The 57,671-nt window shown below is 44.4% G+C and carries 43 protein-coding genes (1 of these 43 running past the window's edge); 20 read left to right on the forward strand and 23 right to left on the reverse strand.

From position 1 onward, the window contains the following. Positions 1 to 174: 174 nt before the first annotated feature. The gene (locus tag NX845_RS14010) at positions 175 to 1,116 is read right to left on the reverse strand and encodes a bifunctional precorrin-2 dehydrogenase/sirohydrochlorin ferrochelatase (RefSeq protein ID WP_017082223.1); all 942 of its coding nucleotides are present in this window, start codon (positions 1,114 to 1,116) and stop codon (positions 175 to 177) included. A gap of 481 nt (positions 1,117 to 1,597) precedes the next feature. On the opposite strand from NX845_RS14010, the gene NX845_RS14015 reads away from it, so the two are divergent. From NX845_RS14015 to NX845_RS14040, 6 genes are all read left to right on the forward strand, one after another. Beyond that, positions 1,598 to 2,626, forward strand: a complete 1,029-nt coding sequence (locus NX845_RS14015) for an amino acid ABC transporter substrate-binding protein (RefSeq protein WP_004733634.1) — start codon at positions 1,598 to 1,600, stop codon at positions 2,624 to 2,626. Between the two features lie 71 nt (positions 2,627 to 2,697). Continuing rightward, the gene (locus NX845_RS14020; RefSeq protein WP_004733635.1) at positions 2,698 to 3,903 is read left to right on the forward strand and encodes an amino acid ABC transporter permease; all 1,206 of its coding nucleotides are present in this window, start codon (positions 2,698 to 2,700) and stop codon (positions 3,901 to 3,903) included. A gap of 1 nt (position 3,904) precedes the next feature. Next, on the forward strand, positions 3,905 to 5,002 hold the full coding sequence (locus NX845_RS14025; RefSeq protein ID WP_004733636.1) for an amino acid ABC transporter permease: 1,098 nt from the start codon (positions 3,905 to 3,907) through the stop codon (positions 5,000 to 5,002). Between the two features lie 22 nt (positions 5,003 to 5,024). Next, positions 5,025 to 5,789, forward strand: a complete 765-nt coding sequence (locus NX845_RS14030) for an amino acid ABC transporter ATP-binding protein (protein WP_065682171.1) — start codon at positions 5,025 to 5,027, stop codon at positions 5,787 to 5,789. Positions 5,790 to 6,084: 295 nt separating this feature from the next. After that, positions 6,085 to 6,750: a Bax inhibitor-1/YccA family protein gene (locus NX845_RS14035; RefSeq protein ID WP_017077199.1), complete on the forward strand. Its 666-nt coding sequence runs from the start codon at positions 6,085 to 6,087 to the stop codon at positions 6,748 to 6,750. 155 nt (positions 6,751 to 6,905) lie between these two features. Beyond that, positions 6,906 to 7,235, forward strand: coding sequence for a TusE/DsrC/DsvC family sulfur relay protein (locus NX845_RS14040; RefSeq protein WP_065682172.1), 330 nt, complete (start codon positions 6,906 to 6,908; stop codon positions 7,233 to 7,235). 50 nt (positions 7,236 to 7,285) lie between these two features. On the opposite strand, the gene yccX is transcribed toward NX845_RS14040, so the two are convergent. After that, positions 7,286 to 7,573: an acylphosphatase gene (yccX, locus tag NX845_RS14045; RefSeq protein ID WP_065682173.1), complete on the reverse strand. Its 288-nt coding sequence runs from the start codon at positions 7,571 to 7,573 to the stop codon at positions 7,286 to 7,288. An 88-nt stretch (positions 7,574 to 7,661) separates the two neighbouring features. Here yccX and NX845_RS14050 point away from each other — a divergent pair, with 88 nt between their 5' ends. Both NX845_RS14050 and NX845_RS14055 read left to right on the forward strand, forming a co-directional pair. Continuing rightward, complete coding sequence (locus tag NX845_RS14050) at positions 7,662 to 9,065, forward strand: methyl-accepting chemotaxis protein (RefSeq protein ID WP_065682174.1); 1,404 nt, start codon at positions 7,662 to 7,664, stop codon at positions 9,063 to 9,065. A 129-nt stretch (positions 9,066 to 9,194) separates the two neighbouring features. After that, complete coding sequence (locus NX845_RS14055; RefSeq protein ID WP_017077195.1) at positions 9,195 to 10,388, forward strand: class I SAM-dependent methyltransferase; 1,194 nt, start codon at positions 9,195 to 9,197, stop codon at positions 10,386 to 10,388. A 72-nt stretch (positions 10,389 to 10,460) separates the two neighbouring features. Here the strand turns inward: NX845_RS14055 and NX845_RS14060 are convergent, their stop codons facing one another. Then, entirely contained in the window at positions 10,461 to 18,866 is an 8,406-nt protein-coding gene (locus NX845_RS14060) for an Ig-like domain-containing protein (protein WP_065682175.1), read from the reverse strand. A 443-nt stretch (positions 18,867 to 19,309) separates the two neighbouring features. Here NX845_RS14060 and NX845_RS14065 point away from each other — a divergent pair, with 443 nt between their 5' ends. From NX845_RS14065 to NX845_RS14080, 4 genes are all read left to right on the forward strand, one after another. Next, the gene (locus tag NX845_RS14065; protein WP_065682176.1) at positions 19,310 to 20,575 is read left to right on the forward strand and encodes a TolC family outer membrane protein; all 1,266 of its coding nucleotides are present in this window, start codon (positions 19,310 to 19,312) and stop codon (positions 20,573 to 20,575) included. After that, positions 20,575 to 21,192 (forward strand): OmpA family protein, encoded by a 618-nt coding sequence (locus NX845_RS14070; protein ID WP_017086901.1) that lies wholly within the window; start codon positions 20,575 to 20,577, stop codon positions 21,190 to 21,192. Before NX845_RS14065 ends, NX845_RS14070 begins: the two co-directional genes overlap by 1 nt. Before the next feature lie 136 nt (positions 21,193 to 21,328). Next, entirely contained in the window at positions 21,329 to 21,679 is a 351-nt protein-coding gene (locus NX845_RS14075) for a DUF2750 domain-containing protein (protein WP_004733613.1), read from the forward strand. Positions 21,680 to 21,841: 162 nt separating this feature from the next. Next, entirely contained in the window at positions 21,842 to 23,827 is a 1,986-nt protein-coding gene (locus tag NX845_RS14080; protein WP_065682177.1) for a diguanylate cyclase, read from the forward strand. Positions 23,828 to 23,834: 7 nt separating this feature from the next. On the opposite strand, the gene queC is transcribed toward NX845_RS14080, so the two are convergent. Together queC and queE are read right to left on the reverse strand one after the other, a co-directional pair. Further along, positions 23,835 to 24,530, reverse strand: coding sequence for a 7-cyano-7-deazaguanine synthase QueC (queC, locus tag NX845_RS14085; protein ID WP_017082670.1), 696 nt, complete (start codon positions 24,528 to 24,530; stop codon positions 23,835 to 23,837). Between the two features lie 60 nt (positions 24,531 to 24,590). Then, positions 24,591 to 25,241 carry a 7-carboxy-7-deazaguanine synthase QueE gene (queE, locus tag NX845_RS14090; RefSeq protein ID WP_065682178.1) on the reverse strand — a complete coding sequence of 217 codons (651 nt, stop codon included), beginning with the start codon at positions 25,239 to 25,241 and terminating at the stop codon, positions 24,591 to 24,593. A gap of 203 nt (positions 25,242 to 25,444) precedes the next feature. Here queE and NX845_RS14095 point away from each other — a divergent pair, with 203 nt between their 5' ends. Further along, positions 25,445 to 26,254, forward strand: a complete 810-nt coding sequence (locus tag NX845_RS14095) for a Cof-type HAD-IIB family hydrolase (RefSeq protein WP_065682179.1) — start codon at positions 25,445 to 25,447, stop codon at positions 26,252 to 26,254. A gap of 100 nt (positions 26,255 to 26,354) precedes the next feature. Here NX845_RS14095 and NX845_RS14100 read toward each other — a convergent pair whose 3' ends face one another. From NX845_RS14100 to NX845_RS14150, 11 genes are all read right to left on the reverse strand, one after another. Next, positions 26,355 to 27,767: an NUDIX domain-containing protein gene (locus NX845_RS14100; protein WP_065682180.1), complete on the reverse strand. Its 1,413-nt coding sequence runs from the start codon at positions 27,765 to 27,767 to the stop codon at positions 26,355 to 26,357. 72 nt (positions 27,768 to 27,839) lie between these two features. Beyond that, a complete protein-coding gene (locus tag NX845_RS14105) occupies positions 27,840 to 28,319 on the reverse strand; it encodes a GNAT family N-acetyltransferase (protein ID WP_065682181.1) in 480 nt (159 codons plus the stop codon). 227 nt (positions 28,320 to 28,546) lie between these two features. Beyond that, positions 28,547 to 28,948: a glycine zipper domain-containing protein gene (locus tag NX845_RS14110; protein WP_017062298.1), complete on the reverse strand. Its 402-nt coding sequence runs from the start codon at positions 28,946 to 28,948 to the stop codon at positions 28,547 to 28,549. A 238-nt stretch (positions 28,949 to 29,186) separates the two neighbouring features. After that, entirely contained in the window at positions 29,187 to 29,633 is a 447-nt protein-coding gene (locus NX845_RS14115; RefSeq protein WP_009846621.1) for a hypothetical protein, read from the reverse strand. A 147-nt stretch (positions 29,634 to 29,780) separates the two neighbouring features. Continuing rightward, positions 29,781 to 31,685 (reverse strand): propionyl-CoA synthetase, encoded by a 1,905-nt coding sequence (locus NX845_RS14120; protein ID WP_065682182.1) that lies wholly within the window; start codon positions 31,683 to 31,685, stop codon positions 29,781 to 29,783. Positions 31,686 to 31,803: 118 nt separating this feature from the next. Beyond that, complete coding sequence (gene prpF, locus NX845_RS14125) at positions 31,804 to 32,976, reverse strand: 2-methylaconitate cis-trans isomerase PrpF (protein ID WP_065682183.1); 1,173 nt, start codon at positions 32,974 to 32,976, stop codon at positions 31,804 to 31,806. A gap of 9 nt (positions 32,977 to 32,985) precedes the next feature. Then, positions 32,986 to 35,622 (reverse strand): Fe/S-dependent 2-methylisocitrate dehydratase AcnD, encoded by a 2,637-nt coding sequence (gene acnD, locus NX845_RS14130; protein WP_065682184.1) that lies wholly within the window; start codon positions 35,620 to 35,622, stop codon positions 32,986 to 32,988. Between the two features lie 101 nt (positions 35,623 to 35,723). After that, the gene (gene prpC, locus NX845_RS14135; RefSeq protein WP_065682185.1) at positions 35,724 to 36,938 is read right to left on the reverse strand and encodes a 2-methylcitrate synthase; all 1,215 of its coding nucleotides are present in this window, start codon (positions 36,936 to 36,938) and stop codon (positions 35,724 to 35,726) included. 146 nt (positions 36,939 to 37,084) lie between these two features. After that, on the reverse strand, positions 37,085 to 37,981 hold the full coding sequence (gene prpB / locus NX845_RS14140; protein ID WP_065682186.1) for a methylisocitrate lyase: 897 nt from the start codon (positions 37,979 to 37,981) through the stop codon (positions 37,085 to 37,087). Between the two features lie 100 nt (positions 37,982 to 38,081). Beyond that, the gene (locus NX845_RS14145; protein ID WP_017071741.1) at positions 38,082 to 38,801 is read right to left on the reverse strand and encodes a GntR family transcriptional regulator; all 720 of its coding nucleotides are present in this window, start codon (positions 38,799 to 38,801) and stop codon (positions 38,082 to 38,084) included. 379 nt (positions 38,802 to 39,180) lie between these two features. Then, positions 39,181 to 40,302, reverse strand: a complete 1,122-nt coding sequence (locus tag NX845_RS14150) for a multidrug effflux MFS transporter (RefSeq protein ID WP_139101536.1) — start codon at positions 40,300 to 40,302, stop codon at positions 39,181 to 39,183. A gap of 98 nt (positions 40,303 to 40,400) precedes the next feature. Here NX845_RS14150 and NX845_RS14155 point away from each other — a divergent pair, with 98 nt between their 5' ends. Beyond that, entirely contained in the window at positions 40,401 to 41,165 is a 765-nt protein-coding gene (locus NX845_RS14155; RefSeq protein ID WP_065682188.1) for a helix-turn-helix domain-containing protein, read from the forward strand. 31 nt (positions 41,166 to 41,196) lie between these two features. On the opposite strand, the gene NX845_RS14160 is transcribed toward NX845_RS14155, so the two are convergent. Then, positions 41,197 to 44,367: an HD domain-containing phosphohydrolase gene (locus tag NX845_RS14160; protein ID WP_260256936.1), complete on the reverse strand. Its 3,171-nt coding sequence runs from the start codon at positions 44,365 to 44,367 to the stop codon at positions 41,197 to 41,199. 450 nt (positions 44,368 to 44,817) lie between these two features. On the opposite strand from NX845_RS14160, the gene NX845_RS14165 reads away from it, so the two are divergent. The 5 genes from NX845_RS14165 (at position 44,818) to NX845_RS14185 (ending at position 49,465) form a co-directional block, all read left to right on the forward strand. After that, positions 44,818 to 45,789: a tripartite tricarboxylate transporter substrate binding protein gene (locus NX845_RS14165; RefSeq protein ID WP_065682190.1), complete on the forward strand. Its 972-nt coding sequence runs from the start codon at positions 44,818 to 44,820 to the stop codon at positions 45,787 to 45,789. A gap of 245 nt (positions 45,790 to 46,034) precedes the next feature. Next, the gene (locus NX845_RS14170; protein ID WP_004733594.1) at positions 46,035 to 46,535 is read left to right on the forward strand and encodes a tripartite tricarboxylate transporter TctB family protein; all 501 of its coding nucleotides are present in this window, start codon (positions 46,035 to 46,037) and stop codon (positions 46,533 to 46,535) included. A gap of 10 nt (positions 46,536 to 46,545) precedes the next feature. After that, entirely contained in the window at positions 46,546 to 48,066 is a 1,521-nt protein-coding gene (locus tag NX845_RS14175; protein ID WP_065682191.1) for a tripartite tricarboxylate transporter permease, read from the forward strand. A gap of 191 nt (positions 48,067 to 48,257) precedes the next feature. Then, the gene (locus tag NX845_RS14180; RefSeq protein WP_065682192.1) at positions 48,258 to 49,016 is read left to right on the forward strand and encodes a sulfite exporter TauE/SafE family protein; all 759 of its coding nucleotides are present in this window, start codon (positions 48,258 to 48,260) and stop codon (positions 49,014 to 49,016) included. Between the two features lie 257 nt (positions 49,017 to 49,273). Further along, positions 49,274 to 49,465 (forward strand): hypothetical protein, encoded by a 192-nt coding sequence (locus tag NX845_RS14185; protein WP_004733590.1) that lies wholly within the window; start codon positions 49,274 to 49,276, stop codon positions 49,463 to 49,465. 122 nt (positions 49,466 to 49,587) lie between these two features. Here the strand turns inward: NX845_RS14185 and NX845_RS14190 are convergent, their stop codons facing one another. Further along, entirely contained in the window at positions 49,588 to 50,001 is a 414-nt protein-coding gene (locus NX845_RS14190) for a VF530 family DNA-binding protein (RefSeq protein ID WP_017093987.1), read from the reverse strand. Between the two features lie 425 nt (positions 50,002 to 50,426). On the opposite strand from NX845_RS14190, the gene NX845_RS14195 reads away from it, so the two are divergent. Then, positions 50,427 to 51,587, forward strand: coding sequence for an HD-GYP domain-containing protein (locus NX845_RS14195; RefSeq protein ID WP_065682193.1), 1,161 nt, complete (start codon positions 50,427 to 50,429; stop codon positions 51,585 to 51,587). Positions 51,588 to 51,721: 134 nt separating this feature from the next. Here the strand turns inward: NX845_RS14195 and gnd are convergent, their stop codons facing one another. From gnd to NX845_RS14220, 5 genes are all read right to left on the reverse strand, one after another. After that, on the reverse strand, positions 51,722 to 53,170 hold the full coding sequence (gnd, locus tag NX845_RS14200; protein WP_004733587.1) for a decarboxylating NADP(+)-dependent phosphogluconate dehydrogenase: 1,449 nt from the start codon (positions 53,168 to 53,170) through the stop codon (positions 51,722 to 51,724). A 28-nt stretch (positions 53,171 to 53,198) separates the two neighbouring features. Next, positions 53,199 to 53,933, reverse strand: a complete 735-nt coding sequence (gene pgl, locus NX845_RS14205; protein ID WP_017093220.1) for a 6-phosphogluconolactonase — start codon at positions 53,931 to 53,933, stop codon at positions 53,199 to 53,201. Continuing rightward, the gene (gene zwf, locus NX845_RS14210) at positions 53,930 to 55,432 is read right to left on the reverse strand and encodes a glucose-6-phosphate dehydrogenase (RefSeq protein WP_004733585.1); all 1,503 of its coding nucleotides are present in this window, start codon (positions 55,430 to 55,432) and stop codon (positions 53,930 to 53,932) included. Before zwf ends, pgl begins: the two co-directional genes overlap by 4 nt. 437 nt (positions 55,433 to 55,869) lie before the next feature. Beyond that, positions 55,870 to 56,565, reverse strand: coding sequence for a response regulator (locus NX845_RS14215; protein ID WP_004733584.1), 696 nt, complete (start codon positions 56,563 to 56,565; stop codon positions 55,870 to 55,872). 69 nt (positions 56,566 to 56,634) lie between these two features. After that, positions 56,635 to 57,671: the 3' portion of a sensor histidine kinase gene (locus tag NX845_RS14220; protein ID WP_260256960.1), read on the reverse strand. It continues 571 nt past the right edge of the window; the window shows 1,037 of its 1,608 coding nt (coding positions 572–1,608); its start codon lies off the right edge, out of view; it ends in the stop codon at positions 56,635 to 56,637.

Raw genomic sequence — 57,671 nt, forward strand, 5'->3', positions numbered from 1 at the left:
CCTGACTCCGATAGAATATCGAACTCAGGCCTTGAAAGCCGCTTAACAGAAATGTCCAACTTTACGGGGTCACTTCAAGGAGGTGGCTTTTTATTTATCAGCTCAGTCTTATTAAGCGTCTCTAGTCGATTTCAAACAACTAGAAAGCGCTCACTTCAACTAAAATCTATCAACTCAACTGAGCACTTTGGCAACAGACAGTTTAAGGTCTTTGCCGGCCAGTAAATTGAACTCAACACTCGCTGGTGGAATAAAGACACACACTCGCAATTTCTCGGCCCTCGCTTGCTCAAGCTTGGTCGACAGCTCTCCACTGTCAGCATAACCTTCTCTTTCTGCGTCTCGGCGGCACAGGTCAACAAATTCAAATGGACAATCGCTCGGTGAAAGCACTAACTCTGCTTCTTGCATCAAACGTAGGGCCTTCATAGGCAATAACTCAACGTCTTGCTCAAATTCGATCCAAGTTACCTGACCTTCACTATCAACTTGCTCAGTCAGCGACTGTTGATAATACGATTCAAGTTGCTCCCTATCCGTCACTTGATTGATAAAACTGGATGACAAAAAGCGTTCCCAGAATTTGCGGCGTTCATCAACAGTAGGAAAAGACTCCTTAATCGAATTGCGTTTTGATGCACCAAAGTCCGCAATCAAACCTATGTTTTGTGGCAATACCGTTTCGAGTTTTTCTCTAATATTTCTCACCAAAACAGGTGATGCGCCCCCACTTGAGATCGCAATTTGGATTCTTCCGCGATTTATCATTGAGGGAGTGATGAAGTCACAATAGGGTAAGTCATCGACCACATTGACAAGAATACCCATTTTTTTTGCATCATTATGTACTTGATGATTTAGATTTGGGTTGTCTGTTGTTGCCCACACTTGTAAGTAGTTTTTCGAGATAAGTTGTGAAGAGTAAAAATTTTGAATCCAATGTAATTTATTATCATCGACAAGCTGCTTTAAGTAAGGCTCTACCTTTGGGGACACTAACGTGACATCCGCCCCAGCTCTTAACAAGCTATCGACTTTTCGGCAAGCAACCTCACCCCCACCCACCACTAAGATCGGCTTATTTTCTACATCTAAAAACATTGGGAAATAACGCATGTTCTTCCTTGAGGTGACTTCAATAACTATTCAACCATGCTACCAAATTTGGAGCATATTAATAACTATCCAAGTGCAATAAAAATATTTATTCACCAAATTTCAATCTTTCTGAAGTTTAATATTTCATCATTGTGACATTGATTCAGAATATTAACCTAGTCAATTGTCAATATAAAAATCTAAATCTCGTTGCACCAACAGTGTGAAGCGCTGCACTATTTACATTAAGTTAACATTTGGTCATTCTAATTGTGTTCGGATTTGTGATTTCATTCAAAATTCTTTTTAAATTATACATTTGTGAAAGTACGGATCCTTTCCTAACCTTATAAATAGTTGTTTAAATCGCACACAGTTTCATTTGCAAAATGCAACCAGTTTGATTTGAGTAACAAGGTCATAGAAAACGCAACACATATAGAAAAACTCAAATGAGCACGAGTATCAGGTGTCACCTGGTTAACAAGGAAGGATACAAATGACAAATAAACTAACACTTCTTGCTTCAGTAGTAGCTGCATCAACTGCGATGATGGCAACATCAGCATCAGCGGCAGAAAGCACTCTGGACAAAGTCACATCTCAAGGTTTTCTAACTTGTGGTGTAAGTACCGGTCTTCCAGGGTTCTCTAACCCTAACTCAAAAGGTGAATGGGAAGGAATTGATGTTGAGTATTGTCAAGCTCTTGCAGCGGCTGTACTCGGTGACAAAACTAAAGTTAAGTATGTACCTCTTACTGCTAAAGAACGTTTTACCGCGCTTCAATCTGGCGAAATCGACGTACTATCTCGTAACACAACATGGACACTACATCGTGACACTGCTCTAGGTCTGAACTTCGTAGGCGTTAACTACTACGATGGTCAAGGCTTCATGGTTAAGAAAGAACTCGGTCTAACAAGTGCTCAAGAGCTTGATGGCGCTTCTGTATGTGTTCAATCAGGTACAACAACTGAACTTAACCTAGCCGATTACTTCCGTAACAGTGGCATGTCTTACAAGCCAGTGGTATTCGATACGGCAGCACAAACATCTAAAGGCTTCGACGCGGGTCGTTGTGATGTGCTAACGACTGACCAATCTGGTCTATACGCACTTCGCCTAAACTTAGCTGATCCTAAATCTGCACAAGTACTTCCTGAAATCATCTCTAAAGAGCCACTAGGCCCTGTTGTTCGTCAAGATGATGACAAGTGGTTCAACGTTGCTAAATGGACACTTTCAGCAATGATTAACGCGGAAGAGTACGGTATCTCTTCTAAGAATGCTGACGAAATGCTTAAGTCAAAAGATCCAAACATCAAACGTATTCTTGGTGTAGACGGTCCTAAAGGTAAAGGCCTTGGTATTCGTGACGATTGGGGTTACCAAGTCATTAAACAAGTTGGTAACTACGGTGAGAGCTTCGAACGTACTGTTGGTACAGGTTCACCACTACAGATCTCTCGTGGCGTAAACGCACTATGGAATGCGGGCGGCTTTATGTACGCTCCACCAATCCGTTAATAAATTTACAAGCATCAATTAGGGCGGACTTTTCCGCCCTATTTATTAAATGGATTTGAGGTTATAGCAGTATGAAACCTAATGAAACTATTTCTCCAGCTCAGGCAAAGCCACAGCCCAAAAGTGCCAACCTTTTTTACAACCCCACTTTTCGCTCAATTGTTTTCCAAATTCTCGCCGTCGGGGCGCTTTGTGCTTTCTTCTACACGATTGTAAACAATGCACTCACTAACTTAGATTCCCGTGGTATCGCCACTGGTTTTGATTTTTTATCTCAAGAAGCTGGTTTTGGTATCGGCTTAACACTGATTGAATACGACGAAACATTCTCATACGGTCGTACCTTCTTTATCGGTCTTCTCAATACCGCTTTGGTTTCTGTACTCGGCATCATGTTAGCCACGGTACTGGGCTTTAGTATGGGTATTGCAAGGCTCTCTTCAAATTGGTTAGTTAGCCGATTTGCAGCTATCTATATTGAGATATTCCGAAACATCCCTCTTCTGTTGCAAATCTTTTTCTGGTATTTCGCCGTTCTACAAGCCTTACCTTCTGCTCGTCAAAGTATGAGCCTTGGTGAAGCCATTTTCTTGAACGTACGTGGTTTGTACTTCCCTGCACCAGTGTTAGAGCAAGGCAGTAGCATTGTGATCGCATCATTGATTACTGGTGTCATCGCTACTTTTGTTATCAACATCTGGGCTAATAACAAGCAAAAGCTAACCGGCCAACAAACACCAATGTTGCGAATTGCTGCGGCACTGATTGTGGGCTTACCGTTGGTAACTTACTTTGTTATGGGCATGCCTATCTCTGCGGAGTACCCAGTTTTGAAAGGGTTTAACTTCAAAGGCGGTATAAGCATCATCCCTGAACTAGCAGCGTTGATGCTTGCTTTAAGTATCTACACAGCAGCATTCATCGCCGAGATTGTGCGTTCAGGTATTAACGCGGTAAACCATGGGCAAACAGAGGCTGCGATGTCTCTAGGTCTCCCTAGAACACGAACCCTCAAGTTGGTGATTATTCCACAAGCATTAAGAATTATCATTCCACCATTAACCAGTCAGTATTTGAATCTGACCAAAAACTCATCACTTGCGATGGCCATTGGTTATCCCGATCTTGTGTCTGTATTTGCAGGGACAACATTGAACCAAACTGGACAAGCTATCGAAGTAATCGCGATGACAATGGGCGTCTACCTGACTCTAAGCCTATTAACATCCGCTCTAATGAACATATACAACCGCAAAGTAGCGTTGGTGGAGAGATAAGATGAGTACACATCAATTTCAACCTGATCTTCCGCCTCCAGCGAATACTGTTGGACCTGTCGGTTGGTTAAGAAAAAATCTATTTAATGGACCAATTAACAGTGTCGTCACTGTGGTCCTTGGTTATTTTGCTTTCACTTTATTGTGGGCAATAGCAGATTGGGCATTCATTAATGCTGATTGGATTGGAACAACACGCGATGCCTGTACTAGCGACGGTGCTTGTTGGGTTTTCATTAGTGTTCGTTGGGACCAATTCATGTACGGCTTTTATCCAGAAGCTGAGCTGTGGCGCCCTCGCCTTTTCTACGCAACGTTAGCTATTTTTGTCGTTTTGTTAGCTTACGAAAAAACACCTAAGCGCACGTGGATTTGGTTGTTCTTCGTAAACATCTACCCGTTTATCATTGCTGGCTTACTATACGGTGGTGTATTTGGACTAGAGGTTGTTGATACCCATAAATGGGGCGGTCTACTAGTTACGCTGATCATCGCACTTGTTGGTATTGTAGTGTCACTTCCTATTGGCGTTGCATTGGCACTTGGGCGTCGTTCAGAGATGCCGATCATCCGCAGTATGTGTACTGTTTACATCGAAATTTGGCGTGGTGTACCGCTGATTACGGTTCTATTTATGGCATCGGTAATGCTTCCGCTCTTTTTATCAGAAGGGATGGAAACCGATAAACTGATCAGAGCGTTGGTTGGGGTAGTACTATTTAGTGCGGCTTATATGGCAGAGGTAATCCGCGGTGGTTTACAAGCAATACCGAAAGGTCAATACGAAGCCGCTGATGCTTTAGGGTTGAGCTACTGGAAAAAAACAGGGCTTATCATTCTACCTCAAGCTCTTAAAATCACGATTCCTTCAATTGTGAATACCTTTATTGGTTTGTTCAAAGATACCAGTCTGGTTTTAATTATCGGTATGTTTGATGTATTGGGAATTGGCCAAGCCGCGAATACCGATCCTGAATGGCTTGGGTTTTCAACAGAAAGTTATGTATTTGTCGCGTTAGTGTTCTGGGTGTTTTGTTTTGGCATGTCGAGATACTCGATTTGGCTAGAAAACAGACTTCACACCGGTCACAAACGATAATTAACGAGATCAAGGACGTATTATGACGCAGCAAACAGAAAACAACTCTCAAGGTCTTATGATCGAGTTAAAAGACATGAACAAGTGGTACGGTGAGTTCCACGTTCTTAAAAACATCAATTTAGAAGTTAGAAAAGGCGAAAAAATTGTAATTTGTGGCCCTTCTGGTTCAGGTAAATCCACGATGATTCGCTGTATCAACCGATTAGAAGAGCACCAAAAAGGTCATATCTTCGTTTCAGGTAATGAACTGACAGAAGATCTGAAGAACATTGAAGCCGTGCGCAGAGATGTAGGTATGTGTTTCCAACACTTCAACCTATTCCCTCACCTAACGGTTTTAGAAAACTGTACTCTGGCCCCTATTTGGGTGAAGAAAATGCCGAAAGAGGAAGCTGAAGCCATCGCTATGAAATTCCTCGAGCGTGTAAAAATCCCTGAGCAAGCGGATAAATTCCCAGGACAGCTTTCAGGTGGCCAACAACAACGTGTGGCAATCGCTCGTTCTTTATGTATGAACCCTCAAGTCATGTTGTTTGATGAACCAACATCGGCACTCGACCCAGAAATGGTTCGTGAAGTACTAGACGTTATGGTTGAGCTTGCAGAAGAAGGCATGACGATGTTGTGTGTAACGCACGAGATGGGTTTTGCTAAAGAAGTTGCCGACCGCGTTATCTTTATGGATGCAGGTGAAATCATAGAAGAGAACAACCCTATCGACTTCTTTGAAAACCCACAATCGGACAGAACGCAGAACTTCTTGAGCCAAATCTTGCACCATTAATGTGTTATGATGCATAAAATATAGAGGCGGCTTAGGTCGCCTCTTTATTTTTCAAGGTTATAGATAGTTTTTAAAATGTTATAAATCATTAGCCAGTAACTATAAAAGTTTGAACATCGAGTATTAGCGACACTTCATACGTCATTAGAAACACTTTGTTACACCTTAAGAAACACTTAACCGACTATTTTGATTATTATTTTAGGTATACAAAAGGAATGAAAGACTTGATTTTTCGAACTTTCAGCCCCATAAATGTACTAATAACTATTGAAGTCACCTTACGAGGAAGATTATGAACAGCCCTATGTTTTCACGCACAGCAACTCAAGAGAATGCTCTGCAAACCAATAAAGTATTGCGTAACACGTACGCACTACTGTCTATGACACTACTTTGGTCTGCTGTAGTAGCAGGCGTATCTATGGCGATGAACCTTCCTCGCCCTGGTCTTATCATTATGCTAGTTGGTTTCTACGGCCTACTGTTCCTAACAGAAAAGAACCGCGACAACAGCATGGGTCTAGTCTTCACATTCCTATTTACAGGTTTCTTAGGCTACACCATTGGTCCAATCTTAAACATGTACGTTGGCGCAGGCATGGGTGATGTCATCCTTACTGCACTTGGTGGTACAGCATTAGCATTTATGGGTGCATCAGCTTACGCACTGACGACTAAACGTGACCTTTCATTCCTTAACGGTATGCTAATGGCTGGTTTTGTTGTTCTGCTAGTAGGGATGGTTGCAAACATCTTCCTACAAATGCCTCTACTGTCTTTAGCAATGAGCGGTATGTTCATCCTATTCTCGACTGGTGTTATTTTGCTAACAACGCAAAGCATCATCCGCGGCGGTGAAACAAACTACATCTCAGCAACTATCAGCTTGTATGTTTCGATCTACAACATCTTCATCAGCCTACTAAGCATCTTAGGTATTATGAACAGCAACGACTAATCATAGTTCGTTCAAAATTGAGCCCAAGAGCCTGTCTCTTGGGCTTTTTTGTATCTATAGTTGCAATATTTCTAGAGATAACGATGATATTTCTTGAGAAAGGCAAACTTGGTCATGTACCCTATCTGCATAGTTAATTGGATTCTGGATTAAACATGTTTGAATATAATGGCAAGCAAATCGAAACCGACGCTCAAGGCTACCTATTGGATTACACACAATGGGAAGAAGGTATGATTGAGATTCTTGCTCAAGACGAGGCGATTGAATTGACTGAAGCACACTTAGAAGTGGTACATTTTGTAAGAAGCTTTTACGAAGAGTTCAAAACCTCTCCGGCTGTTCGTATGCTCGTTAAAGCGATGGAAAAAGCGCACGGCCCAGAGAAAGGTAACAGCAAGTACCTATTCAAATTGTTCAAGAAAGGCCCCGCTAAACAAGCAACCAAGCTCGCGGGTTTACCTAAACCAGCAAAATGCTTGTAAAGCTTAAACAGCTTTAGGTTGCTCTCAAGGTAAATACTGTAGTGCGCTAGCTACAGTATTTTAAATTCCCCTACACGCACATCCTGCCGCTCACTTTCTTTAACTTGATGCATCACTACATGGTCTACTGTCGCACTCGAAGGGCCAATATTGAGCCAAGCGTGGAACTTCTCTATTTCCTTACCCTTTCCGACAGCTAACACTTCAACTCGGCCATCATTTAGGTTCTTTGCATAGCCTGAAATGCCCAGAGCTTGTGCCTGCCTACTGGTGTGATAGCGAAAACCAACACACTGAACTACGCCTGATACGACAAAAATATATTGTGAACTTTCCATAACGTTGCCTCATAAATTGTATGAATGATATAGTTGCGACTCTATTCATTCACCGCTTATTGGTGGACTTACTTCGAGTATAACGATTATGAAAGAAATCCCATTTCGTTGGATTGACAAATATCTCATTCACCTAAAAATCCAAGAAAAGTTCTATCTACTCTTCTTATTACCTCTTCTCGCCCTGGTTATATTAACTCTTGTTTTAGATAGCGCCGCAGACTCTTTACTTGCTCATCTTTATCAAGAAGAAATGCTCTTGATGAAAGGACTTATCGAAGCGGGTCAACTCACGAAAGATCAAGTTGCTCAACTTGTCAGTAATTCTGAAACCATCTCTTTAGGCTATGGTGTTGGTTCCGTCTCAGTTATGAACGGTGCATTCAGCTTGGTTGCGAACCATGACCAAAACTTATGGTCAGCTCTATCTAAGACTCAGGTTTCAATTATCGCAGTAACCCTAACGCTTATCGCGCTAGGTGTTTACTACATCATGACTTTCATCGGTGGCGCAATGTTCTCTATGAACAAAGCGTTAAGCACGCTAGCGAGTGGTGATCTCACCTGCCGTATGAACTACTTCCTTGTTCGTGATGAGTTCAGTGAAATCGCAATTACTATTGATAAAGTAGCAGAACGTGAACAAAACATGGTTCTATCAATCCAAGAGTCTGTCGCACTCATGCAGCAGATCAGTTCTGACTTAAACCAGTCGACACAACAGAGCTCAGACATCTCGGGTAACCAACAAGAACATCTGAATAGTTTGGCAAGTGCAACCGAACAAATGGCAGCTACGATTCGTGAAGTCGCAACACTTGCTCATGAGTCTAGCTCTCAGACTATGGACGCTCGCGGTGTTGCACAGAGTGGCCAAGTAAAAGTTTCGAATACATTAGAATCTATCTCAAGCCTATCTCAAGAAATTCAATCAGCTTCGCAAGCGGTAGAAGAGCTTGATGCTAACGCAGCGCAAATTGATGAAGTGGTCGCAACCATCAATGGCATCTCTGAACAAACTAACCTATTAGCCCTGAATGCTGCCATTGAGGCTGCACGTGCTGGCGAGCAAGGTCGTGGATTTGCTGTTGTTGCCGATGAAGTCCGTGCCCTTGCAGGAAGAACACAGCAAGCAACGGTTGAAATCCAGAGCATGATCGAATCATTACAACGTAACAGCCAATCACTGACAAAGTTGATGGAAGTGACTGTTAGCAATGCTAACGAAGGTCAAACATTGATGTCGGAAGTAAACGTTGAGATTGGATCGTTAGCTGAAAAGAACCAATCTATTTCTGATAGCAGCACTCAAATTGCTACAGCTGCTGAAGAGCAAGGTGTTGTTGCTGACAACATTGCACAAAGTGTTGAAGAGATTCGTCATCAATCAGACAGCATCTGTGAAATGATCAGTAAGAGTAATGTAAATGTTGACCAACTTCGTAAGCAAAGCGATACGATGGAAGGTTTGCTGACAGGTCTCAAAGCTTAATACTGATATCTAACCACTATGTGTTAATTAATCATTACTAGGGCTGCTTCTGCAGCCCTTTCTTATTTGCTTTTCCCTTGTACTTCCCCGACAATACCCCTCCTTCAAATTCAACAAACAGAGTAAATTATGACTCCTTCAATTCATCTAGCTAAAGGCCGAGATAAATCACTACGCCGTAAACACCCTTGGGTATTTTCACGCGGTATCGATAAGGTCGAAGGCGAACCACAACAAGGTGAAACTGTAGACGTATATGCTCAAAATGGTCAGTGGCTCGCAAAAGCAGCTTACTCACCAGAATCTCAAATTCGCGCTCGTGTTTGGACATTTGAAAAGGAAGAAATCAATAAAGCGTTTTTCATCAAAAGATTTAAAGACGCACAATCACTACGTGAAGATATTATCGAACGTGACGGCCTAACAGGATACCGATTAACGGCGGCTGAATCTGACGGCCTGCCAGGTATTACTATCGACAAGTACCAAGACTTCTTAGTTTGCCAACTACTGAGTGCTGGCGCGGAATTCAACAAAAGCGTTATCGTTGAAGCTTTAGTTGAATGCTTCCCTGAATGTAATATTTACGAACGCTCTGACGTAGCGGTTCGTAAAAAAGAAGGTTTAGAGCAAACCGTCGGCGTACTGCATGGCGAAGAGCCACCTAAGTCAGTAGTCATTGAAGAAAACGGCGTGAAAATCAGCGTGAACATTATGGAAGGCCACAAAACGGGCTTCTACATGGATCAACGTGATAGCCGTAAAGAATCTATGAAATACGTTAAAGGCAAAGATGTCCTTAACTGTTTCTCATACACCGGTGGCTTTGGCCTTTACGCACTTAAAGGCGACGCGAAGCGTGTGATCAACGCAGATGTATCTCAACTTGCTCTTGATACGGCTAAGTTCAACGCTGAACTAAATGAGTTCGACATCTCGAAAAAGCGTGCTGTATTCCTAAACGCTGACGTATTCAAACTGCTTCGCGAATACCGTGACCAGGGCACTAAGTTTGACGTAGTGATCATGGATCCACCAAAGTTCGTTTCAAGCAAAAACAACCTAACTTCAGGCGCTAACGGCTACAAAGACGTTAACATGCTAGCGATGCAAATCCTGAAGCCAGGTGGAACACTACTCACCTACTCTTGCTCAGGTTTGATGGGTGCTGACCTATTCCAAAAAATCATCGCTGACGCCGCTCTAGATGCGGGCAGAACAGTGAAATTTGTTGAACGCTTCGAGCAAGCTGCCGATCACTTGATCGATACAGCTTACCCAGAAGGTTTCTACCTAAAAGGCTTCGCTTGTAAGGTGCTTTAATTCTAGTGCTTTAGAAGCTAGCTTCTAAAGCAAAACAGATGTATTAAAAAAGGGCCTTTCGGCCCTTTTTTGTTATTGGTCTGGTAAGTTCACAAAGAGTTGATTAACCAAGTTACTCAAATCACTGCTTATCACACTGCCATCACCTTGAGCGTTCACAGAGTCAAACTGATTCCCCGTATTGTCGAGTACAATCGTTTGTGTCTGACCGCTATTACTTGCGTCTTCCGAGATAGTGATAACCAAATCTTTATCACCACCGCCGTTATCAACTTTTTCAATCGCGATGTGTTCTAGAAGATCCGACATATTATTCTCAGTTGGTAACAATTGAGAGATATCTAAGTGATCTTCACCTAGAGCGAAGTCGCTAATAGTATCAACATCACCTTGGAATGGCTGGTCAACCCACTGGAACAGGTCATCGCCGTCACCTCCAACTAAGATATCGTCACCTAATCCACCGATAAGCGTATCTTCACCACCTTGACCATAGAGAATGTCATCACCTAATCCACCGGTAATGGTATCATCGCCACCACGCGTATCACTGTCTGCGTTAAACAACTCATGGTTATCTTTAACATATTCGTAGATTTCCATGTCTGTAGGTTCTGCACCATTCAACATCTGTAAGAACGTTGTTAGAGCTTCCATACCCGAACCATCAGCTAACGCATCTGGACGAACAAGGCCATTATCATCCCATGGCAAGTTATCAGTATTGATAACATCACCAAACAAAATATCGTTACCGGCACCGCCGCTTAGAGCATCACTACCTACAGGCAGTAGCGTGATTTCGTTGCTACCTTCCTCAAGTGCAGCATCTAACCCTTGACTTGACTGAACGATTTCAACGTCGCCTGTCGTACTTGTTACTGTCTTGATTGCAAAGTTGTCTAAGTATACGTCTGCAGTGTAACCGCTTTGATCTTCATAAACAGAGAGTACTAACTGGTACTTACCTTCATGAAGTAGATCTGTTTCAATCGAGCCAGTACTACTTCCAGATGAGACACTTACCCATGCTTGAGCTTGTTCATCAAATTTCTGAACACTCCACCCAAACGTATCGCCGCCACCGAAATAGCTACCCTGTGATGCGTCGAATGTCAGTACTGACGCTTCGCCGCTAGCAACAACAAACTCAGGGCTGGTCATCGAAGCTGAGCTATTAATGTCACCCGTATCGGTTAGCAAGATGCTTGAGCTAGTCAGTACTGCTGTGCCACCGGAAACCGCAAAGTTCTCAAGGCTCCAAGATTCACCTGTACTAGAGCTAAAGTTTGCAAGTTGCGTTGTAGTTGATGAATACGTGTACGAAGAACCATTATCACTAACGAAGTGTTCTAATATTTCAGAATCAATACCATCTCCGATACCTATCGTTCTAACTTTTGATACATCAGCTAGCTCATCGAAAGCAGTAACAGAGTCAGCAAACTCATCAAACTGGGTGGTAGAGCCGCTGTTGTTTGAACTGTTCGACACAGTTGGTTTCCCATCAGTTAAGAAGAACGTTAAGTTTTCATAACTCGACGGTTGATCATCATCAGCAAACCAATCTTTAGCTGAATCAAAAGCAGCCTCGTAGTTAGTTGCGCCATCCGCAGTCAAATCATTGATCGCTGAGTTAACTGTCTGCTCTAAGTCTGACTCGTCTAAGTTCTGCAAGTCTATTTCTATACTCGCGCTCGCCTCGAAACCAATTAACGCCAAATTAATAATACCTGGATGAGACGCAATATCTGCCAACATAGCAATGAGTGAAGCTTTAACCACGGCTAACTTAGATTGGCTACTGTTGTTATTGAGTGCGTCTCTCATACTGCCTGAAGTATCGACTACTAAAGCAATATTGTAGTTGGTTGGTGCAACAGAGTTATCAACTACACCACCAGTATCACCTAGCAATACATCATCACCATCAAAACCAATAATTGTATTATCGCCATTCGTGCTTTCACTTGCCGTAAAGATCGTTCCGGTTTGAGTATCTGCGTACATTTCTGAATCTAATGCATGACCTTGGTCATCAACTTCTTGAGCGCCGGCGGTAACCGTTAGTACTGGTGTAGTATTTACAGGCGCTTCAACAATCACAGTCAGCTTACCTTCGCCATCAAGTTCACTAGGCTCAATAACCCAAGTACCATCTGCTTGCTTGGTACCTATAGATAAAACTACATCACTTGGTACGTCGCTAATCACGAGTGAAGTTACTTGCTCGCTACCGTCGTTGTCATATAAGTCGATATCGATGCTTAACTCAAATACCTCAGAAACCTTAGTCAATTGACCGTCTGACACATCAAACTTACCATCCTGTAGATATAACGTTTCAAGGCCATAAAAATCATGATTCGCCAAGATATTGTTATCTGGATCACCATCTACGTCTTTAATTAAGCGGAAGTCCCAAGGTTGACCATTACCAGAAACATATTCAAGTTCAGAAGAAGAGGCCGGCAAATACGCTACGTCTGTTCCATCTAAACCACGATAGGCCGTTGTACGGTCAGAGTTCTGAGATACTAAAATATCGTCTCCACTGTCAGATATCGAGTCGCCTCGAAGCTCTATCGAACCACCGTCAAGGGCACTACCTACCAAAATATCGTCTCCAGCACCACCATCAATTATGTCGTTAACGGACGATCCACCCAGTAATATATCGTTACCTTCACCACCGTTTGCTAAATAATGGGTTCCAGATCCATATTCGATAAGATCGCCTGAGTTAGTACCAGCCACCTGTGTTCCATCAGTAACAATGTTGGCTCCATCGCCATACAAACTATTATTATAACTAGCCTGGCCTGTACTTTGCACTTGAGATACAAAGCTTAAGACATCATCTGAGACTCCAGAACTCAACGCAGCTAAGTCTGCAGAAACAACTAGCCCATTACTAATTGGAGTAACTGATGTAGTAACGACTGCCGTATCAGTAAGACCAGAGCTATCAACGATTGTATACGTGAATGACGCACTACCCGTTACATTACTGTTTGGCGTGAAGGTTATTTCACCGCTGTTCTGATCATATGACACAGTTCCGTCAGCCGAACTAAACCCATCGGCGACAATAGTAAAACTATCACCTGTATTTGGATCATAATCATTAGCAACAAGAAGTGACGAGTCTACAGTCAAAGATTCACCCTCTCGTACAGATAGAACATCGCCAATCAATGGGAAGTCGTTTAAATCGTGCTCACCATTGTTGTAATTACCATTACCATCTACAGTACCCAAATTAATGTCTAGATTAGCAGCACCACCTTGGTCCCAATAAACGACTTCAATTGAGTGGTAACCCGAACTATCGATAGTAAATGAATCATGAAGGGTCGTTGTAGAAGATTGATTTTGGTCGACCGTTGCCACCGCAACACCATCAATCAGAATGGTATAACCATCATCTGCTGTAACTTTAAATGCAAAGTCCCCTTGCTCTAGATAAATAGAGCCGCTCATCTTAATGACACCATCTGTGTGATCAGCAATTGAACCTTCTAACGATGAAGCATCACTGTTCAAGAAGTCTTCAAATTGAGCCTGTGAACTTAAGCCATTAGTATTTCCATTCAGGGTGTAATTAATGTCTCTAGCTTCAAACGTAAGATCTGCATCTTGGCTTGATATGACATTTAATGCGTCTTGAACAGAGTCTATATTACCGTTAATACTATCATTAGAGCCGTAATAGTAACCAGATAGGCCACCGAACACAGAGACTGTATCGTCTTGTGCAACGGGAGATTGTCCCGCCGAATTATCTGTAATTGTTAACTGAGCAGTTTCGTCACTCAGCAAGCCTCCTGAGTCTACCGATTTATAATCTATTTCTTCAGTAAGTTCCGCACTGACTACATCGACTCCTTTCAATGTAATATTTGAGTTCTTATCGGGGTCATCTGAACCATCTTGCGTAGTGAAAACTCGCAACTCAGTAAATCCATCAGGAACAGAGACATTAACAGTAGCATTACCATTATTGTCGATAGAAAGAGCATGATCACCAGTTTCGTCACTATCAAAATAGAAAGTACCAACTACATTACCGTCTGAATCAAGCGCGAGGACATTAATACGACCTCCAGCAGTATTTCCGGCATTGTAATTTCCAAATACACTACCAAAATCAATATTGGCTTCTGTAATGGTTGCACCAGATTGAGAATAATCAACAGAGATATATTCCTGGTTGCCACCGCTAACTACATCCAACTCTCCGCTAGTTGAATTCGCATTAGTTGAGACACCAAAGCCATCTTCTTGGTTTTGACTGTCGTAAACCAAATAAGAGTTTGTATCGACTACATTAGCGTCGACTGGGGAGCTACCATCGTAAATACCCGAGCTTATTAATACATTGCCCTGTAAGTAACTTACGCTGCTAGACCCATTGTTGACTTGGCCTGCAAAAGTACTTGCTACAAAATCAAGCTTATCTACAGCATTGGGATCTTGTTCATATTCGACTTGAGCATCACTACTGATTATATCTCCAGCTTCAATCAGTACTTTGCCGCCACCACTAACGTCGTAAAGGTTACCGAATAGAGGCTCTTCAAGAATCTTCACATCAACTGACGTTCCGGAAGCATCATCTTCTACATCGCCTACGTTATCTTGACTACCCGATTGACCACCATCAAATGTGAAGAACGCTTCGTCTTGGTTGTCTAGGGTTACCGAAAAATCAAGGGCCGTTGGCAAGTCGTTGGTGCCCGTCACTGTGATGGTGGCCGTCGAGGTGATTGGCGTGCCCGTTTCGTCACTCATGGTGTACGTCACGACCACTTCTTCTTCCACGCCATTGGCTAGGTGATCGAAGTCTGCCGCCGTGGCCGTAAAGACCAACTTGCCATCAACGATGCTCACCGTGCCTTTGTCTGACGCCACGGTATCAAGTGTCAGTGTCGCACCGTCATCTAAGTCGGTATCGTTCGCCAGCACATCCACTGTCACGCTGTTGTTTTCATTCACAACGTCCGTATCAACGTTTGCCGTTGGCAAGTCGTTGGTGCCCGTCACTGTGATGGTGGCCGTCGAGGTGATTGGCGTGCCCGTTTCGTCACTCATGGTGTACGTCACGACCACTTCTTCTTCCACGCCATTGGCTAGGTGATCGAAGTCTGCCGCCGTGGCCGTAAAGACCAACTTGCCATCAACGATGCTCACCGTGCCTTTGTCTGACGCCACGGTATCAAGTGTCAGTGTCGCACCGTCATCTAAGTCGGTATCGTTCGCCAGCACATCCACTGTCACGCTGTTGTTTTCATTCACAACGTCCGTATCAACGTTTGCCGTTGGCAAGTCGTTGGTGCCCGTCACTGTGATGGTGATCTTTTGGGTGTCGGTACCACCGTTGCCATCGTCTACTAAGACTGTCGTTTCAACGTCTGTCGTCTCGCCGACTGCTAGTGAATCGTAAGCATCATTCGTTGGATTGAACGTCCAAGTATTTCCTGTCAACGTGAAACCTGCTGGCGTTTCACCAGACACGCTGTAAGTCAGAGTGTCGCCATCCACATCAGTTGCCGTCACGGTGCCACGAATCTCTTCACCACCTTCGGTTGTGACTGTCTCAACATTCGCCGCCGCAACTGGGGCATCGTTGACCGGATTCACACCCACATTCACTGTCAAAGTATCGGTACCACCTTGACCGTCAGAGACAATAACCGTGAAGCTGTCGCTACCGTTGTAGTCTTCGTTTGGTGTGTAGGTCCAGTTGCCGTTTTCATCAACTGTCACTGAACCATTCGATGGATCGCTGCCTTTAGAGAAGCTTAATGAGTCGTTATCGCCGTCTGATGCGGACAGTGAGCCGCTCACTGGCGTGTCTTCATCGGTGGTTACCGCCACGCTGTCGCCAAGTGGATCGCCATTGCCATCAACCAACGTTGGTTCATCGTTGACTGGATTCACTCCCACACTTACCGTCAGCGTATCAGTTCCGCCTTTGCCATCAGACACAACGACCGTGAAGCTGTCACTGCCGTTGTAGTCTTCGTTTGGTGTGTACGTCCAGTTGCCGTTTTCATCAACTGTCACTGAACCATTCGATGGATCGCTGCCTTTTGAGAAGCTTAGTGAGTCATTGTCACCATCTGATGCAGAAAGAGAACCGCTAACTGGCGTATCTTCGTCAGTCGTGACTGCAACACTGTCACCGAGTGGGTCACCATTACCATCAACCAGGATTGGGGCATCGTTGACCGGATTCACACCCACATTTACCGTCAGCGTATCAGTTCCGCCTTGACCATCAGACACAACGACCGTGAAGCTGTCACTGCCGTTGTAGTCTTCGTTTGGTGTGTAGCTCCAGTTGCCGTTTTCATCAACTGTCACTGAACCATTAGATGGATCGCTGCCTTTTGAGAAGCTTAACGAGTCGTTATCGTCGTCTGATGCGGACAGTGAGCCGCTGACTGGTGTGTCTTCATCGGTGGTTACCGCCACGCTGTCGCCAAGTGGATCGCCATTGCCATCAACCAGCGTTGGTTCATCGTTGACTGGATTCACACCCACATTTACCGTCAGCGTATCAGTTCCGCCTTTGCCATCAGAAACAATAACCGTGAAGCTGTCACTGCCGTTGTAGTCTTCGTTTGGTGTGTAGGTCCAGTTGCCGTTTTCATCAACTGTCACTGACCCATTCGATGGATCGCTGCCTTTTGAGAAGCTTAGTGAGTCATTGTCACCATCTGATGCAGAAAGAGAACCGCTGACTGGCGTATCTTCGTCAGTCGTGACTGCAACACTGTCACCGAGTGGGTCACCATTGTCATCAACTAGGGTTGGAGCATCGTTGACTGGATTCACTCCCACATTCACTATCAGCGTATCCGTACCACCTTGACCGTCAGAGACGATAACCGTGAAGCTGTCGCTGCCGTTGTAGTCTTCGTTTGGTGTGTAGGTCCAGTTGCCGTTTTCATCAACTGTCACTGAACCATTCGATGGCTCACTGCCTTTTGAGAAGCTTAGTGAGTCATTTTCACCATCTGATGCAGAAAGAAAACCGCTAACTGGCGTATCTTCGTCAGTCGTGACTGCAACACTGTCACCGAGTGGGTCGCCATTACCATCAACCAGGATTGGGGCATCATTGACCGGATTCACACCCACATTCACTGTCAGCGTATCAGTTCCACCTTGGCCGTCAGAGACAATGACCGTGAAGCTGTCGCTGCCGTTGTAGTCTTCGTTTGGTGTGTAGGTCCAGTTGCCGTTCTCATCAACTGTCACTGAACCATTAGATGGATCACTGCCTTTAGAGAAGCTTAATGAGTCGTTATCGTCGTCTAATGCGGACAGTGAGCCGCTCACTCGCGTGTCTTCATCGGTGGTTACCGCCACACTGTCGCCAAGTGGATCGCCATTGCCATCAACCAGCGTTGGTACATCGTTGACTGGATTAACACCCACATTTACCGTCAGCGTATCAGTTCCGCCTTGACCATCAGACACAACGACCGTGAAGCTGTCACTGCCGTTGTAGTCTTGGTTTGGTGTGTAGCTCCAGTTGCCGTTTTCATCAACTGTCACTGAACCATTAGATGGATCACTGCCTTTAGAGAAGCTTAATGAGTCGTTATCGTCGTCTGATGCGGACAGTGAGCCGCTCACTGGCGTGTCTTCATCGGTGGTTACCGCCACACTGTCGCCAAGTGGATCGCCATTGCCATCAACCAGGATTGGGGCATCGTTGACTGGATTCACACCCACATTCACTGTCAGCGTATCAGTCCCGCCCTGACCGTCAGAGACAATAACCGTGAAGCTGTCGCTACCGTTGTAATCTTCGTTTGGTGTGTAGGTCCAGTTGCCGTTTTCGTCTACTACAACAGAACCGTTCGATGGGTCGGTTGCCTTAGTAAACGACAATGAGTCACCATCTTCATCTGATGCAGAGAGGCTGCCGCTTACTGGAGTATCTTCATCCGTTGAAAACGACAAAGTGTCACCAACAGAGTCATTGTTGTTATCAACAAAGGTAGGTGCATTGTTAGGTTGGTCAATCGAACGGAAAGCATCTAGAAGACTCAGGCTTTGAGTGCGAGATAAGCCCAATGATTCGAAACCCGTAGTAACGAACTCTGTACCAGGAATGGTTTCTTCACCATCACGTTCAATAGTTCCGCTAGAAGCCAAACTTGAACCGTTTTGACCAGCTGCCGTTGCGAATTCCTCACCTAGCTCGGTCGGGTCTTGACCTTCTTCTAATGCGGCAAAGATATTCGCAATATCTTGGCCGAGCTCAATTTCGCCGTCTTCTGATGAGAAGCGTTTTGCCGATACCTGAGGTTCATTGGACCCGTTCTGAGATTCAAGAACGACATCCCCTGCTTGTAGTGGTTGGCCTTCTTCTAAGACTTTAATCGTACCATCTACCGAGATAACAATACGCTGGCCAAGTGCTAATGCACCACCCAAATTCAATGTTGTCATGTCCATATAAACCCCTAAAAAAGCATTTCTTGTCATTAACGTCAAAATAGTGACATTATATTTATAATATTAGATAAAATATAACACTTAAAACTATATAATTCATAGTTATGAATGCATTTTTTAACAAAGTGATATACTCCACAATAACAAGGGTCACACAGGACAACATTTAAAATACTCTCAAAAGTGAGATAAGTTATTGTGCTAACGTAAAATAATTGAGATATTAATAGACGTTTCAAGTGCTTCAAAACACCATAAAACGCACAATAATCGCTAACAAATTGACAACCATTTGCGAGCGCTATTTTAGCGATCGTGATTTTTTTGGCGGTTCATCTAAATTTTGTATATTATCTAGCAAAATTAAAACTCAGATGTGACTCATTTTGGAGAGATGCAAATTGAATAGGATTCAAACAACTACATTAAGTTTAGCCATTGCAATGGCCTTTCCAGTTGCGGCACAAACTCTAGAGCAAGCCGTCGCTTTTACGTTGGAGAGCAATCCTGACATTAAAAGTGCATACAATGAGTACGTTAGTAAGCGATATCTTAATGATGCTTCTGGTGGTGCTTATCGTCCAAGTATAGACTTGGATGGAGGTATTGGTTACGAGCATACCGATCTAGCAACTAACTCAAGCACGACCGATCTGACTCGGAAAGAAGCGACAATTACGCTAACTCAGCTTATCTGGGATGGGGCTAATACATCGAATGATATTGACCGTACCGCTGCTGATGCGGAATCAGTGCGTTATCAATTGATATCTAATGCCCAAGATATCGCATTAGAAGTGACCAAGGTTTATCTCGATGCGGTAAAAGCTTATGAAGTGCTTTCACTCTCTGAAAACAACCTCGCAACCCACAAAAAAATATACAGCGATATTCGCAAGCGTGTTGAGTCAGGTATTGGTTCAACGGCAGATATGTCACAGGTAGAAGCACGTATTGCTAAAGCACACGGTAATTTACTTGCGGCGCAAAACAACCTTTTTGACACTCATACGCAATTTAAAAGGCTTGTGGGTCAATCTCCGCTAGGGTTAACCTTCCCTCGCGCAGATGCAGGCGCTATCCCTTACACGGTTGATGGCGCATTAGCAAAAGCGTTTAATCAGCACCCAGTAATTAAGATTGCACAAGCCGATGTAGACTCAGCGAAATTTCAATACAAGCAATCTAAGAGCACCAACTACCCAACGGTTTCTTTTGAAGCCGCTCAAACCTGGCGCGATGATGCCGGTGGCACTCCAGGCAGCAGTGACGAGTTTTCTGCGATGGTTCGTTTAAGATACAACCTTTACAACGGCGGTTCAGACCAAGACCGTGCAGAAAGTGCCGCTTATCAACTAAACAAAGCGAAAGACCTTCGTGAAAGTACGTTCCGAAACGTAGAAGAAAGTTTACGCCTTTCTTGGAGTGCCCTTGATTTAACCGTTCAACAAAAAGAGTTCTTGTCAGATCACGTAGACTCGGCATCAGACACCGTTATCTCTTATGAGAAACAATACCGCATCGGTAAACGTACCCTTCTCGATTTGCTTAACACCGAGAACGAACTATTCGAAGCCCGCAAGGGCTATCTGGACGCCAAATACGACGAACAATACGCGAAATACCGAGTAATGAATGCAACAGGAAACCTGTTAACTGGGTTACGCGTCGAAACCCCTCAAGAATGGAATGAAAAGGTAGAATACTAATGAAGCTGATAAAGACTGTATTTCCGCTTTGTCTCATGATTGTCTCTGCCAACGTTTTAGCTGAAACAAGCAATGAAGAATTTGAATATCGAGCTCTTCCAGACATCACGCAAATTTATGATCTCGAAGATGATGATAATGACGGCGTAATTAACGCGCGAGATCTATGTCCCGATACGCAAGTTGGTGCAGAGATCGATAACGACGGTTGTGGTTCATATTTTGAATCGTCAGAAAAGAAAGAGCTCCACATACTCTTTGCTAATAACTCTACGGAAATTAACCCTGTTTTCCTAGGGCAGATACGCCAGATGGCTGCTTTTTTGAAGCGTTACGAGGGTACATCGATTGAGTTACAAGGTTATGCCAGCAAAGTCGGCAATGCCAAACACAATTTAAAACTGTCAAAAGAGCGAGCATCCCACGTAAGACGTGCCCTTATCAGTAATGGTATTCAACCATCTCGAGTCAATATCGTGGGTCATGGCGACTCTGAATTCAGCAGTGATGACAGCCAAGTTAATCACGCACTACATCGAAAAGTTGTCGCTTCCGTTGTTGGATTTAAAGGCAACATCAAAGAAGAGTGGCACATCTTCACCAAAATAAAAAAGTAGGCTCTATCCTGCGTGTACCATACTGAAACGTGATCTCAAGTTAACGTTTCAGTATGGTGATAATTCCTTGAATAGCATGTACCTAAGCCGTCTATAATGTTAATCTTGCGTCGTTATCAACATAGAGAATTAATCCATGAGCAAACTAACAGCTGATACTCAAGCAAATCTAGAACTTTTCGTTTCTGAAACACAAGAAACTAAACTGGTATGGGGCCTTCGCAATGAAGAAGGTTGGCTAGCATGTGACTCAAGTGAATTCGAAAGCAGCGAAGTGATGCCTTTTTGGTCTTCAAAAGAAGATGCTCAGACTCACAACGTTGAAGAGTGGGCTGACTTCGAAGTATTAGAAATTCCGCTAGATATCTTTGTAGAAGATTGGTTACTGACTCTAGCTGAAGACGGCGTTCTTGTTGGTATTAACTGGAATGCAACATTAGAAGGCAAAGAACTTGAGCCTTCTGACCTAGCGAAATTATACATCTAATTTCCGATATCGGTCGTGCGAACAGTACGACCGATACACCTCTGATAAATATCAATAAATTAGAGACTTACCTCGCATAACCTCCTACCCATACAATTCAAAATTTGAAGCAACATCAAACTAATAATAGAATATCGTTCTTTATCTGATAGATCGTTTCTTGTGACTCACTCTGTTTTTATTACCCTTCTACTGTTCATTAGCTTTTATTCTCATGGCCAAGTATCAACACAAGATCATCATCAGGACTCTCCTTTCAACTCATCCAATTTGGATTCAAACACGACTCCAAATGCTGATTGGAATACACTCTATCTCTCGACTCTAACTCATTCCCCATCGCGTGCGTTAAACATGCTGCAAACCCGTTACATTGGCTCAACCGTCTATGGGGATAAGCTTTACCTTTCATCTTTGTTATACCAATACATGAGCCACCGAGATCAACCGTTCTATGGAATCGCTTCAAACGACAGTGAGTACCAAGCGATTGAACAAACGTTTATTTCTGCTTTAATGAAAGATAGCCAAGGCCAATATGAGGAAGCGCAACAAAGCTTTCTGACACTATTGGCGAAGATGCAATCACGTAGTGATTTAACTGGAAGAGCGCTACTAAAATACCAACTATGTCGATCTTTGAACGAGCAAGCAAAATACCATCAAGCAAACTATTACTGCTCTGCACTTCAATCGGATTTACATGACATTGCAGATCCAGTATTGCCTAAGTTTGGAACTTATCGAGTCATCGCCAACAATCACCATTTTCGTAGCGACTATCAAGCAGCGTTAAGCACCTATCTCGCACTGATCAACGTGTTCCCACCAGGACATGACATTTCGGGGATCTATAACGATGTGGGTAATTTGCTCAAAGAGTTAAAGCAATATGAAAAATCGGCAGAATACCTCAAAGAAGCACTCACACTAAGAGAAAGTGCTTCTGACTTGATGAAAGCACAAGTGCATCATAGCCTTGCAGATCTCTACCTTAACCAAGAGCAAAGTGACTTAGCAATTAACCACTTTCAAACAGCAAGAACACTGCTGAGCTCATCGTCGCATAGCTACGGTATCGCACTAACAAGTCTTGGCTTAGGAAAAGCTTACACTCAAATTAGAGACTATGATTTGGCAAGAGGTTACTTAGTCAACTCTCTGTCAGATTCGAATGAATTGAGTAACGACGTCATTCGTATTAACGCTTACTTGGCGATAAGCGACATGTTCGAAGAGCAAAAGTTGACAACCGAGGCGCTCAATTATGCTCAGCAAGCTCTAGAAGTATCCGAGCAAGTCACAAGACACAAGTACATCGCTCAGTCACTCCTGCAGCTTTCTGATATTCATCAATCACTCGGCGATTACCAACAAGCTTTCTATTTCTACCAGCGATACTCGTCAATACAAATGGAAGCTAGAGACATCGACAATCGACTCGCACTCGAAGCCCTCGGCTTAACGCACGCCAAATATGAGCAGGAACTTGAGAGCTCTTTCCTGACACATCAGGCGAAGCTCGACCGCGTTCAAATTGAAAAAATGGAACATCAAAGATGGATGTACAACATCGTTGTTATTCTGTTGCTTTGTGCTGCAAGCTTTACGGTATTGATAAACAAAACGATTCGCGCAAAAGCTTCCATCGATGCGATGACAAAAGCGTATGGCCGGACCGAAATAATACGAAGAATCAAACGAGTCAGACGCTGTAAAGGAACGGACAAGCAACATGTCCTCGTTCTGCTTGATCTGGATAAATTCAAGACGATCAATGATGAGCATGGACACCCTACCGGTGATAGAGCGCTCATCCATATTAGTCAGCAAATACGAAAACACTTAATGAATGACGAATTGTTTGGTCGCTTAGGAGGCGAAGAATTTCTCATCATGCTAACCAATACCAAGCCTGTAGACGTGCGAGAGCGCGTCGAAGAGCTACATTACGCCATATCAAGCACAGTCTTCTTAACAGAAAGCAAAAAGCCACTTAATGTAACCGCGAGTTTTGCTTATCTAGCAACCTCAAACGCATTAAGTGACTTTGATGACTTGTACTCTGTGCTTGACCAAGCACTGTATCAAGCAAAGAGCAACGGCCGAAACTGCATCATTGATGCTTACAACGAACCAATTGATTGACCTTAGGTTATTTATTCTCAGTCTGTTTGCGAACCAACTCAGCCATAATACCTTCACGATCACCTAGGTAATCGTTAAGGCCAACTTTACGCAGTTCACACGCTGGGCAATCGCCACAACCATCACCGATGATGCCATTGTAACAAGTCAGTGTTTTATTGCGAACAAGCTCAAGTGCTGAGTACTGGTCGGCCAACGCCCATGTTTCAGCTTTGTTGAGCCACATTAACGGTGTTTTAATATCAAGCGGCTTGTCCATACCTTGTACAAGCGCAGAGTTCATCGCTTTTACAAAGTCATTACGACAATCAGGGTAGCCTGAGAAATCAGTTTCACACACGCCCGTGATTACGGTATTTGCACCGATTTGGTAAGCGTAAATACCCGCCAAAGTTAAGAACAGAATATTACGACCAGGAACAAAAGAGTTTGGTAGTCCATTCTCTTGTAGCTCATGAGACACAGGAATATCGTCACGAGTCAGAGAGCTGATAGCCAGTTCATTCAACAGAGTCACATCCATCACTTTGTGCGCTTTCACACCAAGCTCTTTCGATAACGACTCAGCCACTTCAATCTCGAGTCTATGGCGCTGACCATAGTCAAACGTAATCGCATGAACTTCATCATACTCTTTTAAAGCTTGAACAAGACACGTTGTTGAGTCTTGACCACCACTGAATACTACGACTGCTTTTTTCATCTTAAATCCTTACGAGAATCTTCTACTAGCGACTTATCTAGGCCAGTAAACAAATGCAACCTATGCGATGCTCAAATATTTGTGAGTTTGGATTGATAAGCGCCAATTGCGCTCAATGCAGGTATCAATACAAAGTTGCGTCGCGCGATCTTTTTGGCTAATCGGCTGAAGTGCAATGACTGTATTTTCAGGAACATCGGCTCTAGCAATAAGAGCTTCTAGTTGCTCGATATCTTTACCTGTACCGACAGGGTGCTTGATTTCATTCGCACGAACGAGTGCGCTATCAAGGATATCCAACTTGGCTTTCATTGCGACTTTTGGTGACACCGTAACCCAAGTGTCCGGTGTGGCTTTTACTTCTGATGTTCCGCTGGTCTCAATCTGACAGCGACAACCGTGCTGCTCAAATGCTTCAGTAAGAGGGACAAGATCATAGATGCACGGCTCACCACCAGTAATCACAATGTGCTTCGCGGTGTAACCTTGCTTGATATATTCATTCACGATTCCTTGCGCATCAATTGCAGACCAAGTCGGTGAATCCTCTGTCTTAACCATAATATCACCAAGGCTCGTTTCATCTTCCGGCAACGCTTCCCAAGTCTGTTTGGTATCACACCAAGAACAGCCTACAGGGCAAATTTGCAGTCGAACAAAAACAGCAGGAACGCCGGTAAATACGCCCTCGCCCTGGATGGTTTCAAACATTTCATTAATCTTGTACAACTTACCCTCAGCTCAATCATTTGATGAAATTAATCAACCGCAGACCTTAAAGCACTTGCCCCTTTTGGTCAAACAAATGAGTACTGATAAATGAGTTGATCAAAGCCCTAGCCTGAACTTTCAAGTTCCCTTATCCTTTCGCCCATTAGATTTCGTTAGCTTTTAATTTTTTAGTAAGGAACAACATGTACAAACTGATTGCTCTTGATATGGATGGCACACTGCTCAACAGTGATAAAGTAATTTCTCAAGAGAACAAAGACGCGATTGCCAAAGCACGCGCTGCAGGTGTGAAAGTGGTTCTGGCTTCTGGTCGTCCTTTAGAAGGCATGCAGAGTAAGTTAGACGAGCTTTCAATCAACGGCGAAGATGACTTTGTGCTCTTCTACAACGGCTCTATGGTTCAAAACGTCTCTACAAAAGAACTCATTCACAGTGAGATCAGCAATGGTAAAGCCGCGAAAGAGATCGCAGCCCTCGCTGTACAGCTTGGCGGTTATGTTCATGCATTCAGCAAGATTCATGGCTTAATCACGCCTGAAAACAATGAGTACACAGCTATTGAAGCGCGTATTAATGGCTTAGAGATTACCGAGTTCGACTTTTCTCAACTAGAAGATGACCACGAAATCATCAAAACTATGATTGTCGCAGAACCAAGCAAGCTGACTGAAATCATCGGCAAGTTGCCACAAGAGCTTAAGACTCAATTTACTATCGTGCAAAGTGCACCATTCTTCTTAGAGTTCCTAAACCCAAATTCAAACAAGGGTGTCGGTATTGAGGCGATAGCTAAGCACTTGGGTATTAAAGCGGAAGAAGTAATCTGCATGGGTGACGCTGAAAACGATCATCATATGCTTGAATACGCTGGCCTTGGCATTGCAATGGAAAACGCAATGGAAGAAACCAAGAAACTGGCGGATCACATCACAGCGAGCAACGACGACCATGGTGTAGCGGTCGCGATTGAGAAGTTTATTTTCAACTCATAAACGCTGAACAGGTTCTAATGAGAATTACTTTTTGCTTGTTGCAGAAATGACAGAGGCTGTGCACTGCACAGCCTTTTTGATTTTGTGTTAGTCGACTCGCTTACTCTCTTTTCCATGGCAGACGAAATGCCACCACACCAAACAGAATCAATATTGGGAAACGTAAGGTCTCAACGATAAATGAAGCGATGCCACTGAATGAGACGAAACTTCCAGCCCAGCTAATCAGTAGATTCCCCGCTAACAACATAGCCATCACTCCAAATACAATCTTGAATGAGAACTGGCCGACCAAAGGCTTCGAATCCGTTAACGTTACTAAGCATGCAATCGTCATCAAAATTGCTACCCAGAAAGAGAATGTTGGCAGTGGCCATATCACCGTGAGAACAATCGACAGTAAGCACAATGCCCACCAAACACCTTTAGAACTCAATAAAGCACTAATATCAACATCCGGTTTCGCGTCTAATCTCACGATGTGCCAAGTCGTTAACGCGCCCAATACGCCTCCCATTAAGACATCACTAAAGAACGCACTGCCTGAATAAGACGTAAATAGCATAATCCAAAATAGGCCCGCGAGCACTATCAAAATCGATTTTTGCTCCAAGAGGCGCTTTAGTTTCCAAAAGACTAACAAGGTTAAACTCACCCACAAGCCAGCCAATAAACTTGGAAAGCTATACCCACTGCTCATCACTAGCTTCAATGTTGGCAAGTAAGCATGCGGACGTGGAAAACCAAACCCTTGGTGGGCGATTAAAGTGAGCAATGTCACCGAGATCAAAGTGAAGCCAAACTTCAACGCGAAGTTACGGCCAAAATGCCAAGCAATTAGCGGCAATATCACGATGAAAACCCATGGCTTCGCTAACGAGTCAGTTAAAAGCACAGTATTCGCAAACACGCTTGGCATATTATCGAACGCGTTTTGAAGCGACACAATCCAATCTAATTCAACTTGATGAACCTTAGGTGCTGCGCCCACCAGCTCAGTCACATACGTCACCGGTTGGTCTGTCGCGGATAGAAAGAATTCGTTAATCTCAGACCACTGTTCTGGATAGCGGTATTGGTGATCTTGTAATTCAGTAGGAGGCAGTAACATCGCTCGGCTGACTTCTACGCCGTAATGAGGAGCAAACCAGATTGGTAGCTCAAAGCCACCTAACTCATTTCGAGCTTTGTAACTGATCACTTCAGAGTCAGAGACACAATCATACACAACGGCACTGTCGGTATATCCCAACACATCACCGACCGTTACCGACAACCCCGCCTCTTCCCAAGTTTCTCGTTGCGCCGCGACCGATGGCGGTTCACCAGAAACCACAGTGCCTCCCGGTAGAGACAATTGACCTGTAATCAACTCATCAACCAACACGATTTGGTTATCAGCACGTACTACACACAAGGCGCCCGCGATATGATCGGGCAAAGTGTTGCTTGCCCAAGCGGAAGTAGTACTCAAAAGAGACAATATGAAAACTAATAAATATCGAATAGCCAACGAGTTTACCTAAAAATAAGAGAAAAAGTTAAAGACTGCTTTAGTGTAATCAAACACGCACAAAATCGCTGTCTACGTTTTGTGCAAAGCCTTCCTCATCCATTGAATGTGAGGTGTGAACCCCATTTTTTGATAGAAGTCCTTGGCAGGTGAATTAAAGTCCCAAACCTCTACAAAGACTTGTTCAACCCCATAATCATCAAAAGTCGCTTCAACTTTGCTAAACAACTTTTCAGCAATCGATTCTTTTCGATAATCAGGCAAGACAAACAGTTCATCGACACTCCCCATCGGCACCGGTTTACTCACCGTTGAGATAAGCTCACAAAAATGTCCGGAGATAAAGCCAACAATGAGCTCACCTTTTAATGCCACATAAACCAAGCATTCAGGATCATCCAAGTAACGTGCAATGCTTTTTTCCTGCTCAATCTCTTCTGCCGTTTTAAAGTGCTCTGGGCTAGCAAGGTGGTGATGATGGTGGAGATCGAACATTAACTCGTTAAGTTGTTCCAGATCCGCGTGCTTTGCGGCCCTTAAGGTGACATTCATGACTATTGCGCTTCTCAAACCAAATTAATATCTAAACTGAGTCTAGTTTACTTGCCACGAGTATCTATACAAGTTATTGAATTAATTCATTGTTTGAAGTGTGTATTTTAGATACAAAAACGGCCACATTACGTGGCCATTCTGTTTGAATAATTTTCAATTAAACGAATATCTAGGCTTTAGCTTTAGCTTTAGCTTTAGCTTTAGCTTTAGTTGTAGCTTCAGCTTTATGCGCCGTTGTCCTCTTTCTCTTCTTTGAGATCAGCAAGCTGTTGTTCTAGTTCAATAAGCTTAATTTCAGCCTCTACTTCAGCAACTCGCTTTTCTGCATCGGTACGATTGTCTTGCGCCAGACCATCAGCAGTGACTTGGGTTCGTTGTGCGTTTCTTGCATCGTCCGTATCTTTCATTGAACCAGCAACACCACCGGTCACACCACCCAATGCAGCACCCTTCACGGCTAAGCTCGCATCTCCAGTTAGAGCGCCTGCTGTCGCTCCTAATAAAGCACCACCCACAGCACCACGATTACGTGCAGCATTCTCATTTTCGTTATCCATTGCTGGTGATGCGCAACCAGAAAGAGTCACAATCAGTGTCGCTAAAAGAAAAGGTTTAGTGAATTTCATAGGAGTCTCGCTTAGTTCTTCGTTTGGAATAGAGCCATCTTAAGCAGAACCGTTAATGAGATAAATAAAGCCACGTTTAGACGATACATCATGTTCAGTTATGTATCATTCAACCATCGCATAAGTGCTTATTGATATATATCTTTGAGCTCGCCTTAGCCTGACAAACAAAAAAGGCGACCAATTAGGTCGCCTCAATCGCTCTTTCTCTATAATTATTCTCTTTCAGATGTCACTCTTAGCCTTTGGACCAAAAGTTTTGCATATTTTCTGCACTAGGCGGTGGCCTAACACCGCAATCTCGATAATGATTTTTATCGCCGATCCCCAGTATCTTGCCATTTTCGTCATCAATCATTGCGGCAACTTTAACACCGTCTCCTACATGACGAGTCAACACAACAATTTCACCAGCTCTTTCAGATCTTACCGCGCCTAAGATTTGATATTCGTAGCGGCCTTTCCTTGAATTAACGATCATCTTCGAGTTAATCGGGTCGGCTTCATAACCCACGCCCATATCAAAAACCGCTTGATAGAGATCGACGCCAGTCTTGGACACACATTTAAATATCTTGGGATGACTCAATGGCTCTAGCAACGCCCTACTCGCTTCATCCTTTGAAATACTGGCACTAGCAGCACCACTGACCAGTAAAGCAATCAACAAAAAGTAAGCTCGCATAAAAAGACCTCAATATGTGGGATTCATAATGAGGTCATAGTAAACGCAATGGATAAGCGGATGAATAAAGTAGAGTTTAGGTAAACCATCACGCTGGGTTATGCATTAATAAACAAGCCGAAGGTGAGATTACCTAAACTGCGACGTCTATTTGCCGAGCCTTTCAGCAATTTCAGTTAAGCTGGTAGGGTCGTCAATCGTCGAAGGCACCACATATTGTTCACCTTCTGCGATCTGTCGGATAGTTCTGCGTAAGATCTTACCTGAACGTGTCTTGGGTAGTCTCTCAACAACCAAGGCTTGCTTAAAACAGGCGACCGCGCCAATCTCATTGCGAACCTTGCCAACCAACTCCGCTTGTAACTCAATGCCATCGACTTTTACGCCATCTTTTAACACAACTAGACCTAATGGAAGTTGTCCTTTTAAGTCATCGTGAATACCGACTACCGCGCATTCTGCAATGGCTGGGTGACCACCCACGATTTCTTCCATTTCTCCCGTCGACAGACGGTGTCCCGCTACGTTTATCACATCGTCGATACGGCCCATGATAAATAGATACCCATCTTCATCAAGATAGCCACCGTCCCCAGAAACATAATAGCCCGGGAACTGACTCAAATAGCCGGATTCAAACCGATCATGATTGCGCCATACCGTGGGTAAACAACCAGGCGGCAATGGTCGTTTAAGTGCCACAAACCCTTGTTGATTCGTTTGTGCGATTTCACCCAACTCATTGAGGATCTCCACTTGGTAACCGGGTACTGGCTTGGTTGAAGAACCCGCTTTTACAGGCAAAGATTCAAGCCCTGTTGGATTGGCAGAAATAGCCCAACCCGTTTCGGTTTGCCACCAGTGGTCGATAACCGGTTTATTGGTATGAGACTCGACCCAATCCAATGTTGGCGGGTCTAAGCGCTCACCAGCCATGAAAATCGACTTGAGCGATGATAAGTCATACTTGGTGAGCAACTCGCCTTCAGGATCTTCTTTCTTGATTGCTCTAAATGCCGTTGGCGCGGAAAATAACACATCGACGTTGTACTCTTCACACACACGCCAGAATGCGCCGGGATCTGGTGTTCTTACTGGCTTGCCTTCAAACAAAATGGTCGTACAGCCATGAATCAATGGCGCATACACAATATAGGAATGCCCCACTACCCAGCCGACATCAGAAGCTGCCCAAAACACACCATCTTGCGGCATATCGTAGATAGTGCTCATCGAGTATTTCATCGCTACCGCATGACCACCATTGTCACGTACCACGCCTTTTGGCTTACCCGTCGTTCCTGATGTATACAAGATATATAGTGGGTCAGTTGCTAGAACAGGCACACACACGTGAGGCAAAGCATCCTCAACCGCTTGTTGCCAAAGTACATCGCGTTCATTGTTCAATTCGGCTAGAGACAGCTCTCTTTGGAATACCACCACTTTTTCGGGCTTCCAACGACTGTCCATGATCGCTCGATCAACCATCGGTTTATATGGCAAGACTTTGTTTATCTCGACACCACAGGAGGCAGTAATCAAGACCTTCGGTTCAGCATCTTCGATACGAACGGCAAGCTCATGAGGAGCAAAACCACCAAACACCACCGAATGCACCGCGCCTAGTCGAGCACAAGCCAGCATTGCCATTGCCGCTTCAGGAATCATTGGCATGTAGATCACCACACGATCGCCTTTGGTAACGCCTTGCGTGGCTAACATACCTGCGACTTTTGCCACTTGGTCACGCAATTGATTGTAAGTGTATGAGGATTGATTTCCTGTAACTGGAGAATCGTAAATCAGCGCGGTATTGCCACCACGGCCATTTTCACAATGGTAATCAAGCGCCAACCAGCAGGTGTTCATCACCCCATCAGGAAACCAACGTTCAATACCGTTATCGTCAGTTTGTAATATCGTTTTTGGTGGTTCAAACCAATCTATCGCTTGTGCTTGCGTTTCCCAGAACGAATTGGGGTCTTCCCTAGCCCATTGATACTCGGTGATGTAATCTGTTTTTCTGTTCATTCGATTCGTAGCAGACATAGTGCCTCCTCCATGATTTATCCATTATTCCAAGCGCCTAGCTTTTGGCAGTAGCACTTGATTGCACTCTTTTCTCAGCGTTGTGTTCGTGAACATTTAACCGTTCACGACAGTCGCTTTACTTGGGAAAAGGCACACGAATGGCACCTTCCATGATCACTCGGGCACTGCGACTCATAATCGCCCGTTCTATTTTCCAACCGCTTTCCGTCTGAATAGCTTTAGCACCCACTTTTAAGGTTCCTGATGGATGACCAAAGGTCACAAAATCTCGGGAACCCTCACCGGCTGCCAAGTTCACTAACGTACCTGGCACACTCGCCGCTGAAGCAATGGCGACCGCAGCTGTCCCCATCATGGCGTGATGCAGTTGTCCCATAGACAAAGCACGCACCAGAAGGTCAGTATCTTCGGCAGCAACCGATTTACCACTGGAGGCTTGGTACGCTTGAGGCTTAGCAACAAACGCGACTTTAGGTGTGTGTTGGCGTGATTCAGCTTGTTCTAAAGAATCAATAAGACCCATAGCTACTGCACCATGTGCTCGGATGGACTCAAACAGAGCCAAGGCTTTGGCATCGCTATTGATATCGGATTGAAGCTCTGTGCCTTGGTAACCAACCGATTCAGCATCGACAAAAATGGTGGGTATTCCGGCATTGATGTATGTCGCTTTAATACACCCCAGATCTGGAACATCTAAAAAATCGACAACATTCCCTGTTGGGAACATAGAGCCACTCGCATCGGCTGGATCTAGGAAATCGACTTGGATCTCAGCGGCGGGGAAAGTGACACCATCGAGCTCAAAGTCACCTAACTCTTGGACTTTCCCATTGGTGATAGGTACATGAACAATAATGGTTTTCTCTATGTTCACTTGCCATACTCGCACTTCGACCACACCGTTTTCTGGAATACGATTCGAATCGACTAAGCAACTATGAATTGCAAATGGGCCCACTGCAGCAGACAGATTGCCGCAGTTACCGCTCCAATCGACAAACGGCTTGTCTATTGCTACTTGGCCGAATAAGTAATCAACATCGTGATCGGCTTTACTGCTTTTCGAAACAATAACGGTTTTACTGGTACTGGATGTTGCACCACCCATGCCGTCGGTTTGTTTGCCATAAGGATCTGGACTACCAATCACGCGCAGAAGTAATGCGTCTCGAGCTTCTCCGGCAACTTGCGCAGCTTCAGGTAAGTCACTTAAGTTGAAGAAAACGCCTTTACTTGTTCCGCCCCGCATGTAGGTAGCAGGTACTTTTATCTGTTTGATGTTCATAACTAGCTCCTACTGTGCGAGAAAGTCTTTAGCGAAACGTTGCAATACGCCACCAGCGCTGTACACATTCACTTCGTCTGCGGTGTCTAGTCGGCAGGTCACAGGAACATCAAGCTTTTCACCGTTTTTACGAGTGATAACTAGAGCCAAATCAGAACAGGCTTCAATGTCACCGTACACGTCGTAAAGCTCGGTGCCGTCCAGTTCTAAGGTGTTGCGATTGTTCCCCGCTTTGAATTGCAGAGGCAGCACGCCCATGCCAACCAAGTTGGTTCTGTGAATTCGTTCAAACCCTTCAGCAACAATCACTTCAACACCCGCTAAGCGCACACCTTTGGCAGCCCAATCACGTGATGAACCTTGGCCATAATCGGCACCCGCCACGACAATCAAAGGCTGTTTACGGTTCATGTAGGTTTCTATCGCTTCCCACATTCGCGTAACTTGGCCTTCGGGTTCAACTCTTGCTAATGAACCTTGCACGACTTCTCCAGCGTCTTTCACCATTTCGTTAAACAGCTTAGGGTTAGCGAACGTTGCTCGTTGTGCGGTTAAGTGATCACCTCGATGGGTCGCGTAAGAGTTAAAATCCTCTTCCGGCACTTCCATTTTGGTGAGGTATTCCCCCGCAGCGCTCGAAGCGAGAATCGCATTTGAAGGGGATAAGTGATCTGTGGTGATGTTGTCACCCAGAATCGCTAAAGGTCTCATACCAGATAGGCTTCGTTCTCCCGCAAGAGCCCCTTCCCAATAAGGTGGTCTGCGAATATAGGTACTTTGAGGTCGCCAGTCATAAAGCGGTTCAGTCGTCACCTGTTCCTCGTCTGGCTGGAACATTTTCACGTAGATTTGTTGGAATTGCTGAGGCTTAACGTGCTCACCGACAACGGCATCGATCTCGGCATCACTCGGCCATAAATCACTTAAGTAGATTGGCTTACCATTGTTGTCGGTGCCTAAGCTGTCTTTCTCGATATCAAAGCGAATCGTGCCAGCCAACGCGTAAGCAACCACCAATGGCGGTGAGGCTAAAAACGCTTGTTTTGCATAGGGATGGATTCGACCATCAAAGTTTCGATTTCCTGACAACACAGCGGTTGAGTACAGGTCGCGGTCGATGATCTCTTGTTGGATTGTAGGATCCAACGCCCCACTCATTCCGTTACAGGTAGTACACGCATAACCCACGATACCGAAGCCTAATTGTTCCAGCTCAGGTAGCAAACCTGCCGACTCAAGATAGAGCTTGGCAACTTTAGAACCTGGAGCAAATGACGTTTTCACCCACGGTTTACGAACTAATCCAAGCTGATTGGCTTTCTTAGCCACCAATGCTGCGGCGACCACGTTTCTCGGATTACTGGTGTTAGTACAAGAGGTAATTGCTGCGATGATCACGGCACCATCGGGCATCTGATCATCGCTGTACTGCTTAGCATGCTGCTCTTTCCAAGATGCTTGACTGATGCCTTGTTCAGCCAGCTCTCTGGTTGGCAAACGACGATGGGGATTGGATGGCCCTGCAAGATTGCGCTCAACCTTCGATAAATCAAACTCTAATACACGTTCGTATTGAGCAGAGTCTAGATCGTCAGCCCATAGCCCGGTTTGCTTGGCGTAGCGTTCGACTAGTTCAACCTGCTCAGGCTCTCGACCAGTGAGTTTCAGGTATTGAATAGTCTGCTCATCGATGTAAAACATACCCGCTGTCGCACCGTACTCTGGCGTCATGTTGGAGATGGTTGCGCGGTCACCAATGGTCAGTGCACGAGCCCCTTCACCGAAGAATTCCAAATAGCTTGAGACCACTCTCTCATTGCGAAGGAACTCAGTAATCGCAAGCACAATATCCGTTGCGGTGATCCCTTCTTGTCGTTGACCCGTTAGTTTAACGCCGACAATATCAGGCAAACGCATCATTGACGGACGACCGAGCATCACAGTCTCAGCTTCCAAGCCGCCCACACCAATCGCAATAACGCCCAGAGCATCGACATGAGGAGTATGGCTGTCTGTGCCGACACAGGTATCAGGAAACGCGACGCCTTCTTTAGATTGAATAACTGGAGACATTTTCTCCAAGTTAATCTGGTGCATGATCCCGTTACCAGCAGGGATCACACTCACGTTTTTAAACGCGGTTTTACACCATTCAATAAAATGAAAACGGTCTTCGTTTCTCCGCTCTTCAATCGCGCGGTTTTTATCAAAGGCTTCGCTATCAAAGCCTGCGTGTTCCACTGCCAGAGAGTGATCAACAATCAGTTGGGTTTCAACAACGGGGTTCACCTTGGCAGGGTCTCCGCCTTGGTCGGCAATCGCGTCTCTTAATCCAGCCAAATCAACCAAGGCTGTTTGACCAAGAATGTCATGACACACCACGCGCGCAGGATACCAAGGGAAATCTAGGTCGCTCTTACGGTCAATGATCTGTTTTAAGCTGTCTTCAAGAGTTTCAGGATCACAGCGTCTTACTAATTGCTCTGCCAATACTCTCGACGTATAAGGCAAGGTTTTATAACTGCCCGGAGATATCGCTTCTACCGCTTCGCAAGCATCGAAATACTCTAAATGGGTTCCGGGTAAAAGTTTCCGGTACTGATTTTTATCAAGGTACTGAGCTTGTTCAAGTTTTACATCAGACATACATCCACCATTATCTGTTAAATTCTATTCGTTGGTTCTCGAGGCCTTATCACAAGAAGAGAAAAGTCACCTCGATATATAAGTCGGCTCGATATAGAGGACTAACGTAGATGAATAGGCAGCCAGTCTTGATGTTCTGGGCCGGTGTAGTCTGCACTTGGACGAATAATTCGATTGTTTTCTCTTTGCTCGAATACGTGTGCCGTCCAACCCGTAAGGCGGCTCATCACGAAGATAGGAGTAAACAATTGGGTTGGGATGTCCATGAAGTGATAAGCCGATGCATGGAAGAAGTCAGCATTACAGAACAAGCCTTTCTCGCGCTTCATTACCGCTTCAACACGTTCTGAAACGGCGTAAAGCTGTTCATCTCCCACCTCTTGAGCTAACTCTTTTGACCAACGCTTGATTAGCGCATTTCGGGGGTCGCTCTCACGGTAAATGGCATGACCGAAGCCCATGATTTTGTCTTTGTTAGCAAGCATCTGCATGATGTTAGTTTCTGCTTCATCAGCGGTTTGCCAATCTTGGATCATTTCCATCGCCGCTTCATTTGCTCCACCGTGCAATGGGCCTCGCAAAGTACCAATCGCTGCGGTGACACACGAGTGAATATCCGACAACGTTGATGCACACACACGAGCCGCAAAGGTTGAAGCATTAAACTCATGCTCCGCATACAGAGTTAGCGAGCAGTGCATCACCTTCTTATGAAGTTCACTAGGTGTTTTATCCGTTAGCATTTTCAAGAAGTAGCCACCCAGACAGGCTTCACTTTGATCTTCAGTATCAATTCGCACGCCATCATGGCTAAAGCGGTACCAATAACAAATAATGGCAGGGAAAAGCGCGAGCATTCGTTCAGTCGCAGGCAGTTGCTCGGAGAAGTCAGACTCTTGCTCTAGATTACCTAGCATTGAACAGCCCGTTCTCATCACATCCATTGGATGAGCGTCTGCAGGGATCAGTTCTAAGGCCGCTTTCAAAGGTTGAGGCAAGCCGCGCAGACCAACTAACAATATTTTGTAATCATCGAGCTCTTTTTCAGTGGGTAAGTGACCTCTTAGTAGCAGATGCGCCACTTCTTCGAACTGAGCATGATTAGCAAGGTCGGTTATGTCATAGCCACGGTAGGTCAAACCCGTTCCTGACTGGCCTACCGTACATAGCGCCGTAGTTCCCGCACTTTGGCCACGTAGACCAGCACCACCTATTGCAGGTGCGCTTACTGGTGTACTTGCTGTTTTTGCGCTTTGTTGTTGGTTTTCTGTTGAAGCCTTATCGACAGCTGCTTTATCACTCAAAGATACAGACATGGTGAACTCCTTTTCTGTGTTAGCCGCCTGCACTCTTTGGTGCTGCCTGTTTATGTGTCCGATGATCTTTATCATCGGTACTGGATATGGCGACTAACCATTTCACGTTATTGGATTAAGTTGATTTTTGATTAATTGAAACTGGTTTACCCTTCACTTGAAAACAACTGATCAAGCTTGTTCTCGTAGTCGTGGTAATTAAGGTGTTCGTAAAGCTCTTTACGGGTTTGCATTGAATCCAACAGAGCTTCCTGATTGCCTTCAACTAACAAGTGCTTGTAAACATTCTCAGCCGCTTTATTCATCGCACGGAACGCACTCAATGGGTAAAGCACCATGTCGACACTTGATTGGGCTAACTCGTTACAGTTGTAGAGTGGTGTTTGGCCGAACTCAGTGATGTTCGCGAGAATAGGCACATGCTTACCCGTTGCTGATTTCAAAGCTGCCGAGAACTTCACGTATTGGTCGAGTTGATTCATCGCCTCAGGGAAGATCATGTCTGCGCCCGCTTCAACACAAGCTATCGCTCGCTCAATTGCGCTATCAATGCCTTCAACCGCCAATGCATCCGTACGCGCCATAATCACAAAGCTGTCATCGGTTCTAGCATCGGTTGCCGCTTTGACTCTATCGACCATCTCTTGCTGACTTACAATCGCTTTATTTGGTCGATGACCACAGCGTTTCTGGGCCACTTGGTCTTCCATATGGATTGCTGCTGCGCCTGCCTTCTCCATAGCACGAATGGTACGTGCAATATTGAATGCGCCACCAAATCCCGTATCGATATCCACCAGCAATGGCAGATCACACGCGTTGGTAATACGTTCAACATCCACCAACACATCGTTCAATGTCGTAATACCTAAATCAGGCAAACCATAAGACGCATTGGCGATACCTCCACCCGACAAATAGATCGCCTGATGCCCTAAGTTCTTTGCCATCATCGCGCAATACGGATTCACCGTACCGACGATCTGCAATGGCTCGTTGTCTTGCACAGCTTGTCGGAACTTAGCTCCTGCTGATAACTTCATAATGACGCTCCCTGTTAATTGTTTATTTCTAGCTAATCTTTAAGACTTACGGCTTTTGATTATCGCCAGCACTGATCTGCTGACAGGTTCCAATGGTCGCTTAATCAAGATCTTTGGATTGAATTTGTTGTTCTATAAGCAATCGACTACCCGAGATGTGTCGTCGCATTAGCATTTCTGCTAGCTCTTCATCACGATTACGAATCGCTTGTAGGATGTATTTGTGTTCATCGAGCGCCTCTTTTGGTCGAGACTGAGCCCTAGGCGATTGATAGCGATACATGCGTAATAGGTGATAAAGCTCATCACACAGCAGCGAAATGAGTTTGCTGTTACGACTCGCTTTGATAATGCGGTAATGGAAATCAAAATCCCCATGTTGATGAAAGTAAGAAGAACCTTCGACTTCATCGATGTGCTTTGAGTGTGTCGACAATAATCCTTCAAGCCCGATAAGCTCTTCTTGTGTAATATGTCGCGCGGCTAAGCGAGCCGCCATGCCTTCCAATGCCTCTCGCACCGCGTAAAGCTCTAGCAGTTTGTCTGCAGAAAAAGTAATAACTCGCGCACCAACATGTGGAATACGTTCTATCAGGCCAAGTCCTTCCACACGCATTATCGCTTCACGTAATGGACCTCGACTTACCTCGAAGCGTTTAGCCAGTTCAGGCTCCGAGATCTTACTGCCCGGTGCTAATTCACCGTTAACAATCGCCTCAACGAGGTACTCAGTCAGATTTTCCGACTTGGTGTTTTCTTTGTCGCTCACACGTGTTTTCGTGTTTGCACTTAAGGTGAGATCTTTTATCGCAGTATTCATATTCACGCTGCTCACTTCTGATTGCCGACCCTAACTGTCAACAATTTCATAACATGAACATAAAATACACGATCAAATTGTCGACAATCAAGTAGATTGTCGACAATTTAGACTAAGGTAGTATTTTTTATAGACGATAAAGTTTGTTAGAAAACACGCAAATAATAACTTAACCAGCTGTTAATAAATGAATTAATCTAGAAGAAACTCAACAAACCCTGACTTACCCTACAATTATTAGAAATCGATGTGTCGACAACTTGCCATCCACCTTTTAGATATAGTATTCATTTCTACTCATCAGCGATTTAGACCAAAAAAAAGAGAAGCAATGATCGCCTCTCTTTATTATTCACAAGGTTAACACTCTTAAAATAGGTTAATCACGAGACATCAACATGGTGCTTGCCAATAACGACATTCCTATTAGCACAACCCCTAAGTTACCAATCTCACCAGCAAGTCCTAGTCCCCCACCAATTAAACAGTAATACAACAATCCTAGAACCGCCCCTGCCGTGCCTGCTTGCTGTTTATAATTGACCAACGCCGTACTAAATATATTAGGACTTGCCATACCAAACCCTACAACCACAGCAGCCATTCCTAAAAGAAACCAAAGGCTGTCTTGGCAAAAGTACACCTGAACAGCCCCAACAAAGCTGATTAACACCGCGATCTGAATGAGTCGTTGGGAACCCCATTCTTTTACCAGCAATCGTTTATTCATCGAGCTTCCTAAAACAGATGCTGCCGCTAATATCACGCCACTGTAACCAAATTCAATGGAACTTAAGCCAAACTGGCTGAACATAAATGGCGCTAAGGAATAATAGCTAAACATCATGACATTAAAGCAAGCCACAAGAATCGCACTTTTCCAAATATCCCTATCTTTTAGCATTATCGTGAAAGTACCAATAAAGCTGACTGTTTTAGTATCAGCAGGTTTCGTTTCGGGTAAAGAAAAGGCCGATACGATCAGCAATATAAAAGCCATGACAAGCAGTAAACTGAACACCACTAAGTGTCCAAAATATTCAGCAATCAATCCTCCTGACATTAAGCCAACAACAGGGCTGATTGATACTGCAACAATTGCTAGCGAAAACACTTTCCCTAGCTCTTTGCCTTCATAGCTATCTCGCAATATTGTTTGCCCAATAACTGAGCCTACCGCCGCCCCAAAAGCTGAAACAACCCGCGCAATCATGACCATATCAAATTGAGTTGCCGTGATGGCTAACAGGCAACCAACACCATAAGTAAACAAACCACACAACATCGCTTTTCTGCGGCCAATAAGATCAGAAACTCGTCCCCAAAAAACAACACCCACAGCAAAAGCAATAAAGTAAATCGACAAGGTTTGACTTGCACTTGCCATTGATACACCAAAATAATCAACTAAGTGCGGCAATACTGGGCTGTAGATAGTTTCAACAATTTGGGGGAACATCAACAGAATGATGATCAGTCCCATATGGGGTTTTTTATTCATATTATTCTCTTCTAAAACTGGAATAAGAGAAGTATATGGATTTCATTTGTGTTCAAATATCAACAGTAGAACAACAAACATCAAAATAAGGACAAATCATGTTGATCGATGACAACACACCTTTTTATGTTGATGGAATGCCCTATCCCTTTGTCGGCATTGCTGCCCAAGTCGGCAGGCACGATTCTGGTATGCATACACACAACCGTACACAATTGTTATTTGCACCACATGGTTGCATCAGTATTACCCTCGACGGAATGCATTGTGTGTTGCCGCCCACCAAAGTTGCCTGGATACCCGCGGGAATTGAGCATTGTGCAACCATGACCAATGTCGTGGCCTATCGTTCGCTTTATTTTGATCCTCTTCGCATTAAAAACTTGCCTGAAGAGTTAAGTATTCTTAACGTCACACCACTACTAAAGGAGTTGATCGAACGAATGGCTTTTTGGGATTGGGATAAACCTAATGAAGAGCAACAAAACACATTGGCGTTGTGTTGCGAGGAACTTTCTTACGCAGAAAGGAACGAGCTAACGCTGCCTTTACCCAAAGATAAACGATTAGCGTTGTGGTTAGAAAAAGTAAAACTAGGAACACAGTTACCTCAACCACTCAATGAAATGGCCAAGCATATTGGAGCAAGCAGCAAGACCGTAAGCCGATTATTCATCAAAGAAACGGGGATGCCTTACCAAGCTTGGCGTCAACAATGGAGGCTGTTAAGTGCCATTGAGCAATTGTCAGAAAAAAAGAGTGTCTCTGCGGTTGCCCACGAGTTAGAGTTCTCCAGTGACAGTGCGTTTATTCATTTCTTTAAGCAACACACCGGAGAAACCCCAACTCACTACATGAAGTGACGTCAACAGCCATTCATGCTTTCTGGCAAAGTTAAGCAGCGACGCCTTCAACTACATATTTTGATAGGTCTATATGATCGATCTGTTCCGGTTTTAAATACGTTTCGGCATAACGGATATGTGTCCCGCTAGTTAGAAACAACCTAAACAGTTCTATATCGAGATGCTCGTCCAACGCCATTTTGTACATGATGTCGACAGCAACACTGATTGGCTTCGCTTTCTTGTACGGCCTATCCGCAGCAGTTAGCGCCTCAAAAATATCCGATATCACGAGAATACGTTCTGGAATTGAAAGATCATCGCCAGTTAACCTCCTTGGATACCCAGTGCCTTTGAGTGTTTCATGGTGCGTCGAAGCATAGCGAGGAACACGGCTTAGTTCTTTCGGGAATGGCAGGTTCTCAAGCATCTTAATCGTGCCAAGCATATGCTCATTTATCTTGAATCGGTCTTCAGCAGTTAACGTGCCACGTGCAATGCTCAGATTGTAGACTTCGCCTAAGTTGTATAGGTGCTCCGGCACATCCATTTTGATTTGATATTTCGGGTCGAACTCTAACGGCCTATCTCTTTTCACTATATGTTCAGGCTTATCACTTAACAGCAGCTCTGTCGCTGGCAAGCTTGAACTCGATTCTCGATTCAAGGCTTCTATCGGTGATAGACCAAGTTGGTCATCAAAATTACGCATCCAAGTCGTCTCAGCGATCGAACGAATACGAGCAACTTTGTCGTCACTCATGAACTCACCACCAACGTTCGACGTAGCGATAAAGGCAAAGTCATCTTGTAGCTGCTGCTTCGTTGCCGTAAGTTCATCGGCTATCAGTTGCGTTGATAGCGTACCATCAAGTTGTTTTCTCAAAGCGGTGATTTCCGCATCACGCCAAAGTACTTCAAATCGAGTTCTCACCTCGTGGATTCGGTTGTAGTTCGCTTCTAACTTCGTACCTTTATCGACGATGTGTTCCGGTGTCGTGATCTTGCCACAATCATGAAGCCAAGCCGCAATTCTAAACTCACGGCGTTCGTCATCATTTTTAAACTCAAAGTCTTTGAAGTGCTCAGACTGCGATTGTTCCGCCGCGTCAGCCAGCATCAAGCCGAGTTCTGGTACACGATTACAATGCCCTGCCGTATAAGCGGACTTATCATCGATCGCTTGAGCGATGAGCTTGATAAACGACTCAACAAACGCCTCTTGCATCTGTTCATGTCGTTTAATCTCCATAGCCATATCTTTTACAGCAACAGATAATTCCCACACTTCTTTGATTCGAGTATCAAGAATTGTCACGTTGTCATAATCACGCAGCTTAACCTTATGAGTCTCTTCCTCTAATTGGCGAATTGGATGCACTATCGGCGCACCAAAAACCCAAGCAATAGGCAACGTCAAACTCATCAGTAACACCGTTACACCAACAGAGGTTGCTAGACGTTTATTGACTGTACTGAAGACTTCAGATTCGGGAATCAATACCGCAAAATACTCAGAGTAGTGTTCGCCCGTGTCTATTTTCTTTAAATAGAGATGCTTGATCTCGCCATTCAACTCTACCCTTACCATACTGCCTTCAACCGTTGCTTCCTTAGTCAAATCATAAAGTTCAGTATAAGGAACCGTCGTATTCGTATTAAAGCCGGTATCATGCAGCCACTTTTTCGCTAAGGCATCAAGTTGTTCACCACTTAACTTACTGATAGCTTGATCAATGATTGGGAGCAATTGTTTATGCTTGCTCTGCAGCACCAAATGGAATTGGTTTGAGTAGTTCTGTTTTAGATCTTCTAGAGTCCCATTGACAACAAGGCCTGGTTGGAAAAACCTATCTAATGCAAACGAGAGTACGGGTTCTGCTTCTAAGAAAGCAAAGTTCTCTTCGCTTTCAATTGAATTAAATGCAGACTCTAGGTTTTCAAATTCAACTAAATCAATGTTCGGAAAATCCTCTCTCAACTTAGGAATAATTGACCACCCAGATAAAATGGCAACTTTTTTACCCTCAAGCTCGGCATAATTAGTGACAACCTTCGCGCCGACCCTTGTCACGATAGAAAATGGCAATTCATAAATTGGAGTCGTGTATAGGCCATCTATGCCATTATTTTTATAATGTTGAACCGATTGCAGGCCATCAATACTTCCTTCTTGAAACTTACTGACAAGCTCGCCCCAAGAGAAACCATTAACAAATTCAAACCTGATCCCTGTCATCTCACCAATCATTTTAAGAAGGTCTATCGCATAGCCGTTTGGTTTTCCCGCCACTGAAAAGTCCATCGGCCCCCAATCATTTTGATTAGACACTAACAGCGGAGGGGTATCGTTAATCAAGGCTTGCTGCTCAGACGATAGCATCAATGTTGATACATCAAACTCCGATTCCTGATTGTTAACCTTGAGGTTAGACGCAATAATATTACCCGATTTCGAATATAAGAAAGACTCAACCTTACTGTCTTCTGCTAAGCCAAGCGCCGTACCTGATAGTTTGCTAGCTAAAGAAGACAACACAATATCAATACCAATCACATGTTGAACTTCAGATTCGATTTTCGAATCAAACGCTAAAGAATAAGTTTGCCCGGTAATTTGTAAATGCTGGAAAAGATATGGCTGAGTTTTTTCGACCGACTGAACATTGGCAGAAACATACCAAGGCCTGGTTGTTGGAAGGTAGTTGCTCTGCTCCGTAGTTGAGTTTCTTAGCGTAAACTCTTGGTCAAAATATTTCGTCGTACGGACGCGCTCCTCCCTTATATTATGAATCTCAACCACAACCCAACGGTCCTTTTGTTGTGCACCGATTTTTTCTCTAACGACAGGGGCAGATTCTAGATTAATAATTTGGAAGAAGTTTTCATTAGATGAGCCAATGTAAATACTATAAAAGAGAGGGTTATCTTTAATTGCTTCTGAAAGAATACTACGCGACTCTTCTTTCGATATTTTGTTACTTATAGAACGTTTCACTGAAGAAAGTAAACGCGCGGTATTGGCTGCGTCAGAATCAACCGCGCCGATATAGTTACTCAGCTCTTGGGACACCATCGTCAACTTTGATAGGGTATTCTCAGTCGCCATTTTTTTACTGAAGTAATATTGCAGTGAAACCGCAACAACAGCGGTAAGAAATGTCGCGAGTAAAAACATTCCTCCAACAGTAAATCGTAACGAAATTTTTTTGTCTGTCATTATTCGATCCTTGAATAACCACTAGCTCAGAAATGTAACGTGCCAGCTATAATCATATTATTACAGTAGCACTGCACACCTAGCAACATATTATTCTATATATTAAAGAGCGCCTCTCCATATCACTCTTTGTGTCGCAATAAGTACCCTCTTTAATGATACACAGCAGTATAAAGCGACCAACAGTCAAAAAAATTGTTCACATAAACTCAAGAAAAACCTAGTTATTATTGCTAGAAGAATCCTACAGCCACCTCCCCGTGAACTTTATGAACAATATTAATCCAATGTTCTTTATTCTCAATATCGCCGCATTACAGACATTTCGTTAACACACCGTTAACTTTAACGTCATCTACTAAGCAATACCCTATTCGTGTATTTAGTAGCTGGATATAAAACATAAGTTTCTCTCCATTGAAGAGATCCCTTACATAAGGAACGTGAACCATGTTCAAGGCACTGAAACCTACTCTTGCGGCTTCTATTATCGCAGCAACCTTTTCTTTCAACACTTTTGCTGCTGACGTAGAAAAAATCCACTTCCTAATCCCTGGCGGCGCTGGTGGCGGTTGGGATATGACAGCTCGTGGTACGGGTGATGTATTGGTGAAATCAGACATCGTAGAAAATGTCTCTTTCCAAAACCTTTCTGGTGGTGGCGGCGGTAAAGCGATTGCTCACCTAATCGAGACGGCTCAACGCCAAGAAGACACGCTAATGGTGAACTCAACGCCTATCGTTGTTCGTTCACTAACGGGGATCTTCCCACAATCTTTCCGTGACCTAACTCCTGTAGCAGCAACCATTGCCGATTACGGTGCAATCGTCGCGTCTGCGGATTCTAAGTACAACACTTGGGAAGACGTCGTTAAAGAGTTCGAAATCAACCCACGTAAAGTGAAAATTGCTGGCGGCTCAGCTCGTGGCAGCATGGACCACCTTGTGGTTGCTGCAGCGTTCAAAGGCGAAGGTTTTGATGCTAAAAAAGTACGTTACATTGCCTACGATGCTGGCGGTAAAGCGATGGCGGCACTGCTTTCTGGCGAAACACAGCTGCTTTCTACTGGCCTTGGTGAAGTGCTAGAGATGTCTAAGTCAGGCCAAGTAAAAGTGCTTGCTGTGACGGCGCCAAAGCGTCTTGACGCTGCACCGAATATCCCAACACTAACTGAGTACGGCAACGAAACCGTATTCGCTAACTGGCGTGGTTTCTTTGCGGCACCTGGCACAAGCCAAGCGAAGATCGACGAGTGGAATGTAGCGCTTGGCAAAATGTACAAAACCGATGAGTGGCAAGTGGTTCGTGACCGTAACGGTTGGATCGACAACTACAAAGCTGACAAAGATTTTTACGCCTTCCTAGAAGATCAAGAAAAACAGATGGGCGACCTAATGCGTGAGCTTGGTTTCTTGAAATAACCAACAACCATAGAGGGCTTATGTGCCCTCTTACTCTTTCCTTGTTTCGCCGTGCATGAGTTAACTTCAAACTCCTTTGTTTATTCGTAGACGTATTACTAACGCTTGCCGATTCGTTGTAAACGCAAGTGGCTGATAAACCAGTACCGTAATTCGCTTACCTTTGGTTAGTGATCCCAGACATTTCATTGACTCGCTCATGTACGGCTTTTTTACTTTTTATACCACCCCAAATGGAGTTGGATATGTCGGACTTACCAACCAAATTTCTGAGTAAGGAATCTTTGCTTTCGAAGGATCGCATCGGAGCCATGCTCTTTATGCTTGCGTGTTTATGCTATGGCTACCAAACCACGCTGATTCCTTTGTTCCCCGGTGACGAGTACGAACCCTTCACAGCAAGAACCTTACCTATCCTGCTAACGTTTATCGGCATTGGCCTTTCGTTGATCCTGCTTATAACCGGACAGCCGGATAAAAAAGTCACATGCGACACTACGCCGCTGAACTGGAAACTGCTTATTGGCTTCTTGGTGTTAATGGCTCTGTACGGTGTTGGGCTGACTTATCTTGGCTTTGTTTTAGCAACCAGCTTCTTCTTACTTGCAGGCTTTTACCTACTGGGTGAGCGCCGCAAAGCTGTCTTATTTGGCGCGTCGTTTCCTTTCGTTATCGCGTTCTTTCTTTTATTAACTCAAGGCTTAGATATCTACCTAGAGCCTGGTTTAATCTTCACTCTTTGGTAGGGATAACATTATGTTAGACGGAATTTTACAAGGACTTTCGACCGCCATGATGCCAATGAACATCATGATGGTAATTGTTGGCTGTTTTGTTGGTACCTTTATTGGGATGCTACCGGGACTCGGTCCAATTTCAGCAATCGCGTTGATGATCCCTATTACATACGGCCTAGACCCTTCTTCTGGCCTAATCTTGATGGCTGGTGTGTACTACGGCGCTGTATTTGGTGGCTCGACGTCATCAATATTAATCAACGCTCCAGGTTGCTCTTCAACGGTAGTAACCGCATTCGATGGCTACCCGATGGCACAAAAAGGCCAAGCTGGTAAAGCACTTGCACTCGCGGCTTACTCTTCTTTCACTGGCGGCACGCTTTCGGCAATCATGCTTTTGATTGCGGCTCCGGCTTTAGCAAGCGTGTCATTGAGCTTCCAGTCTTCAGACTACTTCGCATTGATGCTCTTAGGTTTATCGGCAGTAGCGGCGTTTGCGGGCCCAGGTCAGGTAATCAAGGCATGGATGATGACCATTCTTGGTTTGATGCTATCTACTGTTGGTATCGACAAAGGGGTTGGTGTTGAACGTTTCACATTTGGTCTAACAGACCTGATGGATGGCTTTAGTTTCCTACTCCTTGCTATGGCAACCTTCGCTTTAGGTGAGACTTTAATGGGTATTTTGAAACCAGAGAAAGACACTAGCGGCGAAGAAAGCCAAAAGATGGCTGATATTGGTAGCATGAAAATTACCAAAGAAGAGTTCAAAGAAGTGGCGCCAGTTTCAATTCGCTCTTCAATTCTCGGCTTCTTTACGGGTGTTCTACCCGGTGCTGGTGCAACTATCGCCGCTTTCTTGAGTTACGGTATGGAACGTAGCCTTGCGCCAAAAGACAAACAGAAAGAGTTTGGTAAAGGCAGTATTCGTGGTCTTGTTGCTCCTGAATCTGCAAACAACGCAGCTTCGAGTGGTTCATTCGTTCCGCTACTGACGCTTGGGATTCCCGGCTCTGGTACTACCGCAATCATGCTTGGCGCCCTAATCGCCTACGGTATTCAGCCGGGCCCTCGCTTGTTTGTTGAACACCCAGATGTATTTTGGTCAGTAATCATCTCGATGTACTTTGGTAACATCGTACTGGTTATCTTGAATCTGCCTTTAATCCCTTACATCTCTAAACTACTCGCGGTACCAAGAACGGTACTACTGCCAATGATTATCTTCTTCTCAATCACAGGCGTGTACTTGGTGTCTTTCAACACGATGGATGTTTTTGTAATGCTCATTGTTGCGATGGTCGCGATTGCGCTGAGGTTAGCTAACTTCCCACTTGCCCCATTACTCCTAGGTTTTATCCTTGGTGGATTAATGGAAGAGAACCTACGACGTGCATTGATGATCAGCGATGGCGAGCTGAGCTTCCTATGGGAACGACCAATCACGATGACGTTCACTATTCTGGCTGTGCTGGTATTATCTAGCCCAATCTTAGTAAAACTATTTAGAAGCTTTAAATCGAAGCCAGTAGAAGTGTAAAACTCTACCAAATCAACGAAACCTCAACGAAAGGAGCCATTGGCTCCTTTTTTCGTATCAGCACTTCAAAAAAACCGCAGCTCTAAGATGGTAGCAAACTCACAATCCGACTCCTGAAAAACACATACCCCTGATATTAATAACAAAATCAAGTAAGGTGATTCATCATTTAACGCATTGGATTCAAAACTATGGATTGGTTGATTCTATTCTTATCGGGAGTGATTGGCGGTGTGCTCAACTCAATTGCGGGTGGCGGTAGCTTCATCACCTTCCCTGCTCTTTTGTTCGCTGGAGTTCCACCAATTGCAGCCAACGCGACCAATACCTTTGCTTCATGCGCTGGCTACATTAGCGGAGCCTACGCTCTACGCCACGAAATTCAATCTGGTACTAAGCAGCTAAAACTGACCATTGGTTTGTGTGTAATTGGTGGTGGCATCGGAGCATTTCTACTGCTGCACACACCAGAAGCCCTGTTCACTCAATCCGTTCCTTGGCTACTGCTATTTGCTGCTTTGCTTTTCACGTTTGGTGGCACACTCAATAAATGGCTTAAGCAAGCAACAGTAAAACATAAGCACGCCACCAGCGCAGGGGTATTCTTTTCTGCTTTATTGCTTTTGGTCGTGTGTATCTATGGTGGTTACTTTAACGCAGGTTTGGGGATAGTAACGTTGAGTTACTTAGCTCTGGCTGGTTACACCAACATCAACGTAATGAATGGCATCAAATTGCTCGTGTCTGCGTGTGCATCACTCGCGGCAATCGTGTTCTTTGTTGTGAATGGTTCGATTGATTGGCCGTCAGGCATGGCCGTTTTGTTTGGGACATTGGTTGGTGGTTACTATTCAGCAAAAGTTTCTCGCCGTATCCCACAACAATATGTTCGTACCACAGTGATCATCGCGAGCTTTTTGATCACCGCTTACTTTTTTTATACAAATTAGGTTTTATGTAAACTGGATTTAGTGTCAACTAAACCGAGTACTGTTCTAGGCTTCAAACAGGATGGAGAGACCGAAAAAACTCACCCTCTCAATATCTATCTCGCTATTTTATTGCTTATAAAATAACCAAGCCAAAATATGTGAGGCGAGTCCTTCAATTAGCAAATTTGATAACAATTTAGACTGTTTTTTAGCCTTTATTTGACCAAAGGTGGGATAATTTTCCTGTCGAAAGTGAGACTTCATTAGGAGGTGTTATGAACATTAAACTCGGTCATGTCATGTCATCAAGTCGACTCATTTGCTTTGTCGCTTTTCTTGCTGCCACATTCGCGTGGATTCTAAAAATGCCCGCTCTGTTTTCTGTGTCAGCGCTATTCTTGCTGATCAGCGCCATTGTTTATGTCGTTGACCTTTGGAAGAATCAAAGAAAGAACCGCGAAGCTTAAGACGAGCGACTAAGCGACACGCATTAAAAAAGGAGCGCTTAGGCTCCTTTTGTATTTTGCAGTCAAGGCTTTGGCTATCTAACGATGCTTAACTTACACCTTTACATAGCGACGCATTTCTATTAACGACGAAAATTACGACCGTTACCGCCGCGGCGCTCTTTAAATGCAGACGCGGCTTTAGCTTGTGATGCTAGAATCGATTCAACCGTCAATTCCATTGGCTCACGTGGTTCTAACCCATGGCGGAACGTACGTGAACGCGGAGGCATTTGGTATTCAATATCAGATGCTTTAGGCATACGCTTGAAACGGTAAAGATAGAAGTTTTCAACCTTCTCACGAGCCCATTCAGTCTTCTTCAGATATTTAACAGCACTTACCACCGTTGGCTTAGTGTTAAAGCAGTTCATGCGCATTGCTGCATCCAAAATTTCCCAACCGTAATGATCCACTAATTCAGTGATCATAGTATCTAGCTTTAAGCCGTGCAGTGGGTTGTTTTGTTGCAGTTCGATTCTTTCTTCTTCAGTCATATCTTTACCTTTTTCAAGGCAACTAAAGGCCTTGAATATACTCTAGAACACCGTCATCACTGACCATATCTAGCTCAATCATTTGGGCATATCATCCATTGCCCTTATCTATGCCTTTATGATGGCATAAAGCATGCTCGTTATCCTATTTATCTTTCAATTTAATTTTAAAATGGTCACTTATCATCCTAATGTTGCGTGCAATACCGCCATGCACTCCCGACGAGTACTTCTCTTAGATTTCGACCAAATTCGTTCAAGTTAACAAAAACCATGATAGAAGCATGAAATATCCCTAATTTAAGTAATGAATTATAAACTTATTAGAACGCAGTGTTGCTAATTAACAGCGCGATGCTATGTTAGAAGTGGTATAGAAACCTACAAATAACGATACTAAACAATGATATAATTATAAATAAAGGTTGGCTTTGACCATGTTTGACTACTCCCAAATCAGTAGAGTAGCCGCCCAAGATAAAGACATTATCGCCATCGTTGATGATCTCTTTCGGCTAGCTCGCGAACATTACCCCATTCTGTCTAGGCTCTCGGTTGTGCTATGCAACGAAAATAGAGCGTCGAATTACTTTGTTTCGGACACTCTGTGCCAAGAAGCCGAACATCGCCATGTCGAGCAAGAACTTACGCCAGAATCGGCTTTGTCGCGCATGGCTGAGTCTTTAGATACCCGGATCATCAACGACCTCACCACCATTAGCTCAACCAAACAAATATCTCACCTACTCGATCTCGGTCATCAAAGCAGTTATACAACACCGATTCATCATCAAGAAAGTAATCTTGGGTTTGTGTTTATCAATGCTTCATCGACAGGATTTTTTGCTAACCAAACTATTCAGTGTGATATCGCCTATCTCACTCAAGTCATCTCTAGCCTTTTCGTTCAGTGGTTTGAGCGCCAGCGTCACTTTCAATCTTCTTTAGCGATCGCTTTAAATATGGGTCATGCTCGAGATCCAGAAACCAAAGAACACCTAATTCGCATGGGTAAATACAGTGAACAAATTGCTCGAACTCTGTCGCACACCAAAAGAGAAATTACCCATCAATTCATTCATCGAATCCGGTTATATGCGCCCTTTCACGACATAGGTAAATATCGAATTCCAGATAAGGTGTTATTCAGTAGCGCGCGTTTCAATGAAGAAGAAAGAAACATCATGAACAATCACACCTTGTATGGCGAAGAGATGATTGATGACGTGGTTGCCCTTTCCCACCACAGCTCGATGTGCAGTGAAGAGATTCAATTCATCAAGAATATTGTGCGCCACCATCATGAACGGTTTGATGGCTCTGGATTGCCTGATGCTTTGAGTAATACAGCGATACCACTAGAGGCTCGAATAGTGACATTAGCCGATGTATTCGATGCGCTGATGAGCAAAAGAGCTTATAAGCACGCGTGGTCACTCGATGAAGTGATGGAATACATAGAGGCGCAGAACGGTTCAATGTTCGACCCAGAGTGTGTTGTGGCTCTTAAACAGAACCTAGACGGCTTTATGGCAATTCGGGAGCAATACAATGACGATGCTCAGCCGCATTTAATGACAGCTTAAACTATGACACCTTTATTATTCAGGCCTAAGTAAGAGAACGCGAACCAACAAAAAAGGATGCCAATTGGCATCCTTTTGTTTTCTAGTTTTTAGCTGAAAGAACGAACGTGTTCTTTACTGATTCTAACTAACGATTATACGTCGTAAGTTGTAGAAGCAGTGTCGCCGCCTGTACCAGTCCAGTTTGTGTGGAAGAATTCACCACGTGGACGGTCAGTACGTTCGTAAGTGTGAGCACCGAAGTAGTCACGTTGAGCTTGTAGAAGGTTCGCTGGAAGACGAGCTGTAGTGTAGCCGTCTAGGAACGTCAGTGCAGAAGTCATACATGGCATTGGGATACCAGATTCCATAGACTTAGCTGCAACTTTACGCCAAGCGCCCATGCAGTTGTCTAGGATGCCTTTGAAATATGCATCTGAACCTAGGAAAGCGATCTCTGGGTTCGCTTCGTAAGCATCACGAATGTTGCCTAGGAATGCAGAACGGATGATACAACCGCCACGCCACATAAGAGCAACGTTACCGTAGTTTAGATCCCAGCCGTTTTCGTTCGACGCTTCACGCATTAACATGAAACCTTGAGCGTAAGAGATGATCTTAGAAGCAAGTAGAGCCTGACGGATTGCATCAACCCACTCTTGCTTGTCGCCTTCAACTGGCGCAACAGTCTTGCCGAACAGTTTCTCAGCTTCAACACGTTGATCTTTAAGTGCAGACAGGCAACGAGAGAATACAGACTCAGTGATTAGAGTCAGTGGGATACCCATGTCTAGTGCGTTGATACCTGTCCATTTGCCTGTACCTTTTTGGCCAGCAGTGTCTAGGATCTTCTCAACTAGCGCTTCACCGTCTTCATCTTTGTAGCCAAGGATGTCAGCAGTGATTTCGACTAGGTAGCTGTCTAGCTCAGTTTTGTTCCAGTCAGCAAATACAGCCTGCATTTCGTCGTGGTTCATACCTAAGCCATCTTTCATGAACTGGTATGCTTCAGTGATAAGCTGCATGTCACCGTATTCGATGCCATTATGAACCATCTTAACGAAGTGACCAGCACCGTCGTTACCAACCCAATCACAACAAGGCTCACCTGCGTCAGTTTTCGCAGAGATACCTTGGAAGATAGGCTTAACCGCTTCCCAAGCTTCAGGAGAACCGCCTGGCATGATAGAAGGACCGAAACGAGCACCTTCTTCACCACCAGAAACACCCGTACCGATGAAGTGGATGCCTTTCTCGCGAAGAGCAGCAACACGACGGTTTGTGTCTGGGAAGTTAGTGTTACCACCATCAATGATGATGTCGCCTTTGTCTAGAAGTGGTACAAGCTTGTCGATGAACGTATCTACAACATCACCAGCACGAACCATAAGCATCACTTTACGTGGCGCTTCTAGTTTCTCAACTAGCTCTTCTAGAGAGTAAGCACCAACAATGTTAGTACCCTTAGCTGGGCCTTCTAGGAACTCGTCTACCTTAGCAGCAGTACGGTTGTGAGCCACAACTTTGAAGCCGTGGTCGTTCATGTTTAGGATAAGGTTCTGACCCATTACTGCTAGGCCAATTACACCGATATCACCTTTCATTATTTTATCTCCTTGCGGCTATTCGCACTTATGCGATAGCACTTGCTGCATTTGAATCTAGGAACCACTCTGTTTCGCCAGTTTTAGACTGGATTTTCGCTGCCGGGTAAGGCAGTTCTGAAGCAGGAGTTGTATGAATTTCTTTAACGATCTCAACTTTACCTGCACCCAGTACTAGGTAGCTGATTCGTTTTGCTGCTTCTAAAACTCTCGCTGTTTTAGAAACACGGATCTGGCCCGACTCTGGGTGAGAAGCTAATACAGATAGGTTCTCATCTTGGTAGTCAGTTGCACCCGGGAATAGTGAAGCTGTGTGGCCGTCTGCGCCAACACCTAGCAGGATCCAATCGAATACAGGCGTGCCGTTTTCAGTTGGAATCACGTCTGCCATCTCTTTTGCGAAACGCTCTGCTTCTGCTTTAGGCTCATCTTCACCACGGATGCGGTGGATGTTCTCTGCAGGAAGGTTTACGTTTGTAAACTCTTTTAGTTTCGAAAATAAGAGTGTATTCGCTTCACCGAAGTTGCTTTCAGCGTCGTCTGGTGCCACGCAACGTTCGTCGCCCCACCAGAAATGAAGGTTATTCCATTGAATGCCTTCTGCGTATGGCGCTTGAGCTAAAAGCTTGAAAAGCATTTTTGGCGTGCTGCCACCCGACAATGAAATGTGAACAGGTTTGCCCTGCTCGCTGTATGCTTTCATTTCATTTGCTAGGTTTTCAACGACCAGTTCAGGCGTTGCAAAGATCTTGTGATTGATCATAGTTCGCAGTAATCCGTGTCTGTTAAGTTTTTGCATGGGAAACGCCATGCGCGGCCATCACGCTGCAGAAGCTCATCGGCTTCTTGCGGGCCCCAAGTACCACAAGCATAGCCAAACAGTGCTTGAGGGTCTTGTTTGAGATCTAAGATCGGTTGAACGTACTTCCAACATGCTTCTACTGCATCGGTACGTGCAAATAGAGTCGCATCACCGTTCAGCGCATCAAGAAGAAGACGCTCATAAGCCGTCAGCATTTGAGTTTCAGGCAAGTCAGAGTAAGAGAAGTTCATTTTCACTTCTTTTGCTTTGAAGCCTGCACCCGGCTCTTTCAAACCAAAGCTCATCTGAATACCTTCATCCGGTTGGATACGGATAATCAGCTTATTCTCTGGTGCATCTTGACCAAACACTGGGTGTGGCGTGTTCTTAAAGTGAATCACGATTTCAGTCACACGTGTTGGTAAGCGTTTACCCGTACGTACGTAGAAAGGAACACCATTCCAACGCCAGTTGTTGATATGTGCTTTAAGACCAATGTACGTTTCAGTACGAGAGTCGTCTGCGACACCATGCTCTTCGCGGTAACCAGGCAAGTGCTGACCACGAACATCTGATGCTGTGTATTGACCTAGAACCAAATCTTTACGCAGGTCGTCTTCTTCCAGTGGTTTCAGACACTGAAGTACTTTAACCACTTCGTCACGAATTGAATCCGCATTGATTTGAGCTGGTGGCTCCATACCAACCATTGCTAATACTTGTAGCAAGTGGTTTTGGAACATGTCACGAACTGCGCCAGAACCGTCGTAGTATCCGCCACGCTCTTCAACGCCAAGGAACTCAGCACCTGTGATTTCAACGTATTCAATAAAGTTACGGTTCCACAGTGGTTCAAACATCGCGTTTGAGAAACGAAGCACTAGAAGGTTTTGAACCGTCTCTTTACCAAGGTAATGGTCGATACGGTAGATCTGGTGTTCTTGGAAGTGATGATGGATCTCTTCATCTAACGCTTGAGCTGATGCTAAGTCGTAACCAAATGGTTTCTCGATGATCAGACGACGCCAGCCGTTCTTTTCATCGTTCAGGCCATGCGCAGCAAGGTTTGCTGGGATCACACCATATAGGCTTGGCGGGGTTGCCAAGTAGAATAATGTGTTATGGTTTTCGAATTGGTAGTCTTGCTCAAGCTTGTCTAGACGTTGTGCTAAACGAGCGTAGTCGTCTACATCTGAAGTGTTGATCGCTTGGTAATGCAGATGTTCAATAAATGCATTCAGCGTCTCTGGCTCAGTTTTTTCCATTTCCTGAAGAGACTTCTTCAGCTTCTCACGGTAAGACTCATCGCTGTACTCAGTACGGCTCACTCCAAGAATCGCAAAGGATTTTGGTAGTTGATTGCTAGCATACAGGTGGTACAAAGCAGGAATTAACTTGCGGTAAGTTAGATCTCCCGATGCACCAAAAATAACGATGCTGCTGTTTTCAGGTATTACCATCATCTTTCCTATAAAAACAAGGTTTTTAGTATTCGCCAAAGGTATCAGCGACATACGAAAATAGATAATAGGTCTTGGCTATTACATCAATAGCGAGTGCCTATTACACTTGAGAATGCGTTTGGTAAACGAGGGTGAAAGCTATCACCTCTATTCGGGACAGTATTGTCTATGAGTATTTGATTTACATCAACCACTGTGAAAGCAATCGATTAAATATTGACTCATTTCGAACAAATTCTAATCGATAGCTCAGTTCGCCGAGCCCGAGAGTGAAGCAAATCGGTATTCTCAAACATTGTAGTCAAGAAAGAACGGTATCTGGTCGGTGGAGTGAATAATAGGAAATGGAGAGAAAGGCAAAACCAGCCTATTCAACTGGCTTTATATTTATTTGACAGCATCGCGTTTGTCTTTGTGACTTGTTGTCGCTAAATCTATCTTCTAGCTTTGTTGTAGCAGCGTTCTGGGCGGCCTACTGACCCGTAATTTAAGTCGGCCACTAACTCACCAGTCGTGATTAGAAATTCCAAATAGCGTCGAGCGGTGGTTCGGCTTGCTCCAATACGTTCACCTGCTTCATCTGCTGTAATATCAGCAATGTCGGCTTGTTGAAAAATGGCTCTAATTTTATCAAGCGTTACGCCATCAATCCCTTTGGGTAAGGTTGACACTTTTCCTGAGTCCGCTTTCGCGTTGGCTTGCAGCATCTTATCGACCAAACCTTGGTTCAAATCAGACACACTTTCAAACTCTTGCAGCTGCGATTGATATTTTTTCAGCGCCGCTTCTAAGCGAGGAAACATCACAGGTTTCAGCAGATAGTCCACGACTCCACCGCGCATTGCCTGTTGCAAGGTGTCGACGTCTCGGGCAGCAGTAATCAAAATCACATCACAACCCTGATTACTACCACGAACGTGATTCAAAATATCAAGCCCGCATCCATCCGGCAGATACACATCCAATAAAACCAAGTCAGGCTTTAATATGTCTAATTGCATTAACGCTTCAGACTGCGTGGTCGCAATCCCCACCACATCAAAGCCACCCATCTGTTCTAAATAACGATGATGTAGCTCTGCAATCGCAATATCATCTTCAATGACCATGACTCTCGTGATTGCGCTCATTTATGTTCTTCCTTTAACCATGCTTTTTCCGTCACGATGATCTTCACTCGATCACTTCGCGCTTAATTATTATTGTGCTTCTTTTGGCAGATAAACCGTCATTCGCGTACCAAAATCGTGGTTGTCGACCATTTCAAGCTGTCCTTGATATCGGTCTGCCAGTTGCTTTATCAAATACAAACCGACGCCGCGATTCTGTTTCGCTTTACTTGATACGCCTTTTTCGGTGAGTGCTTTCGTCGCCAAGTCTTTCGGCAAACCACACCCTTTGTCTTCTACTTCTACGATAATTTCATTACCAAAATCACTGATTGAAACTTCAATAACTCGACGCGCAGGAGTAATTTGACCTTCTTGCTTGATAGCCGTCATAGTGGCATCAAAGGCGTTATCAATCAGGTTGCCAAGAATTGTGACAACGTCATCCGCGTTCAGCCAGCTAGGCAATGCTTCAAGCCTTGAGCCTTCTTCGACTTTGAGCTCTAAACCTATTTCTCTTGCACGCTCCGTTTTCCCCAAGAGCATGCCTGCAATGAGCGGGTCTTTAACGGTTTCACGCAAGAACTCGATCAAGCTTTGATAGTGCGCTGTTTCTTGGCCAATCAGCTGTTGTACTGAATCCAACTCGCCCATCTGGATCAAGCCACTAATGGTGTTGAGCTTGTTTTGATGCTCATGGGTTTGTGAACGGAGTAAATCAGCATACTCTTTGGTTTGTGAGAGCTGGTCTGTTAAGTCGTTGATTTCATCTCGCAATCGAAAGCTGGATACCGCCCCAACGACTTCACCCGCCACGATAATTGGGCTGCGGTTGGCAACGATTCGCTTATTGTTCAGGTACAGCTCGACGTCGTGATCGGTTTCACCAGTGGATAACAGTTGCTCTAAATCACTGCCGGCCAATACATCTGAAAGGCGCTGTTGGTTAAGTGCAGACTCTCTATCGATAGACAAAATATCGCAGGCACTCTTATTAATAGAACGTAAAATTCCGTGCTTATCGATACTCAGAATACCTTCTTTCACGGTACTCATAGTCACATCTAACTCGACATACAGTCGGCCGATCTCTTCGGGTTCAAAGCCTAAAATAGCGCGTTGAAAGC

It is taken from the genome of Vibrio sp. NC2 (assembly GCF_025195005.1).
Lineage (GTDB): Bacteria > Pseudomonadota > Gammaproteobacteria > Enterobacterales > Vibrionaceae > Vibrio > Vibrio splendidus.

Bases quoted from the DNA above. Each gene is read 5' to 3' on its own strand.
- prpF (WP_065682183.1), bottom strand. From the start codon at position 32,976: ATGAACATCAAACAGATAAAAGTACCTGCTACCTACATGCGGGGCGGA.
- NX845_RS14110 (WP_017062298.1), bottom strand. From the start codon at position 28,948: ATGAAATTCACTAAACCTTTTCTTTTAGCGACACTGATTGTGACTCTT.
- NX845_RS14160 (WP_260256936.1), bottom strand. From the start codon at position 44,367: ATGACAGACAAAAAAATTTCGTTACGATTTACTGTTGGAGGAATGTTT.
- zwf (WP_004733585.1), bottom strand. From the start codon at position 55,432: ATGGTAATACCTGAAAACAGCAGCATCGTTATTTTTGGTGCATCGGGA.
- NX845_RS14040 (WP_065682172.1), top strand. From the start codon at position 6,906: ATGTTTGAATATAATGGCAAGCAAATCGAAACCGACGCTCAAGGCTAC.
- NX845_RS14020 (WP_004733635.1), top strand. From the start codon at position 2,698: ATGAAACCTAATGAAACTATTTCTCCAGCTCAGGCAAAGCCACAGCCC.
- NX845_RS14070 (WP_017086901.1), top strand. From the start codon at position 20,575: ATGAAGCTGATAAAGACTGTATTTCCGCTTTGTCTCATGATTGTCTCT.
- yccX (WP_065682173.1), bottom strand. From the start codon at position 7,573: ATGGAAAGTTCACAATATATTTTTGTCGTATCAGGCGTAGTTCAGTGT.
- NX845_RS14075 (WP_004733613.1), top strand. From the start codon at position 21,329: ATGAGCAAACTAACAGCTGATACTCAAGCAAATCTAGAACTTTTCGTT.
- NX845_RS14055 (WP_017077195.1), top strand. From the start codon at position 9,195: ATGACTCCTTCAATTCATCTAGCTAAAGGCCGAGATAAATCACTACGC.
- NX845_RS14095 (WP_065682179.1), top strand. From the start codon at position 25,445: ATGTACAAACTGATTGCTCTTGATATGGATGGCACACTGCTCAACAGT.
- NX845_RS14030 (WP_065682171.1), top strand. From the start codon at position 5,025: ATGACGCAGCAAACAGAAAACAACTCTCAAGGTCTTATGATCGAGTTA.
- gnd (WP_004733587.1), bottom strand. From the start codon at position 53,170: ATGAAAGGTGATATCGGTGTAATTGGCCTAGCAGTAATGGGTCAGAAC.
- NX845_RS14190 (WP_017093987.1), bottom strand. From the start codon at position 50,001: ATGACTGAAGAAGAAAGAATCGAACTGCAACAAAACAACCCACTGCAC.
- NX845_RS14115 (WP_009846621.1), bottom strand. From the start codon at position 29,633: ATGCGAGCTTACTTTTTGTTGATTGCTTTACTGGTCAGTGGTGCTGCT.
- NX845_RS14165 (WP_065682190.1), top strand. From the start codon at position 44,818: ATGTTCAAGGCACTGAAACCTACTCTTGCGGCTTCTATTATCGCAGCA.
- NX845_RS14015 (WP_004733634.1), top strand. From the start codon at position 1,598: ATGACAAATAAACTAACACTTCTTGCTTCAGTAGTAGCTGCATCAACT.
- NX845_RS14215 (WP_004733584.1), bottom strand. From the start codon at position 56,565: ATGAGCGCAATCACGAGAGTCATGGTCATTGAAGATGATATTGCGATT.
- NX845_RS14145 (WP_017071741.1), bottom strand. From the start codon at position 38,801: ATGAATACTGCGATAAAAGATCTCACCTTAAGTGCAAACACGAAAACA.
- NX845_RS14170 (WP_004733594.1), top strand. From the start codon at position 46,035: ATGTCGGACTTACCAACCAAATTTCTGAGTAAGGAATCTTTGCTTTCG.
- prpB (WP_065682186.1), bottom strand. From the start codon at position 37,981: ATGAAGTTATCAGCAGGAGCTAAGTTCCGACAAGCTGTGCAAGACAAC.
- prpC (WP_065682185.1), bottom strand. From the start codon at position 36,938: ATGTCTGTATCTTTGAGTGATAAAGCAGCTGTCGATAAGGCTTCAACA.
- NX845_RS14180 (WP_065682192.1), top strand. From the start codon at position 48,258: ATGGATTGGTTGATTCTATTCTTATCGGGAGTGATTGGCGGTGTGCTC.
- NX845_RS14035 (WP_017077199.1), top strand. From the start codon at position 6,085: ATGAACAGCCCTATGTTTTCACGCACAGCAACTCAAGAGAATGCTCTG.
- NX845_RS14060 (WP_065682175.1), bottom strand. From the start codon at position 18,866: ATGGACATGACAACATTGAATTTGGGTGGTGCATTAGCACTTGGCCAG.
- NX845_RS14065 (WP_065682176.1), top strand. From the start codon at position 19,310: ATGGCCTTTCCAGTTGCGGCACAAACTCTAGAGCAAGCCGTCGCTTTT.
- queE (WP_065682178.1), bottom strand. From the start codon at position 25,241: ATGTTTGAAACCATCCAGGGCGAGGGCGTATTTACCGGCGTTCCTGCT.
- NX845_RS14175 (WP_065682191.1), top strand. From the start codon at position 46,546: ATGTTAGACGGAATTTTACAAGGACTTTCGACCGCCATGATGCCAATG.
- NX845_RS14150 (WP_139101536.1), bottom strand. From the start codon at position 40,302: ATGAATAAAAAACCCCATATGGGACTGATCATCATTCTGTTGATGTTC.
- acnD (WP_065682184.1), bottom strand. From the start codon at position 35,622: ATGTCTGATGTAAAACTTGAACAAGCTCAGTACCTTGATAAAAATCAG.
- pgl (WP_017093220.1), bottom strand. From the start codon at position 53,933: ATGATCAATCACAAGATCTTTGCAACGCCTGAACTGGTCGTTGAAAAC.
- NX845_RS14010 (WP_017082223.1), bottom strand. From the start codon at position 1,116: ATGCGTTATTTCCCAATGTTTTTAGATGTAGAAAATAAGCCGATCTTA.
- queC (WP_017082670.1), bottom strand. From the start codon at position 24,530: ATGAAAAAAGCAGTCGTAGTATTCAGTGGTGGTCAAGACTCAACAACG.
- NX845_RS14120 (WP_065682182.1), bottom strand. From the start codon at position 31,685: ATGTCTGCTACGAATCGAATGAACAGAAAAACAGATTACATCACCGAG.
- NX845_RS14155 (WP_065682188.1), top strand. From the start codon at position 40,401: ATGTTGATCGATGACAACACACCTTTTTATGTTGATGGAATGCCCTAT.
- NX845_RS14050 (WP_065682174.1), top strand. From the start codon at position 7,662: ATGAAAGAAATCCCATTTCGTTGGATTGACAAATATCTCATTCACCTA.
- NX845_RS14185 (WP_004733590.1), top strand. From the start codon at position 49,274: ATGAACATTAAACTCGGTCATGTCATGTCATCAAGTCGACTCATTTGC.
- NX845_RS14105 (WP_065682181.1), bottom strand. From the start codon at position 28,319: ATGAATGTCACCTTAAGGGCCGCAAAGCACGCGGATCTGGAACAACTT.
- NX845_RS14025 (WP_004733636.1), top strand. From the start codon at position 3,905: ATGAGTACACATCAATTTCAACCTGATCTTCCGCCTCCAGCGAATACT.